General features: G+C 67.0%; 61 protein-coding genes and 1 pseudogene (1 of these 62 running past the window's edge). 49 read left to right on the forward strand and 13 right to left on the reverse strand.

Annotated features, from left to right (window positions below; all coding sequences use genetic code 11):
• Positions 1-7: the 5' end (the start) of a glycosyltransferase gene (locus tag ACYVDK_RS07160; RefSeq protein WP_460520036.1), read on the reverse strand. It extends 1,190 nt beyond the left edge of the window; 7 of the gene's 1,197 nt are visible here — the first part of the coding sequence; the start codon lies at positions 5-7; the stop codon falls past the left edge of the window.
• Between the two features lie 90 nt (positions 8-97).
• On the opposite strand from ACYVDK_RS07160, the gene ACYVDK_RS07165 reads away from it, so the two are divergent.
• Positions 98-1,264: a glycosyltransferase family 4 protein gene (locus tag ACYVDK_RS07165; protein ID WP_460520039.1), complete on the forward strand. Its 1,167-nt coding sequence runs from the start codon at positions 98-100 to the stop codon at positions 1,262-1,264.
• Between the two features lie 57 nt (positions 1,265-1,321).
• Here the strand turns inward: ACYVDK_RS07165 and ACYVDK_RS07170 are convergent, their stop codons facing one another.
• From ACYVDK_RS07170 to ACYVDK_RS07190, 5 genes are all read right to left on the reverse strand, one after another.
• Complete coding sequence (locus tag ACYVDK_RS07170) at positions 1,322-2,311, reverse strand: glycosyltransferase family 2 protein (protein ID WP_460520042.1); 990 nt, start codon at positions 2,309-2,311, stop codon at positions 1,322-1,324.
• 1 nt (position 2,312) lies between these two features.
• Entirely contained in the window at positions 2,313-3,419 is a 1,107-nt protein-coding gene (locus ACYVDK_RS07175; RefSeq protein ID WP_460520044.1) for a glycosyltransferase family 4 protein, read from the reverse strand.
• A complete protein-coding gene (locus ACYVDK_RS07180) occupies positions 3,416-5,977 on the reverse strand; it encodes an AMP-binding protein (RefSeq protein WP_460520047.1) in 2,562 nt (853 codons plus the stop codon). Before ACYVDK_RS07180 ends, ACYVDK_RS07175 begins: the two co-directional genes overlap by 4 nt.
• Before the next feature lie 131 nt (positions 5,978-6,108).
• Positions 6,109-6,927 (reverse strand): ABC transporter permease, encoded by an 819-nt coding sequence (locus ACYVDK_RS07185; RefSeq protein ID WP_460520050.1) that lies wholly within the window; start codon positions 6,925-6,927, stop codon positions 6,109-6,111.
• A gap of 6 nt (positions 6,928-6,933) precedes the next feature.
• Positions 6,934-8,157, reverse strand: a complete 1,224-nt coding sequence (locus ACYVDK_RS07190; RefSeq protein ID WP_460520053.1) for an ABC transporter ATP-binding protein — start codon at positions 8,155-8,157, stop codon at positions 6,934-6,936.
• A 94-nt stretch (positions 8,158-8,251) separates the two neighbouring features.
• Between ACYVDK_RS07190 and ACYVDK_RS07195 the strand changes: the two genes are divergently transcribed.
• The 6 genes from ACYVDK_RS07195 (at position 8,252) to ACYVDK_RS07220 (ending at position 17,486) form a co-directional block, all read left to right on the forward strand.
• Positions 8,252-9,304: a glycosyltransferase family 4 protein gene (locus ACYVDK_RS07195; RefSeq protein WP_460520056.1), complete on the forward strand. Its 1,053-nt coding sequence runs from the start codon at positions 8,252-8,254 to the stop codon at positions 9,302-9,304.
• A 67-nt stretch (positions 9,305-9,371) separates the two neighbouring features.
• A complete protein-coding gene (locus ACYVDK_RS07200) occupies positions 9,372-10,547 on the forward strand; it encodes a glycosyltransferase family 4 protein (RefSeq protein WP_460520059.1) in 1,176 nt (391 codons plus the stop codon).
• Positions 10,548-10,667: 120 nt separating this feature from the next.
• A complete protein-coding gene (locus tag ACYVDK_RS07205) occupies positions 10,668-12,083 on the forward strand; it encodes an O-antigen ligase family protein (RefSeq protein WP_460520061.1) in 1,416 nt (471 codons plus the stop codon).
• A 30-nt stretch (positions 12,084-12,113) separates the two neighbouring features.
• Complete coding sequence (locus ACYVDK_RS07210; RefSeq protein WP_460520064.1) at positions 12,114-15,173, forward strand: glycosyltransferase; 3,060 nt, start codon at positions 12,114-12,116, stop codon at positions 15,171-15,173.
• On the forward strand, positions 15,173-16,324 hold the full coding sequence (locus tag ACYVDK_RS07215) for a glycosyltransferase family protein (protein WP_460520067.1): 1,152 nt from the start codon (positions 15,173-15,175) through the stop codon (positions 16,322-16,324). Before ACYVDK_RS07210 ends, ACYVDK_RS07215 begins: the two co-directional genes overlap by 1 nt.
• 43 nt (positions 16,325-16,367) lie before the next feature.
• The gene (locus ACYVDK_RS07220) at positions 16,368-17,486 is read left to right on the forward strand and encodes a glycosyltransferase (RefSeq protein ID WP_460520070.1); all 1,119 of its coding nucleotides are present in this window, start codon (positions 16,368-16,370) and stop codon (positions 17,484-17,486) included.
• Here the strand turns inward: ACYVDK_RS07220 and ACYVDK_RS07225 are convergent.
• Both ACYVDK_RS07225 and ACYVDK_RS07230 read right to left on the reverse strand, forming a co-directional pair.
• Positions 17,483-18,124, reverse strand: coding sequence for a low molecular weight phosphatase family protein (locus ACYVDK_RS07225; RefSeq protein WP_460520073.1), 642 nt, complete (start codon positions 18,122-18,124; stop codon positions 17,483-17,485). The two genes, ACYVDK_RS07220 and ACYVDK_RS07225, sit on opposite strands and share 4 nt — an antisense overlap.
• Positions 18,125-18,126: 2 nt before the next feature.
• Positions 18,127-19,923, reverse strand: a complete 1,797-nt coding sequence (locus ACYVDK_RS07230; RefSeq protein ID WP_460520074.1) for a polysaccharide biosynthesis tyrosine autokinase — start codon at positions 19,921-19,923, stop codon at positions 18,127-18,129.
• Positions 19,924-20,349: 426 nt separating this feature from the next.
• On the opposite strand from ACYVDK_RS07230, the gene rpsJ reads away from it, so the two are divergent.
• The 36 genes from rpsJ to pucL all read left to right on the forward strand — a co-directional run bounded on the left by rpsJ (position 20,350) and on the right by pucL (position 42,712).
• A complete protein-coding gene (rpsJ, locus tag ACYVDK_RS07235; RefSeq protein WP_460520077.1) occupies positions 20,350-20,658 on the forward strand; it encodes a small ribosomal subunit protein uS10 in 309 nt (102 codons plus the stop codon).
• 10 nt (positions 20,659-20,668) lie between these two features.
• Positions 20,669-21,328: a large ribosomal subunit protein uL3 gene (gene rplC / locus ACYVDK_RS07240; RefSeq protein WP_460520080.1), complete on the forward strand. Its 660-nt coding sequence runs from the start codon at positions 20,669-20,671 to the stop codon at positions 21,326-21,328.
• Positions 21,329-21,330: 2 nt separating this feature from the next.
• Complete coding sequence (gene rplD / locus ACYVDK_RS07245; protein ID WP_460520083.1) at positions 21,331-22,020, forward strand: 50S ribosomal protein L4; 690 nt, start codon at positions 21,331-21,333, stop codon at positions 22,018-22,020.
• Positions 22,020-22,319: an uL23 family ribosomal protein gene (gene rplW, locus ACYVDK_RS07250; protein ID WP_460520086.1), complete on the forward strand. Its 300-nt coding sequence runs from the start codon at positions 22,020-22,022 to the stop codon at positions 22,317-22,319. The genes rplD and rplW overlap by 1 nt, the downstream gene beginning before the upstream one ends.
• Positions 22,320-22,336: 17 nt before the next feature.
• On the forward strand, positions 22,337-23,176 hold the full coding sequence (gene rplB, locus ACYVDK_RS07255; RefSeq protein WP_460520089.1) for a large ribosomal subunit protein uL2: 840 nt from the start codon (positions 22,337-22,339) through the stop codon (positions 23,174-23,176).
• 13 nt (positions 23,177-23,189) lie between these two features.
• Positions 23,190-23,471: a 30S ribosomal protein S19 gene (rpsS, locus tag ACYVDK_RS07260; protein WP_022900930.1), complete on the forward strand. Its 282-nt coding sequence runs from the start codon at positions 23,190-23,192 to the stop codon at positions 23,469-23,471.
• Positions 23,472-23,497: 26 nt separating this feature from the next.
• Entirely contained in the window at positions 23,498-23,863 is a 366-nt protein-coding gene (rplV, locus tag ACYVDK_RS07265) for a 50S ribosomal protein L22 (protein ID WP_325454887.1), read from the forward strand.
• Positions 23,863-24,621: a small ribosomal subunit protein uS3 gene (gene rpsC, locus ACYVDK_RS07270; RefSeq protein ID WP_460520093.1), complete on the forward strand. Its 759-nt coding sequence runs from the start codon at positions 23,863-23,865 to the stop codon at positions 24,619-24,621. Before rplV ends, rpsC begins: the two co-directional genes overlap by 1 nt.
• Positions 24,622-24,623: 2 nt before the next feature.
• Complete coding sequence (rplP, locus tag ACYVDK_RS07275; protein ID WP_460520096.1) at positions 24,624-25,043, forward strand: large ribosomal subunit protein uL16; 420 nt, start codon at positions 24,624-24,626, stop codon at positions 25,041-25,043.
• Entirely contained in the window at positions 25,043-25,360 is a 318-nt protein-coding gene (gene rpmC, locus ACYVDK_RS07280; protein ID WP_460520099.1) for a large ribosomal subunit protein uL29, read from the forward strand. The genes rplP and rpmC overlap by 1 nt, the downstream gene beginning before the upstream one ends.
• A complete protein-coding gene (gene rpsQ, locus ACYVDK_RS07285; RefSeq protein ID WP_460520102.1) occupies positions 25,360-25,701 on the forward strand; it encodes a small ribosomal subunit protein uS17 in 342 nt (113 codons plus the stop codon). The genes rpmC and rpsQ overlap by 1 nt, the downstream gene beginning before the upstream one ends.
• A gap of 35 nt (positions 25,702-25,736) precedes the next feature.
• Positions 25,737-26,105 (forward strand): large ribosomal subunit protein uL14, encoded by a 369-nt coding sequence (gene rplN / locus ACYVDK_RS07290; RefSeq protein WP_460520105.1) that lies wholly within the window; start codon positions 25,737-25,739, stop codon positions 26,103-26,105.
• 2 nt (positions 26,106-26,107) lie between these two features.
• A complete protein-coding gene (gene rplX / locus ACYVDK_RS07295) occupies positions 26,108-26,467 on the forward strand; it encodes a 50S ribosomal protein L24 (RefSeq protein ID WP_460520108.1) in 360 nt (119 codons plus the stop codon).
• Positions 26,467-27,063, forward strand: coding sequence for a large ribosomal subunit protein uL5 (gene rplE / locus ACYVDK_RS07300; RefSeq protein ID WP_460520111.1), 597 nt, complete (start codon positions 26,467-26,469; stop codon positions 27,061-27,063). The genes rplX and rplE overlap by 1 nt, the downstream gene beginning before the upstream one ends.
• A 92-nt stretch (positions 27,064-27,155) precedes the next feature.
• The gene (rpsH, locus tag ACYVDK_RS07305) at positions 27,156-27,554 is read left to right on the forward strand and encodes a 30S ribosomal protein S8 (RefSeq protein WP_460520114.1); all 399 of its coding nucleotides are present in this window, start codon (positions 27,156-27,158) and stop codon (positions 27,552-27,554) included.
• A gap of 4 nt (positions 27,555-27,558) precedes the next feature.
• Positions 27,559-28,095 (forward strand): 50S ribosomal protein L6, encoded by a 537-nt coding sequence (gene rplF, locus ACYVDK_RS07310; protein ID WP_460520117.1) that lies wholly within the window; start codon positions 27,559-27,561, stop codon positions 28,093-28,095.
• A 2-nt stretch (positions 28,096-28,097) separates the two neighbouring features.
• The gene (rplR, locus tag ACYVDK_RS07315; protein WP_460520120.1) at positions 28,098-28,457 is read left to right on the forward strand and encodes a 50S ribosomal protein L18; all 360 of its coding nucleotides are present in this window, start codon (positions 28,098-28,100) and stop codon (positions 28,455-28,457) included.
• Positions 28,458-28,492: 35 nt separating this feature from the next.
• Entirely contained in the window at positions 28,493-29,185 is a 693-nt protein-coding gene (gene rpsE, locus ACYVDK_RS07320) for a 30S ribosomal protein S5 (RefSeq protein WP_460520742.1), read from the forward strand.
• Entirely contained in the window at positions 29,185-29,367 is a 183-nt protein-coding gene (rpmD, locus tag ACYVDK_RS07325) for a 50S ribosomal protein L30 (RefSeq protein WP_460520744.1), read from the forward strand. The genes rpsE and rpmD overlap by 1 nt, the downstream gene beginning before the upstream one ends.
• On the forward strand, positions 29,367-30,050 hold the full coding sequence (gene rplO / locus ACYVDK_RS07330) for a large ribosomal subunit protein uL15 (protein WP_460520123.1): 684 nt from the start codon (positions 29,367-29,369) through the stop codon (positions 30,048-30,050). Before rpmD ends, rplO begins: the two co-directional genes overlap by 1 nt.
• A 106-nt stretch (positions 30,051-30,156) precedes the next feature.
• Entirely contained in the window at positions 30,157-31,479 is a 1,323-nt protein-coding gene (gene secY, locus ACYVDK_RS07335; protein ID WP_460520126.1) for a preprotein translocase subunit SecY, read from the forward strand.
• A 2-nt stretch (positions 31,480-31,481) separates the two neighbouring features.
• Positions 31,482-32,111 carry an adenylate kinase gene (locus ACYVDK_RS07340; protein WP_460520746.1) on the forward strand — a complete coding sequence of 210 codons (630 nt, stop codon included), beginning with the start codon at positions 31,482-31,484 and terminating at the stop codon, positions 32,109-32,111.
• 1 nt (position 32,112) lies between these two features.
• Positions 32,113-32,946: a type I methionyl aminopeptidase gene (gene map / locus ACYVDK_RS07345; RefSeq protein ID WP_460520129.1), complete on the forward strand. Its 834-nt coding sequence runs from the start codon at positions 32,113-32,115 to the stop codon at positions 32,944-32,946.
• Positions 32,947-33,090: 144 nt separating this feature from the next.
• Complete coding sequence (locus tag ACYVDK_RS07350; RefSeq protein WP_460520132.1) at positions 33,091-34,647, forward strand: choice-of-anchor A family protein; 1,557 nt, start codon at positions 33,091-33,093, stop codon at positions 34,645-34,647.
• 86 nt (positions 34,648-34,733) lie between these two features.
• Entirely contained in the window at positions 34,734-35,609 is an 876-nt protein-coding gene (locus ACYVDK_RS07355) for an aminodeoxychorismate lyase (RefSeq protein WP_460520135.1), read from the forward strand.
• Positions 35,610-35,900: 291 nt separating this feature from the next.
• Positions 35,901-36,122 carry a translation initiation factor IF-1 gene (gene infA, locus ACYVDK_RS07360; RefSeq protein ID WP_011186713.1) on the forward strand — a complete coding sequence of 74 codons (222 nt, stop codon included), beginning with the start codon at positions 35,901-35,903 and terminating at the stop codon, positions 36,120-36,122.
• Positions 36,123-36,201: 79 nt separating this feature from the next.
• A complete protein-coding gene (gene rpmJ, locus ACYVDK_RS07365; RefSeq protein ID WP_460520143.1) occupies positions 36,202-36,318 on the forward strand; it encodes a 50S ribosomal protein L36 in 117 nt (38 codons plus the stop codon).
• A gap of 150 nt (positions 36,319-36,468) precedes the next feature.
• Positions 36,469-36,843 carry a 30S ribosomal protein S13 gene (gene rpsM, locus ACYVDK_RS07370; RefSeq protein WP_460520146.1) on the forward strand — a complete coding sequence of 125 codons (375 nt, stop codon included), beginning with the start codon at positions 36,469-36,471 and terminating at the stop codon, positions 36,841-36,843.
• Between the two features lie 40 nt (positions 36,844-36,883).
• The gene (gene rpsK, locus ACYVDK_RS07375; protein WP_170024924.1) at positions 36,884-37,282 is read left to right on the forward strand and encodes a 30S ribosomal protein S11; all 399 of its coding nucleotides are present in this window, start codon (positions 36,884-36,886) and stop codon (positions 37,280-37,282) included.
• Between the two features lie 114 nt (positions 37,283-37,396).
• Positions 37,397-38,386, forward strand: a complete 990-nt coding sequence (locus tag ACYVDK_RS07380; RefSeq protein WP_460520149.1) for a DNA-directed RNA polymerase subunit alpha — start codon at positions 37,397-37,399, stop codon at positions 38,384-38,386.
• Positions 38,387-38,452: 66 nt separating this feature from the next.
• On the forward strand, positions 38,453-39,067 hold the full coding sequence (rplQ, locus tag ACYVDK_RS07385) for a bL17 family ribosomal protein (RefSeq protein WP_460520152.1): 615 nt from the start codon (positions 38,453-38,455) through the stop codon (positions 39,065-39,067).
• A 473-nt stretch (positions 39,068-39,540) separates the two neighbouring features.
• A complete protein-coding gene (locus ACYVDK_RS07390; protein WP_460520748.1) occupies positions 39,541-40,416 on the forward strand; it encodes an HpcH/HpaI aldolase/citrate lyase family protein in 876 nt (291 codons plus the stop codon).
• A 75-nt stretch (positions 40,417-40,491) separates the two neighbouring features.
• Positions 40,492-40,965, forward strand: coding sequence for a peroxiredoxin (gene bcp / locus ACYVDK_RS07395; RefSeq protein WP_460520155.1), 474 nt, complete (start codon positions 40,492-40,494; stop codon positions 40,963-40,965).
• A 19-nt stretch (positions 40,966-40,984) separates the two neighbouring features.
• Positions 40,985-41,479 (forward strand): 2-oxo-4-hydroxy-4-carboxy-5-ureidoimidazoline decarboxylase, encoded by a 495-nt coding sequence (gene uraD, locus ACYVDK_RS07400; RefSeq protein WP_460520157.1) that lies wholly within the window; start codon positions 40,985-40,987, stop codon positions 41,477-41,479.
• Positions 41,476-41,817 carry a hydroxyisourate hydrolase gene (uraH, locus tag ACYVDK_RS07405; RefSeq protein WP_460520160.1) on the forward strand — a complete coding sequence of 114 codons (342 nt, stop codon included), beginning with the start codon at positions 41,476-41,478 and terminating at the stop codon, positions 41,815-41,817. Before uraD ends, uraH begins: the two co-directional genes overlap by 4 nt.
• Before the next feature lies 1 nt (position 41,818).
• Positions 41,819-42,712, forward strand: a complete 894-nt coding sequence (gene pucL, locus ACYVDK_RS07410) for a urate oxidase (protein WP_460520163.1) — start codon at positions 41,819-41,821, stop codon at positions 42,710-42,712.
• Positions 42,713-42,883: 171 nt separating this feature from the next.
• Here the strand turns inward: pucL and ACYVDK_RS07415 are convergent.
• A pseudogene (locus tag ACYVDK_RS07415) lies at positions 42,884-42,994 on the reverse strand (short-chain dehydrogenase); the annotation flags it as partial.
• A 27-nt stretch (positions 42,995-43,021) separates the two neighbouring features.
• Positions 43,022-43,939, reverse strand: coding sequence for a LysR family transcriptional regulator (locus ACYVDK_RS07420; protein ID WP_460520165.1), 918 nt, complete (start codon positions 43,937-43,939; stop codon positions 43,022-43,024).
• Between the two features lie 194 nt (positions 43,940-44,133).
• On the opposite strand from ACYVDK_RS07420, the gene ACYVDK_RS07425 reads away from it, so the two are divergent.
• From ACYVDK_RS07425 to ACYVDK_RS07440, 4 genes are read left to right on the forward strand one after another with little or no spacing between them, the layout of a single operon-like run.
• Positions 44,134-45,906, forward strand: a complete 1,773-nt coding sequence (locus ACYVDK_RS07425; RefSeq protein ID WP_460520168.1) for an adenine deaminase C-terminal domain-containing protein — start codon at positions 44,134-44,136, stop codon at positions 45,904-45,906.
• A 52-nt stretch (positions 45,907-45,958) separates the two neighbouring features.
• Positions 45,959-47,080 carry an ABC transporter substrate-binding protein gene (locus tag ACYVDK_RS07430; RefSeq protein WP_460520171.1) on the forward strand — a complete coding sequence of 374 codons (1,122 nt, stop codon included), beginning with the start codon at positions 45,959-45,961 and terminating at the stop codon, positions 47,078-47,080.
• Between the two features lie 22 nt (positions 47,081-47,102).
• On the forward strand, positions 47,103-47,972 hold the full coding sequence (locus ACYVDK_RS07435; RefSeq protein WP_460520174.1) for an ABC transporter ATP-binding protein: 870 nt from the start codon (positions 47,103-47,105) through the stop codon (positions 47,970-47,972).
• Positions 47,969-49,651, forward strand: a complete 1,683-nt coding sequence (locus tag ACYVDK_RS07440) for an ABC transporter permease (RefSeq protein WP_460520176.1) — start codon at positions 47,969-47,971, stop codon at positions 49,649-49,651. Before ACYVDK_RS07435 ends, ACYVDK_RS07440 begins: the two co-directional genes overlap by 4 nt.
• A 36-nt stretch (positions 49,652-49,687) precedes the next feature.
• Here ACYVDK_RS07440 and ACYVDK_RS07445 read toward each other — a convergent pair whose 3' ends face one another.
• The 3 genes from ACYVDK_RS07445 to ACYVDK_RS07455 form a co-directional block, all read right to left on the reverse strand.
• Positions 49,688-50,449 carry an IclR family transcriptional regulator gene (locus ACYVDK_RS07445; protein WP_460520179.1) on the reverse strand — a complete coding sequence of 254 codons (762 nt, stop codon included), beginning with the start codon at positions 50,447-50,449 and terminating at the stop codon, positions 49,688-49,690.
• A 79-nt stretch (positions 50,450-50,528) separates the two neighbouring features.
• On the reverse strand, positions 50,529-52,040 hold the full coding sequence (locus ACYVDK_RS07450; RefSeq protein ID WP_460520182.1) for a nucleobase:cation symporter-2 family protein: 1,512 nt from the start codon (positions 52,038-52,040) through the stop codon (positions 50,529-50,531).
• A gap of 90 nt (positions 52,041-52,130) precedes the next feature.
• The gene (locus tag ACYVDK_RS07455; protein WP_460520185.1) at positions 52,131-53,522 is read right to left on the reverse strand and encodes an amidohydrolase family protein; all 1,392 of its coding nucleotides are present in this window, start codon (positions 53,520-53,522) and stop codon (positions 52,131-52,133) included.
• Positions 53,523-53,943: 421 nt separating this feature from the next.
• Between ACYVDK_RS07455 and ACYVDK_RS07460 the strand changes: the two genes are divergently transcribed.
• Both ACYVDK_RS07460 and ACYVDK_RS07465 read left to right on the forward strand, forming a co-directional pair.
• Positions 53,944-54,963, forward strand: coding sequence for an amidohydrolase family protein (locus tag ACYVDK_RS07460; RefSeq protein WP_460520188.1), 1,020 nt, complete (start codon positions 53,944-53,946; stop codon positions 54,961-54,963).
• A gap of 112 nt (positions 54,964-55,075) precedes the next feature.
• Positions 55,076-55,774: a GntR family transcriptional regulator gene (locus ACYVDK_RS07465; protein ID WP_460520191.1), complete on the forward strand. Its 699-nt coding sequence runs from the start codon at positions 55,076-55,078 to the stop codon at positions 55,772-55,774.
• The last annotated feature ends 128 nt before the right edge of the window (positions 55,775-55,902 follow it).

Raw genomic sequence — 55,902 nt, forward strand, 5'->3', positions numbered from 1 at the left:
GGCGCATCGTCTCCCCCTTCGCTCGCGACACCTCCACTTTAGGGTGCGTGGCTCATCCCATGACGGGCGCTAGCGTGGGTCGCGTGGCGGTTGCATCGTGAGGATCGCGCTGGCGACGAGTTCCTACGACCCGTACGTCGGCGGCGTCGAGGAGCATGTGCGCAACGTTGCCCGCATTCTGCGAGACCGCGGCCATGAGGTCGTCGTCTGGACGATCGATCGCCAGGGCGGTCACCGCATCCGTCGGGTCGACGGCATCGAGGTGCGCGAGCTTCCCGCGCCACTGCCGGCACGTTCCGTACGCGGGATGCTCGGCTTCGCGCTCCGCGTGCCGTTCGCCGCGCTGCGGTGGCGCCGAGCCTTCCGTGCACACCGACCCGAGCTCATCCACGTGCACTGCTTCGGCCCGAACGGCACGTACGCGCGCGTGCTCGCCGGGCGTACGGGAACACCGCTGGTCATCACAGCCCACGGCGAGACGCTGGCTGACGACGCCGGGGTCTTCGCGCATTCCCGCTTCGCCGTCGACAGCCTGCGCAAGGGCCTTGCCGCCGCCGCCGCGGTGACCGGATGCTCGCAGGCCGCCCTCGACGACCTGGTCGCCCGCTTCGGTCTGGCGGGCGACCGCGGTGTCGTGGTCTTCAACGGGATCGACCTCGACGAGTCGGTCGGCACCCCGCCGGACGGCGTCGGCGGTCGCTACATCTCCGCGGTCGGGCGGTTGCAGCGCATGAAGGGATTCGATCTGCTGATCGGGGCGTTCGCCCGCGCAGGTCTCCCCGAAGACGTGCGGCTCGTCATCGGCGGCGGGGGTCCGGAGCTCGACGAACTGCGCCGACAGGCCGAGGTGCTCGGCGTCGGTGATCGGGTTGTGCTGACAGGCTGGCTGAACCGGGCGACAGTGGGTGCACTGCGACTGGGGTCGGTAATAGGCGTCATGCCCAGCCGCTTCGAGTCGTTCGGGATCGCGGCGCTGGAGGTATGGCGAGCGGGCGTCGCGCTCGTCGCCACCACGCACGGCGGTCCGCCCGAGTTCGTGACGGACGGTGAAGACGGGCTGCTGGTGGATCCCACCGACATCGACGCGATGGCCGGAGCCCTGCGCAGCCTGATAGCCGATCCGGCCCGCGCGGAGGCGCTGGGCGCGGCCGGCGCACGGCGCGTGCGATCGTTCAGCTGGGACCATGCGGTGGATGCATACGAGGCCGTCTACCGGGGAGTGTCCGACACGCAGGCGGAGGGCCAAGGGGCCGCAAGCACGTAGTAGACCCGTGTCGGCGGCGCGACAGACGCCTGCCGCGCCGGCGTTGGGCCGGCAGTCTCAGCTGCCGTCCTCATCGGATGTGCCTTCGTCAGCGGCGTCGTAGCGTGTCGTGGCGGAGTCGGCGCCCTGCGGATAGGCGCGCGGCTCCCCGCGCAGCATCGCATACCCTGCGGCCACCCCCACCGATTCGGCGAGCCGGAGCTCATGCTCGTCCAGCCCTTGGCGGCTGCCGTGGCGCAGCTGATACACCCGTAGCCTCACACGCCGTCGCCATTCGCGCAGCCGCGGCCTGTCGAGCGACTGACCCCACCAGTGATAGCCGATGTAGGCATCCGACATTCCCTTCTGCCGGGCGATCCGCAAGAAGTGATCGTTCGTGGCGCGCGAAGGGTCCGGATGATGCACTACCCCCGCCTCACGCACGAGACCGACGGTGGCGCCCCGCTTCGTGATCATGAGCTCGAAGAGCGACTCCTCACCGAACGCGAAATCAGCGCATCCCGCCCCCAGCCGCTCATCCCATCGGCCCAGGAGGAGCGCACGGCGGTGAATGGCCATGCCCGCTCCGACGAGGCGCACGGTGTCGCCGAGGTTGGCCTCTGCGAGCCATTCCCTGGCGAGCGTCGCTCGCAGGTGATCGAACTCGGTTCCCAGACGTACCGGCGCAGCCGCGGCGTCCCACACGCCCTCCAGCAGCGGTTTCGCCATGGCCGGCGGCCAGTCCGGGCTGAATTCCACATCGTCATCGGTGAAAATGAGCACCTGCCCCCGCGCCCGTTCGCAGGCCACGGTGCGGGCGCGCGAGAGGCCAGGAGCCTCGCAGCGCTCCACCCGGATGCGCGGATCCGGAACGGTCAGGCCGCCCCGCGCCGAGTTGTCGACCAGCAGCACCTCCACGTCGGCATTCGCGTCGAGCACGTCGGACAGGCGGCGGGTCAATGCCGGCATCTCAGAAGGGGCGCCGGTCGTGCAGACCACTAGCGACATGGCCGGTTCGTCAGGCACGCCGGGTGTCTGCGCATCCACGGGGAGAGGGGCCGTCACCACATCACGACGATATCGGCCCGGCATGGGTGCGCCTGCGTGCGTGCGTGCGAAGCCAGTCGTCGATCGGCTGGGCGGCGGCATCCCACGTCAGCTGCGACAGTGCGATCGCGCGAGCAGGCGACGGTGCCGGCTCCGACGACCGCTGACGCAATCGCTCAACGATCCAGTCCGCCCATTCCCGTTCATCGTCGGAGACGAAGGCGGGCGGCGCATCGAATGCGCTGGCGGCATCATCGGTCGCGACGACGGCGCCACCGGACGCGAGGGCCTCGGCGAACTTGACCGACGCTCCGACACCGTCCTTCACCGGCACCGCCACCACCGATGCCGCGGAGGTGAAAGCGGAGAGATCGGGAACCCGGCCGACGAAGCGGATGCCGGAGGGCCACCACGATGTGTCGTCGACGCCGCTGCCGGCGACGAGAGCGACGGCATCCGGAAGCCGGTCGGCGACCTGGGGCCAGACCTCGCGCACGAACCAGTCCAGCCCTAGACGATTCGGATGCCAGGACCAGCTCCCGAACAAAACGACCGTCGCGCTGTTCCGCGGGAACCCGGTGTCCGGCCATTCCGCCGGGTCGACCCCCAGTGGGGCGGTGAACACCTTGCCCGACGCCTCGGGATGCGCGCCGATGAGGCGGCGGGTCTCGACGGCCGAGCAGGTCATTACGCCATCCGCGGCCCGGATCGCATGCACTTCCATGCCCCGGGCCTGCGCCGCGAGCGCGGTTCTGCCCGCGGCGTGATGCCAGTGGCTCATCACATTGTGGATGTCGAGCAGCACCGGAGCACCGACCTGGTCGGGGAGCAGCCAGAAGGACTCGTGATGCGACACCACGACGGCATCCCATTCGGGGGCGCCGATGGTTCTCCGCATGCGGCGCACGAGGTGTTGAGACAGGTGGCCGAAGAGCCCGAGCCGTGGCCGAAGCACTGGGACGATGGTGCGGATGCTGGCATCGTTCTGCCCGGCCGTCGGCACCAGCACCGTGACGTCGTGGCCACGCGCCACCAATGCCTTGATCTGATGGAACTGCCTCCGTTGGCCTCCTTGTCCAACGCGCGACGGCGTCTCCGCGCTGACCCACAGGATCCGCACCGACGTCACCGCGCCTCGACGTGCTCGGACACCCTGGCGGCCAGTTCGGCCACGTACGGCCTCCTGAGCATGGAAAGGTGGTCGCCCGGCACGTTGACGATCGTCGCCGGCGTGCTGAACCAGTGCTCGGCCGCGGTCGCCGGTGTGCCCTCGGCCAGGTAGACGCACGCATTCGTCACGGCGAGCGGATCATGCAGCCGATAGCGCCGCGCGGCTGATGCGCCGGCCTCGAACCAAGGGTGGAAACGTCCATCGGCGTGCACCCGCCGCCAGAACGATCGCGTGGCGAACGGGTAGCGCTCGGCGAGTTCGTCGCGCAGCCGGCCGACCGCCGAGCGATGCTCGCCGTGCGCAACGTCGGATGCCGACAAGGACGACAGGAGGGCGGAGCGTTCGATCGTCGACGCGTCTGGGGGATCGAGAAGGCCGAGGAACGCCACCTCCTCGTTCGCGGCGACGAGTCGACGGACGAGGTCGAACGCGACGATCGACCCGAGCGAGTGCCCGAGTATCGAGTACGGTCCGGACGGCTGAATCCTCCGAATGGTGCGCAGATAGCGCCGCGCCATCTGCGCGATCGTTCGGTCGGGGAATGCGTTTCCCTCGAGCCCGTGCGCCTGGATGCCGTACACCGGCCTCCCGAGGTGCAGCTGCTGGGCGAGCTCGCGCAGCTGCAACGCAAGGCCGCCTGCACCGCTGATGGCGAAGATCGGGGATCCATCGCCGGGCGCGAGCATCGTCATGACCCCGTCGACAAGATGCTCGGCGTTGCCATGCGGCAGACGCGCCAGTTGCGCGGCGGTCGGATTCTGCATGATGGTCGCCGAGGAGATCTGCAGGTCGAGCTGGTCTTCGAGGATAGCGACCATCTCTTCGACGGCGAGGGAATCCAGGCCGAGTTCGAACAGGTCGTCATCGACGCCGATGGCCTCCAGGCCGAGCGTGGCGGCCGCGACGTCGGCGATCGCCTCTTCGTACTCGTACTTGCGCACGCTCGCAGGGGTTGCGGGCGGCGGCGGCTCCGGAAGCGTCAGGCGGTCGATCTTGCCGTTGGGGTTACGGGGAAGGGCCGTCAGCTCGACCACCTGTGCCGGCACCATATAGCTGGGAAGCTCTGAGACGAGGTGCCGACGGATCGCCGCCCCCGAGATCCAGGCGTTGAGGGTCGGCACCACGTAGGCCACGAGCGCCGTCGAGCCGTCCCCTCTGGTGGAGGGGCGGCCGACCACGACCACGTCGTCCACCTCGCCGGTGGCGCGGATGTGCGACTCCACCTCGGCCGGTTCCACGAGGTAGCCGCGCACCTTCACCATGTTGTCGGCTCGCCCCAGGTACTCGAGCTGTCCCTCGACGTTCCACCGACCGAGATCGCCGGTATTGTACGAACGGCGGCCGTCTTCCAGCGTGCTGAAGCGCGCCGCGGTGGATTCCGCGTCTCGCCAGTACCCGCCGGACATGTGCTGCGCGATCAGGTGGATGACGCCCGGCCGCATACGTTCCGTGACCACCTCGCCGTCCTCTCCGACGAGCACGACCTCGCGACCGGGCGCCGGCGTTCCGACAGGCATGAAGGTCTGGTCGGGGAGCACGAAGTCGCGATCCATCACGAGGCTCGTCACGCCCCATGCCTCCGACGAGCCGAGCGAGTTCGCGATGATGCAGCCCTCGCCCGTGAAGCCCCGCACCGCGGCCACGTCGCGGGTCAGCACCGCCTCGCTGCCGAGAAGCACACGGCGAATGGAGCCGAAGACCTGGCCAGGCCGTATCGACTGCGCGAGGCTTCGCACGATGTACGGCGTTGCGCCGACCTCCGTGATTCTGTCGTCGTCGATCCGTGCGGCGAGGCTCTGCACGCCGAGCACTCGGGGATCGTGCAGGTGAAGCTCGCTGCCGCGGGTGAGGGTACGGACCAGCAGGCTCAGGCCGAACACGAATCCGAGCGGTACGGGACAGAGCACCCGCTGGTCGTTTCCCCCGGCGCTCGCTGCCGCGGTGAGCGCCGCGACGAAGGGGACGGAACCGATGATGACGCCTTTGGGCCTGCCCGTCGATCCCGAGGTGAAGACGATCGACAACGGAGTCTCATCGGTCAGGGGCGTGCCGGCAAAGGGCGTCACGTCGTTCCCGGGCCTACCCGGGATCGGAATCCGCATGCCCGTGTCCGCCCCGATGAGATCCACCTGCGACGCCCGGTCGGCGGCGTACAGGGTCGCCGACGGCCGGGCCAGGTCCGCGATGTCCTGCATCCGGCCGGCGGGCGCCGTGCTGTCGAGCATCACGACGGGCCTGCCGCACTTCGCGACCGCGAGGAATGCGGCGACGGCGGCGGTGTCGTGGTGGGAGAGCACCATCACGGGATCGCCGCCACGGCCGACTGCGGCGTCGAGGTCTGCGGCGATGGCGTCGGACCACCGATCGAGTTCTCGATACGTCAGCCGACCGGTGGGATCGGCGACGGCGATGTCGTCGCCATGCTTCCGCACCACCTCGGCGACCACGTCCACGAAATGGACCGGGCATGCTGAGACATCCGTTCCAACGCCGGAGTCCTCGCTCGTAGGCTGCATGACGTCCCCCTGTGGTGTCGCGCACCGCTCGTCGCGAAGGTGCTGTGTCGGTGCGAGCCGACCGAAACCTGAGGATTCCTAGGATAGGCCGATTCGAGATTCCTGTGATCTGTCCGCAAGCGCCCAGTGGGTCAGATGATGTCTGCGAACTCGCGCTCGTGGCTCTGGAAGTACAGCACGCCGACGAAGAAGACAGCGACCGAGAGCACCACGAGCCCGATCACCTGCCAGGCGGCAGGCGGGGTCGTGCCGACCAGTGACCAGCGGAAGGCCGTGAGGAACCAGGTGATCGGGTTGATGTCGAAGATCCAGCGGAGCCGGTCCGGAACCGAAGAGAGCGAGTACGCCACGGGGCTCGCGTAGAGCAGGATCTGCAGGAGCCACGGAAGGACGTAGCCCACATCCCGATACTTGACCATCATGGCCGCAGCGATCATGCCCAGACCCTCGCCGAGAAGAGCGATGAGGATGGCCCACACCGGGATGAGCAGCACGGGCAGGCCCGGATTCACGTGGTACACGAAGAGCAGGATGACGCCGACGCCTAGGCCGATAGCGAAGTCGAGGAGCACGCTGGCGACCGAGGAGATCGGCACCAGGATTCGAGGGAAGAACACCTTCGAGACCAAGGCCTGGTTGGACAGCAACGACGCGGACGACCGGGTGAGGGCTCCGTTGAAGAGGTTCCACGGCAGCATGCCCGCCAGCGAGAACAAGAAGTACGGGAGGCCGTCGCTGGAGAGCTTGGCGACCGTTCCGAACACCAGGGAGAACACCCCGGCAGAGAGGACGGGCTGGATGATGACCCAGGCGACCCCGAGGATCGTCTGCCGGTAGCGCACAATGATGTCGCGGTGCGCCAGCCGGTAGACGACCTCCCTCGCCTGCCACAGATCGGACCAGCGGGGGAGGTTGAGCCGTCGAGGCGGCTCGATGACCATCGTCTTCATGGTGTGTCAATCCATCTCGTACTGGAAGTCGGACAGGACGACGCCGGCCGAGATCGCATCGGTCGTCGCGCTCGACTCGTAACCCAGGTCGGGCATGACCTCGAATCTCCACGCCGCATCCCACACGTCGAGGATGTTCTCCGCCTGGCATGCGAAGACGTCCACCGAGTACGTGCCCGGCTTGAGCCAGAGGTTCTTGATCTCGAGCCGGCCCGTGTGACGCCGGTCGGCGCTCATCGTCTTGCCGTTGAGTCTGGAGTCGCACTGCACGATCACTGTGCCCTGGTCGTCGACGATGTGTGCGGAGACCCAGTAGTCGCTCACCGCCAGAGACGTCGTCATCGCCGGCACGTCGAAATGCACGGCGATCCTGTCACCCGAGGCGACGTGGTCGTCGTCCATCCACACCCGGTCGAAACGCACGCCGCCTGAGCCCTGCCGGTTCGCCGGGTCGGCCTGGTGCTGTGCGTAGCGGTCGAAGCTGGCGGTGTACGCCTGCAGCGTCGAGTCGACCGAGCCGTGGTGGGTGAGCCGACCGCGTTCGAGCAGGATCGCAGACGTGCACAGCGTCTTGACGGTCTGCAGCATGTGGCTCACGTAGAGAACCGTGCGTCCCTCTTTAGCGGCCTGGCGCATCTTGTCGAGCGACCGTCTTTGGAAGTCGGCGTCGCCCACCGCGAGCACTTCGTCGATCGCCAGGATCTCCGTTTCCAGGTGCGCTGCCACGGAGAAGGCGAGGCGCACGTACATGCCGGAGGAGTATCGCTTCACCGGCGTGTCGAGGAAGCGTTCCATGCCGGAGAACTCGACGATCGCGTCGAACTGGCGAAGGATCTCGGCCCGGGTCATACCGAGCAGGGCACCGTTGAGAAAGATGTTCTCGCGCCCGGTCAGTTCGGGGTGAAAACCGGTGCCGACCTCGAGGAGGCTGCCCATGCGACCGCGGAATTCGATGCGCCCGCGGGAGGGTGCCGTCACTCTCGTGAGGATCTTCAGAAGGGTCGACTTGCCTGCACCGTTGCGGCCGACGATGCCGAGCGCCTCGCCCTGCGGAATCTCGAAGTTGATGTCGTCGAGCGCGTCGAATCGCTTGTACTCGTCCGACTTGTGCTGCGGGCGCAGGCGGGCGAGCACGGCCTCGGCCAGCGTCGAGTGGCTGGCATTGCGCACGCCGAGGCGGTACGTCTTGCCGATGTTCTCCGCCTTCACGGCGAAATCGCTGTGCCCCACGGGCATCAGCCTATCCGCGCGACTTGCCCGCCCCAGGCTCCCGCAGGGCCACGCTAGACTGGCCCGTCATGTCGCCCGATCGCGAAGGAGGCGCATGGACCTGCTCGCGATTGCGACGGCAGCGACGGCCGAGCCGATGGGCGCACAGACATACGAGCGCGAGGTCGCGTCACGGGCAGCGGCGGCGCTGGCCGCCGGCCCCGGTGAATGGGCGGTTGAGCCGATGGCGATCCGCTCATTGCGGTCGGACCTGGCAGGTGACCGGCGAGTGCCCGTCGGGATGCTCGAGCGGGGCGGACCGGGCATCCGTCGCGCCATCGGCCGGCTGCTCTATCCCAGGGGTGCCTTGGTGCACCGAATGAGTCTGACGCTTCCGCCCGCACCACACGAGGTCGTGACGCTGCACGATGTCGTGGCATGGCGGTTCCCCGATGAGGGCACGCCGATCGCCAGCGCGCCCGAGGAATTGCGCAAAGCCGCGGCCGTGGTCTGCGTCTCCGAGGCGACGGCAGCCGACGCCGCAGAGATGTTCGGACTCGACAACCTCCGTGTTGTCCACCTGGGGGTGGATGACCGCTTCCGCGATCCCGACCCGCTCGACCGCGCCGCTCTGGAGCAGATGGGCATCGCCGGTAGGTACGTTCTGCATGCGGGCGGCGCCAGTCAGCGCAAGAACCTCGGTGCGCTCGCCGATGCCTGGCGGCGGGTGGCCGCCGTGTTTCCCGACGTGACGCTCGCGCTGGCGGGACCAGCTCACCGACGTCGAACCGAGCTCTTCCGCGACGTGCCTGGCGCTGCGCTCCTCGGTCGTGTCGATGACTCGCTCCTGCCGGGGCTGATAGCCGGCGCTGCGGCCGTCATCGTGCCGTCATTGCATGAGGGATTCGGACTGCCGGTGCTCGAGGCGATGGCCGCCGGCGCCGTCGTCGTTGCGGCAGAGACGAGTTCGCTTCCGGAGGTGGCGGGCGGCGCAGCAGTCCTGGTCTCGCCCTCCAGCACGGGCCTCGCCGAGGGCATCGCCGCGGTGCTGGAGGGCGATGTCGATCGTGGCGGGCTTCGGGCGAGAGGCCGTGCCAGAGCATCCGAGTTCACCTGGGAACGGTGTGCGGCGGAGCATGCAGCGATCTGGAACGACGTGATCCGATGAGGTCCTTCGCGGCCGCCGTATCCGCTCCCAGCGCAGCACATCCCCAGCGCATGACATAGTTTGCAGAATGGCGGCAGATGATCCGACGCGGGGGGCCATGGGCGATCGGTACGTTCACGTCATCACTCCGGGAGACCATTTCTCTCCCGCCACCGGAAGCGCGATCCCGACCGTCGTCGACGGGCTTTCAGCGGCATCGGCGGGAGGGGCGTCGTCGTCTGTGGTGGTGGCACGCGGAACCTTCGCGAACCGATACCCCAGTGCCGAGGTGATCGAGTACGCCCCGGTACGACGACGGCGCTTCGATCGATATCTCGATGCGGGCTTCTCCCGAGTGCTGGTTCCGAGGCGGCGAGCACGCCGAGAATGGGCGGCCACGGTCTCCATCCAGGGCACCTGGGCGCCCTCTGTCGTCTTCGCCCACAATGGCCCCCAGCTGATACCGAGCGTGGATGCCCGACGACATGCCCCCGTGCTCTACGCACACAACAATGTGCTTCGCACGTACTCCCGGCGTGAGTCGGGGAGAGTGCTGGCGCAGGCGGAATTGATCGTCTGCGTGAGCAGCTTTTTGATGGTCGAACTGGCCGCATCGTTGCCGCCCGCGTTGCAGCAGCGCATCGAAGTCGTGCACAACGGTGTTGACACGGAGCGATTTCACCCGCGGTCCGACCCGGAACGCGGCGATCGGCTGCGAGTGGCGTTCGTCGGCCGCGTCATTCGCGACAAGGGGCCCGACGTGTTGCTGGAGGCGTTGCGACTGCTGGATCGTGCCGACATCGTGGGCACGATCATCGGCGCGTCCGGATTCTCGAACGACGCACCGCTGAGCAGCTATGAACGGTCCCTTCGCGAACTTGCCGCCCCGCTCGGTCAGCGGGCGACCATGACACCGTTCCTCTCCCGTGCCGGGACGGCGGAGCTGCTTCGTGAGTTCGATGTCGTCGTGGTGCCGTCTCGCTGGCGGGAGCCGTATGCGCTCACCGTGTTGGAGGCGATGGCTTCCGGCGCGGCCGTCATCGCCAGCGACATCGGAGGGATTCCAGAGGCGGCCGGCCCGGCGGGCATGCTTGTTCCACCCGGCGATGCGAACGCACTTGCGGGTGCGATCGCGTCGCTCGCCGACGATGAATCGCTCCGAAGGCGAGTCGCCGCCGCTGGTCTCGCCCATGCGCGCGCGCAGACCTGGTCAACCGCTCGCGCAGAACTGGACGCCGCATTGCGACGTACGCTCGCGATCTGACCGCGACGGGGCACCCGGGCGCCGCTGTGCGAACCGGCCGGCCCGCCGCAACCCCTTGCCCGCCATGGCGGCGCCCAGGCTGTACCGGCCGGGTTGTTCCGCGCCACATAACATGTGGGCATGGCGCACGCGAGGCTGACACCGAACCCGGTCGCGCCCGCCTTCGTGGCGGCGGCGTCGCTCGCCGCTGTCGTCGGGGTCTCGCTCGGAGTCCTCAGCGTACGGAGCTCGCTTCTCGCGCTGGTCGTCGGTGTGGTCGTGCTATTGGCGGGCGTTGCGGCCCGGGATGCGTCGCTGGTCCCGGTGCTCGCGGTGCCTGCCACCCTTGTGCTGACGAGAGTGGGCGGTGCACTCAGCGTCTCGGATGTCGTGCTCGCTGCCGCCGCCGTCGTGTCGCTCTTCACGATCCGCGGCCGCGGGGCGGCCGTTCTCCGCCCGCTCATCTGGGCCGGCGTGTTCTACCTCGCGACGGCGATACCCACCCAGATCCTCAACCCGTATGCCGCGAACATCATCGAATGGGTGCATGAGGTCTTCCTCGTGCTCGGCAGCCTCATCGTCGGGTTCGTGATCGGGCGCGCCGACCGGGCGCGCTTGGCGCTGACCGTCTATGTGGTCGCATGCTGCGGCATCGGAGTCGCAACGATCATCGTGTCGCTTCTGACGTTCGCAACGACGCGGGAGTTCCAGCCGGTCTTCTTGGGTGACCTGAACAAGAACACCATCGGGGGAATGCTCGGCGCGGCGGCGGTGATCGCTTTCGCGCGGCCCGTGTGGCTCCGATGGTCCCCTGGCTGGTCGTGGTTCGTAGTTGTCATCTCGTCGCTCGGCGTCGTGGCCGCGCAGTCCAGGCAGGGACTCGTCGGCGAGATCGTCGGCATCCTCATCGTCAGCATCCGAGCCAGACCCCAGACCGGGCGAAGGGTGCGCATCGTGTGGCTCGCCGCCATCCCAGGCGTTGCCTGGGTCGTCAGTGAACTCACGGCACAGCTGGCGTCCGGCAATCAGTTCAATTCCGCGTACCAGCGAGTGGACTGGTATGAGCAGTCGTTCCAGATCTGGTTGAAATCGCCTGTCTTCGGGGTCGGCATGCGCTGGTGGTATACAGACCGCTTCTCCGGGCAATTCCAGTCGTTCCAGCCGCCCAACGCGGAGCTGGAGGTGTTGACGACCGTGGGCGTTTTCGGGCTGATCGGGTTCTTCGCGTTGTTCGCTGTCGCCTGTTGGTACCTCTGGAAGATGGATCCGGTGTACGGGACCGTCGGAGTGGCGGTCGTCGCGATGCGGTTCACCCAGGCGCAGTTCGACCTGTATTGGGTCGCGGGCCAGGCGTCGTTGCTCTGGATCGTCGCCGGGATCTGCTACGGCGTGAAGGTCCTCGACGACGACCGCAGAGCCCGCGGCGAACCCGTGACATGGGAGCAGCCGCAGGCGGGCATTCGGCGTCGCGGCATTCGACGCCTCACGGTCCGGCCGCAAGTCGCTCCCGCTCGGAAGGCAACGCCCTCGGCCGCGCCACCGACGCCATTAAGGTAAGAGAATTCGTCACCGACCCCGAGGCCAGCCATGAAGGTGCTCCGTATCGCCCATCACGCCGTCGTGGCCGAGTGGCGGCAAAGGGAGCGCGAGCTCAGCAAGCAGGGTGTCGAGGTGGAGCTCATCTCCGCCGAGGTCTGGAACGAGGGCGGCCGAGACGTGCGCCTTGATGCCCGCGACGACGACTTCGTGTTCGCGGCGCGTACGGTGGGAAGGCATCCGAGTTTGTTCGCGTACGACCCGCGCCCGATCTGGCGTGCGATCGGCAGCCATCCGGATCTGATCGACCTGCACGAGGAGCCGAACGCGCTCGCGACCGCCGAGGTACTGCTGCTGCGCCGGCTCCGCCGCAGCAGGGCGCCATATGTGCTCTACTCGGCGCAGAACATCCACAAGAGATATCCCTTGCCATTCCGCTGGTTCGAACGCGTGGCTCTGCGAGGGGCCGCCGCCGCATATGTCTGCAACTCAGAGGCGGGCGAGATCCTGCGGTCGAAGGGCCTCGGGGGGCCGGCGGTGGAGATCCCTCTCGGCGTCGACGTTCGCGTGTTCGAGCCGGCGCACCGGCGGCCGCCCATGCGAGGCACGAAGACCATCGGCTATGTCGGAAGGCTCGAATCGCACAAGGGCGTCGACGTTCTGCTCAGCGCAGTCGCGGCGCACGTCGAGTGGTTCCTGCGCATCACAGGGGAGGGGCCGCAGCGCCCAGAACTCGAACGCATGGCGGAAAGCCTCGGCATCGCGAACCGCGTGCGATTCGAGGGATTCCTCGGCGGACCGGAACTGGCCGCGCGATACAGAGAGCTCGACGTGGTCGTCGTGCCCTCTCTGCCTCGCCCGAACTGGCTCGAGCAATTCTGCCGGGTGGCTGTCGAGGCGATGGCATCGGGCGTACCCGTTGTGGCGAGCGACTCGGGAGCGATCCCTGATGTCGTCGGCGACGCCGGTGTGCTGGTGCCGCCGGGAGATCCGCTCGCCCTCGCAGCGGGCATCGCGGATGCGCTCGTGCCCGAGCGGTGGAGTGAGCTGAGGAGGCGCGGACTGGAGCGCTCGGCACGGTTCACCTGGCAGAACGTGGCCGGCATGCATCGTGACCTCTATGAGTCCGTCGTGCGAGGAGCGGGCGTCGGCACCGAGCCTTCACCGCATGTGCTGATCGTCGCCTACGGCTCACCGGAGCCGCTCGAGTGCTGCCTGGCGGCGCTGCGCGACAGTCATCACGTCACCGTCGTCGACAACTCGTCGCTGCCTGAGACGCGCGCACTGGCCGAACGGCACCACGCTCAGTACATCGATGCGGAGCGCAACCTGGGATTCGCAGGAGGCGTCAACCGCGGGCTCGCCGCGATCGACCAATCCGCCGACGCGGGGCGTGATGTGCTCCTGCTGAACCCGGACGCGCGCATCAGCCCTGACGGTGTCGAACGGATGCACGACCTCCTGCACTCGTCGGAACGGATCGCCGCAGTCGGGGCGACGCAGACGGATCCGGAGACGGGCGGACGCGTACGCGTGTGGTGGCCATTCCCTACGCCCGCGGGGGCATGGATCGAGGCCGTCGGCCTAGGGAGACTGCGGCGCGCCCACGACTTCGCCATCGGGTCGGCGCTGCTGCTCCGTCGCAGCGCTCTCGACGACCTGGGGCGTCTCGACGAACGGTTCTTCCTCTATGCGGAAGAGACGGACTGGCAGCGCCGCGCACGATCGCGGGGCTGGCGCATCGCCGTTGCCGATGTCGACGCCACGCACGAGGGCGCCGGCACAGGGGGCGACCCGCGCGTGAGGGAGCGTCACTTCTACGGGAGCGCGGAGCGGTACATCCGCAAGCACCACGGTGGCTTCGGATGGCAGGTCTACCGCGCGGGTGTCCTCCTCGGTGCGGCCGTACGCGGAGCGGTGCTGCCGGGCGAGCGCGGCGCGGCGGCACGAAGGAGAGCCGCCCTGTTCCGGCTCGGACCGATGCGCGTGGAGTCCGGTGCAGTTGGCCCGAGGCGCCGGCCTCGGCCGCGACGCCTGCAGGGCGACGGGCTGCATGTCGTCCATGTCGTGTGCTCGGAGGCGTTCGCCGGAGTGGAGCGATACGTGCTGCAGTCGGCGATCGCGCTGCAGGATGCCGGATGCCGACTGACCGTCGTCGGCGGTGGCGCCGAGACCATGGGCGCCGCGATGCGCACACGAGGCGTGGCGTGGCATCCCGGGTCGACGGCGCTGGCCGCGCTCGGCGCGCTGCGGCGCATTCCGGATGCCGATGTCATCGTCACGCACATGACGCTGGCCGATCTGGCGGGTGTTGCGGCCGGCGCACTCAAGCGCGTTCCCGTCGTGAGCGCCAGGCACTTCGCTGCTCGCCGGGGCGGCAACCCGGTGAACCGTGCGCTCGCCGGCATGGCGGGCCGCCGGATCGCCGGTCAGCTCGCCATCTCGCACTACGTCGCGGAGAACATCGAGGGCGGGAGCGTGGTCGTGCACACCGGTGTGCACGATGCTCCGCACGTCGACGAGTCGGGCAGGGAGCGCATCGTGCTCGTCATGCAAAGGCTCGAGCCGGAGAAGCAGACCGATGTGGCGGTGCGCGCATGGGCGGCAACCGGTCGACACGAGGGGTGGCGACTCGTTATCGCCGGTGACGGCACGGAACGCGAACCTCTTCGTGCGCTCGCCGCGGAGCTCGGCACGGCCGATTCGGTCGATTTCGTCGGGTTCCAGAACGACGTGGTCGAGTGGTTCCGACGGGCATCTGTGCTGATAGCGCCGACACCTCGCGAAGGGCTGGGACTCTCGGTGCTCGAAGCCATGTCGTACGGCCTTCCCGTCGTGGCGTCGGCCGCGGGCGGGCACCTGGAGACGGTGGGGTCCGTGCCGGGCGCGGCGCTCTTCGCGGCCGGCGACGTCGAGGCCGCCGCGCGACTCCTCGATGAACTCATGGCCGACCCTCGGCGACGCAGCGACTACGGAGACGCGCTCCGCGAGCGGCAACGGGAAGCGTTCGGCGTTCGCGATCAGACAGCCGCCACTCATGCCCTGCTCGAGGCGGTCGTGCGTGCTCACCCCCACGGCGGGCCGGACCTCGGCTCGAGGAGCGCCGCTTGATGAGCGTTGCACCGTCCACCGATCGGCGGAAACGATTGGTCGTCGCGTCGCTCGAGGAATGGGACGAGGTCTGGCGGCGCAATCAGTACCTCATCGACGGGCTGCTGCGGTCCGACCCCGAACTCGATGTGCTGTTCGTCGAGCCTCCGGCGGACCCGCTCTTCGCCCTGGCGTCCGGTCGGCGTGCCGCACGAGGTCGCGGGATGCGCACGGCCGACGGTTACGGCGGCCGGTTGCATCTCTACCAGCCGACGAAGGCGCTGCCTCGACGCGCGGGGCGGTTCGCGGACGAGCTGGTGACCGCAGGCATCCGTCATGCCGCATCCCGCCTCGGCTGGCGCAACGGGATGCTGTGGGTCAACGATCCGGGCCGGTCCGCGCTCCTGGACGCGTTCGGATGGCCCAGCCTGTACGACGTGACGGACGACTGGACGGCGGCGGGACGCGGCGAACGAGAGCACGAGCGCATCGTGGCCGGGGACGCCGAGCTGCTGCGACGCTGCGACGAGGTCGTCGTGTGCTCGACGGGGTTGTCGGGCACCAAGGGCCGAGACCGTGCGGTCAGACTCATTCCGAACGCCGTCGACGTCGATCGTTACCGTCGCCCTCACCCACGGCCGACCGACTTCCCCGACGAACCCGTGGCCCTCTACGTCGGAACCCTTCACGAGGATCGTCTCGACATCGACCTGGTCGAACGCACGGCGGACGCCGCGGAGCATGCGGTGGTGATGATGCTCGGCCCCGACGCGCTCACCCCGGCGAACAGCGCGCGACTGCATGCGCATCCGCGTATCCTGCTGGCCGGTTCCAGGAACCGCGACGACATACCGGCCTACCTCCAGCACGCGCACGTGCTGATCGTGCCGCACGTCGTCGACGAGTTCACCGAGAGTCTCGACCCCCTCAAACTGTACGAATATCGGGCGGTCGGTCGGCCGACGGTGAGCACGCGGGTCGCCGGGTTCCGGGCTGCCGCAGGCGTCGTGGCCGCACCGGCACCGCAGTTCCCCCGGGAGGTCGCGACGCGACTGCGCAGTTGGAGCCCCACCGCGGAGACCCAGGAGGTGCCTGACTGGCGGGACAGGGTCGCCGACTTCCGCGAGGTGCTCGACTCGCTGCACGAACGAGCCGGGGGGCCGGTATGGTGAGGGTTCCTCGGGCGATCCGCGAGGGCGGAACGGGGGTGTGCACGTGGCCGGTGTGATCGTCCACGAGTGGCTCGAGTCGGTGGGCGGCGGCGAACGAGTCGTCGATGCGCTGGCGGCGAAGTTCCCGGATGCCCCGATCGTCACGCCGTGGGACGACGTGCCCGACCGATACGGCCCGGGTCGCGTGCGGGAGAGCTGGCTGGCGCGCACCCCGCTGCGCAGGCACAAGGCCGCATCGATACCGTTCCTGCTCGAATGGTGGCGCCGCCTGCCCGCCATCGACGCCGACTGGATGCTGTGCTGCACGCATCTCTTCGCGCACCACGCCAGAATGCTGTCGCCCGAGCGTGACGTGCCGAAGTTCGTCTACACGCACAGCCCGGCCAGATACATCTGGGAACCGGGCATCGACCAACGGGGCGACGGACCCCTCGCACGGCTCATCGCCGGTCCATTGCGCTCGATCGATCGCCGTCGGGCCCTCGAGCCTGAGAAGATCGCGGCGAACAGCAGATTCGTGGCCGACCGCATCGCTCGCTGTTGGGACCGGGAAAGCACAGTGATCTATCCGCCGGTAGATCTGAGCGTCTTCCCGGGCAGCGACGACGAACTGACAGTCGACGAGCTGAAGGTTCTCGACTCCTTGCCACACGGGTACCTGCTCGGGGCCTCGCGGTTCGTCCCGTACAAGCGGGTCGACCTGGCCATCGAGGCGGGCGTCGCCGCCGATCTGCCGGTGGTGATCGCAGGCGACGGCCCTGAGCGAGAACGGCTCACCGCACTGGCGGCCCAAGAGCCGGGGCGCGTGACGTTCGTCGCGCGACCTTCCGACGAACTGCTGCGGGCTCTTTACCGTAGAGCAGCAGTGTTCTTCTTCCCGCCGATCGAAGACTTCGGCATCATGCCTGTCGAGGCGATGGCCGCGGGGACACCCGTCGTGGGCAACGCGATCGGTGGTGCCGCCGAGACCGTGGAAGACGGCGTGACCGGCTCGCTCTTCCGCTCGACGGATCCGACCGAGCTGCGTCGCGCTGTCGAGGCGGCGATCGCGATGGACGCGGATTCCTGTCGCCGGCGCGCACAGCTCTTCGACGGCTCCACGTTCGGTGCACGCATTTCGGACTGGATGGGTGCCGAAGCGGTGGCCGGCGCGAAAGCCTAACCCGAGCCGAGCCGACGAGCTCGTCCGCTTGCGGCGGCTGTTCCGCGGTCGGCGACGAGATGCGCTGCGAGGCGATCGATGTCGCGCGTCAGCTCGGCTACGAGCACCCGCCACGCCTCCGGCGGCTGGTCGACCGGGTCGGCGATGTCGTCCTCGTCGCTCGAGCCGATCATGTCGGAGCGCGGGCGCCCCTCGGCGGCGAGGTCGATCCACTCACCCAGCAGTACGTGTCGTCGGGGGGGATGCTCGTCGAGCCATCGCACGAACTGGGGCAGCGTGAAGACCCGTGGCCAGAGCTCGGCGTCCGCTGCGACGAGCTCCCGCACGTGCTGCCTCGACATGGTGAGGATCACATCCCACGCGCCAAGCCGGCGCCGGTCAGCGCGTCGGCTCAGATGGCCCGAGAGGTCGAACCCGTTCTCGCGTGCGACCTGCAGACCGGCAGGCGGCATCGGGTGCCCGCCCTCGATGAGTCCGGCAGACGCGAACGCGAACGGCAGGCCGGCGAACCGGCGTCGTGCGATCGCCTCGGCCATCGCCGAACGGCATTGATTCGCCGTGCAGACGAAGAGAATGCCCGTCACTCCTGGCGCCGCTTCCGGGCCGCCCACCTCGTCGCCGTAGGACGAGCCCTGCACGATCAGACCTTCTCGTCTTCGGAGGAACCGCGCCGCCGCCCGTTGTCGCCGCCGGGCCGGGGCTCCTGCCAATCCTCGAGTTCGGCCGTCAGGCCGGCGACCTCGCGCGAGGCATCAGCCGGCGGTTGCGTGGGGAGACCCGTGCGTGCCGCATTCTCCCGGTCGCCACCGATGACGTCCTCGAAGGTGTCGTCATCCTCGACCGGCGGCTGCTCCGGCGCACCCTTCCGTTGCGCTCCAGTGCGCCCCACGGCCGAGGCCTGGCGTCGGGACGATCCGGATCCGTAGTACGCCGAGTAGGACTTCGGGATGCGCCGCCGCGAGCGATTGGCCACCACGCCCAGCACCGTGATGCCGTTGCCGGTCAGTGCGTGCACCGTCTCGACCAGCCGCTTGCGCAGGGTTCGGCGGATGGATGCCACGAGCACCGCTCCGTCGGCGTGAGCCGCGAGCAGGCTTGCGTCCACGAGCGCCAGGGAGGGCGGCGAGTCGATGACGACGATGTCGCACATGCCGCGCAGAGACGCGACGATGTCGCCCAGTGCCTCCACTGCGAGGAGGTCCGCCGGGTCGTACGGTTCTGATCCGGCGGGCAGGATGCTCAGCCCACGGAACTTGGTGCGGTTCAGACAGGCGGCGATCTGCTCGGTGCTCGGTGCCTGGCCGTTGGTCGCCGCCGACTGGAGGAGTTCAGTAAGGCCTCTGCCGGTTGCGATATCGCCGAACAGATCAGGGAGGCTCGGCTTGCGCAGGTCGCCACCTACCAGCACGACGTGCTTGCCCGTGCGCGCCCAGGCGATCGCAAGATTCGAGGAGATGAACGTCTTGCCGTCGCCCGGCTCGACGCTGGTCACCACGATCGCATCGTTGCCCTGCGGCATCAGTACTTGCAGCGTGGTGCGCAGGGCGCGGAGGCCTTCGTTGAGCGAGGTGCGTTTGCGGCCCGCCGCGGGCAGCCAGTCGCCACGACGCTGCATGCGCTTGTCGAGACTGAGCTCCCCGAGCGAGGGAACGTCGGTGATCGCCTCTATTTCGTCTTCGCCGCGGAGCCTGTCGTCGAACGCATCCCAGATGAGAGCGATGCCGATGCCGGCGACGAGTCCGGCCGCTAGGGCGACCGCGAGTGCGACGAGCGGGCTCGTGCCCTGGAACTGGCCAGGTGTCGCTGCCTTGGTGACGGTCAGGGGTGCCCCGGCGTTGTCGATCTTCTGCACCGTGTTGTTCGCGCTCGCCAGTGAGCTGATGGCGCCCGCCAGGTTCGACTGTGCGATCGAGTTGGCCGGATTCAGGTTGACCTGCGCCTGGTAGGACTCGGCCGAGGCCGTCCACTGCGCCGCCTGAGCCTCGGCGGCGGCCCTCGCCTTTGCGGTCTGGCCCTCGAGATAGCTGTTGTACGACTTCGCGACAGCATCCGCGTGCTTCTTCGCCTGCTCCGCGCTGGTGCCGTTCGCGGTGATCGTGATCACCTTCGACGCCGTCTGGGACTGGGTCTGGCCGAGAGTGGCGGTCACATCCCACGACGCCGTGGACGAGGCGGGTTCGCCCACGTCTTTCGCCGCGGCGTCCAGCACGGTGGGCGAGGTGATGCTCTCCGGGTCGAAGTCGACGGATGCCGTGCCGATCTGCCCGCTGGAGGAGGCGCCGGCGGCCAGTGAGCTCATCCGCACGCTGATGGTCGACGTGTAGACGGGCGCCTGACGCGCGAGGAAGATCGCAGCGACCCCTAAGGCGATCACGACGACCGCGATGATGAGCAGTCGTCGCTGCCAGATGGCGCTCAAAGCTTGCCGAAATGTCACTTTGTCTCCCGCTGGCGTCCCGACCGCCTTTCAGACTACCGGCCATGGATGCGAGGGCCCCGGAATGGGGGATAACCGGGACCGTGCCGGGCCGCGACACGCCCGAGTTGCACGGGCCCGCTGAATCTGGCAAACTTTTGGGGTTCGACATTTCGGTGCCGCGCGCCTGCGCGTGGTGGACCGAATCACTGCCAGGCAGTGCATAGCCGCTTCGAGCCGGCTGATCCTTTCAAGGATCGAGCCCTCATGAGTTCAGGCTAGGCCGCGGGCAGAAGAACGAGCTTAATCGACATCCACGAGCCCATGGGCTATCCATGTGCTCTGCGAGGGCGACACGCCCGAGCGCGGGGGTCGGTGACACGCGACGCGTCCAATGCGGCTCTGACTGCCGTACGACGCCTGAATCAAGTAGAGAGAGAGTCAGATATGGCGGGACAGAAGATCCGCATCCGGCTTAAGTCGTATGACCACGAGGTCATCGACAGCTCGGCGCGCAAGATCGTCGACACGGTGACCCGTGCCGGTGCTCAGGTCGTCGGGCCGGTGCCGCTCCCCACCGAGAAGAACGTGGTGTGCGTCATCCGTTCGCCCCACAAGTACAAGGACAGCCGCGAGCACTTCGAGATGCGCACGCACAAGCGGCTCATCGACATCATCGACCCGACGCCGAAGGCCGTCGACTCGCTCATGCGTCTCGACCTGCCGGCCGACGTCAACATCGAGATCAAGCTGTAGGGGCTCATCCATGTCTACTACTGAGACCAAGACCGTCAAGGGTCTGCTCGGCAAGAAGCTCGGCATGACCCAGGTGTGGGACGAGAACAACAAGCTCATCCCCGTGACCGTCGTCGAGATCACACCCAACGTGGTCACGCAGATCCGCACCCCCGAGGTCGACGGCTACAGCGCCGTGCAGATCGCCACGGGCGCCATCGACCCGCGCAAGGTGAACAAGCCGGCCACCGGCCACTTCGAGAAGGCGGGTGTCACCCCGCGTCGCCACCTCACCGAGGTGCGCACGGCGGATGCCGCCGACTACACCGCAGGCCAGGAGCTCACCGTAGAGGGCACCTTCGGGGCCGGCCAGAAGGTCGACGTCGTCGGAACCTCGAAGGGCAAGGGCACCGCCGGTGTGATGAAGCGTCACAACTTCCAGGGCGTCTCGTCTTCGCACGGTTCGCACCGCAACCACCGCAAGCCGGGTTCGATCGGCGCATCCTCGACCCCGAGCCGGGTGTTCAAGGGCATGCGCATGGCCGGTCGCATGGGCGCCGAGCGCGTGACCGTGCTCAACCTCACGGTGCACTCGGTCGACGCGGCCAAGGGCCTGCTGCTCGTCAAGGGCGCGGTTCCCGGCGCGCGCGGCCGCATCGTCTTCGTCCGCAACGCAGTGAAGGGAGCGTAGTCATGGCTACCTCGATCGACGTTTTCGACGCGGCCGGAAAGAAGTCCGGTTCCGTCGAGCTGCCCGCGGAGATCTTCGACGTTCAGGTCAACGTTCCGCTGATCCACCAGGTCGTCGTCGCGCAGCTCGCCGCCGCGCGCCAGGGCACGCACAAGACCAAGAACCGCGGCGAGGTCTCCGGCGCAGGCCGCAAGCCGTTCAAGCAGAAGGGCACCGGTCGTGCCCGCCAGGGCTCCATCCGCGCTCCGCAGATGACCGGCGGCGGCATCGTGCATGGCCCGACGCCGCGTAGCTACGCGCAGCGCACCCCGAAGAAGATGATCGCCGCAGCGCTGCTCGGCTCGCTCAGCGACCGCGCTCGTGGTGAGCGAATCCACGTGGTGGAGTCGCTCGTCGTCGGCGAGACCCCTTCGACGAAGGTCGCCGTGTCACTGCTGAACGGCATCGCGACCTCGAAGCACGTGCTCATCGTCACCGAGCGCGACGACGAGACGGGCGTGAAGAGCGTTCGGAACATCCCGACCGTCCACACGCTGCCGTTCGACCAACTGAACGCGTACGACGTGCTCGTCTCCGACGACATCGTCTTCACCAAGGCTGCCTTCGACTCGTTCGTCGCGTCCAAGAGCGGGCTTCGAGACGGCGGTAAGGCCGCCTCCTCAACCCACGGTAAGGAAGAGGTGAACGCGTAATGCCCGCCATCAACAAGGACCCGCGCGACGTCATCATCGCTCCGGTCGTGTCCGAGAAGAGCTACTCGCTCATCGACGAGGGCAAGTACACGTTCCTCGTCGACCCCCGCTCGAACAAGACCGAGATCAAGCTCGCGATCGAGAAGATCTTCAAGGTCGAGGTCGCATCCGTCAACACTCTCAACCGACAGGGCAAGACGCGCCGCACCAAGTTCGGCATGGGCAAGCGCAAGGACACCAAGCGCGCCATCGTCACCCTCAAGTCCGGTTCCATCGACATCTTCACGGCTGTCGGCTAGGGGGCAAGGGAACAACCATGGCTATTCGCAAGTACAAGCCGACGACCCCCGGTCGCCGCGGCTCGTCGGTCGCCGACTTCGCCGAGATCACCCGATCGACGCCCGAGAAGTCGCTGCTCAAGCCGCTGTCGAAGACCGGTGGTCGCAACAACCAGGGTCGCATCACCACTCGCCACATCGGCGGTGGCCACAAGCGCCAGTACCGCGTCATCGACTTCCGTCGCAACGACAAGGACGGGGTCAACGCCAAGGTCGCGCACATCGAGTACGACCCGAACCGCACGGCACGCATCGCGCTGCTTCACTTCGTAGACGGCACCAAGCGCTACATCATCGCTCCCGACAAGCTCAAGCAGGGCGACATCGTGGAGTCGGGGCCGAACGCCGACATCAAGCCCGGCAACAACCTGCCGCTGCGGAACATCCCGACCGGTACGGTCATCCACGCGATCGAGCTGAAGCCCGGCGGGGGCGCGAAGATCGCCCGCTCGGCCGGTTCATCCGTGCGTCTCGTCGCCAAGGACGGCCCCTACGCCCAGTTGCGCATGCCCTCCGGCGAGATCCGGAATGTGGATGCCCGCTGCCGCGCCACGATCGGCGAGGTCGGCAACGCCGAGCAGTCGAACATCAACTGGGGCAAGGCCGGCCGCATGCGCTGGAAGGGCGTCCGCCCCACGGTGCGTGGTGTCGCGATGAACCCGATCGACCACCCGCACGGTGGTGGTGAGGGCAAGACCTCCGGTGGTCGCCACCCGGTCAGCCCGTGGGGCAAGAAGGAAGGCCGCACGCGCCATCCGAACAAGGAAAGCGACAAGCTGATCGTCCGCCGCCGCACCGCTGGCAAGAAGCGCAAGTAGGAGTTAGTAGAAGATGCCTCGCAGTCTCAAGAAGGGCCCCTTCGTCGACGAGCACCTGCTTACCAAGGTGGTCCGTGCGAACGAGTCCGGCAGCAAGAACGTCATCAAGACCTGGTCGCGTCGTTCGATGATCGTGCCGGCCATGCTCGGCCACACGATCGCCGTGCACGACGGCCGCAAGCACATCCCGGTCTTCGTCACCGAGACGATGGTCGGCCACAAGCTCGGGGAGTTCGCCCCGACCCGCACCTTCCGGGGACACGTGAAGGACGACAAGAAGGGTCGTCGCCGCTGACGCGGTGACATAAGGAGGAGAAAGACATGGTGGAGTCGATCGCACGCGTGCGACACATCCGCGTTACGCCTCAGAAGGCTCGTCGCGTCGTCAACCTGATCCGCGGCAAGCAGGCGCAAGAGGCCCTGGCCATCCTGAAGTTCGCCCCACAGGGCGCGAGCGAGCCGGTCTACAAGCTCGTGGCATCCGCAATCGCGAATGCCCGGGTCAAGGCCGACGCCTCGAATCAGTACCTAGACGAGCGAGACCTCTACGTGAGCCGCGCCTTCGTCGACGAGGGCACCACGCTGAAGCGTTTCCAGCCCCGCGCACAGGGCCGCGCGTTCCGCATCAACAAGCGCACCAGCCACATCACCGTCGTGCTGGCCACACCTGACGAGGGGACGAAGTAATGGGTCAGAAGGTCAACCCCTACGGCTTCCGTCTGGGAATCACCACGGACCACGTGTCGCACTGGTTCTCGGACTCGACGAAGCCCGGTCAGCGTTACGCCGACTACATCGCCGAAGACGTCAAGATCCGCACGCTGCTGAAGACGCAGCTCGACCGGGCCGGCGTTTCGCGCATCGAGATCGAGCGCACCCGTGATCGCGTGCGGGTGGACATCCACACCGCGCGCCCCGGCATCGTGATCGGTCGTCGCGGTGCCGAGGCCGAGCGCATCCGCGCAGACCTCGAGAAGCTCACCGGCAAGCAGATCCAGCTGAACATCCTCGAGGTGAAGAACCCCGAGACGGATGCGCAGCTCGTCGCCCAGGGCATCGCCGAGCAGCTCTCCGCTCGCGTGGCATTCCGCCGTGCGATGCGCAAGGGCCTGCAGGGTGCACAGCGCGCCGGTGCCAAGGGTGTGCGCATCCAGGTCTCCGGTCGCCTCGGCGGCGCCGAGATGAGCCGGTCGGAGTTCTACCGCGAGGGTCGTGTGCCGCTGCACACGCTGCGCGCGAACATCGACTACGGGTTCTACGAGGCCAAGACCACTTTCGGCCGCATCGGCGTGAAGGTCTGGATCTACAAGGGCGACATCACCAACAAGGAACTCGCGCGTGAGCAGGCCGCCGCCAAGTCCGGCCGGCCCGAGCGCAGCGACCGTGCGCGCCGTGCGCCCCGTGCTCAGGCCGAGGCCCCCGCGGCAGAAGGAGCCAGTGCATAACCATGTTGATTCCCCGCAGAGTCAAGCACCGCAAGCAGCACCATCCCGGCCGTAGCGGCCAGGCGACCGGCGGCACGACGGTGAGCTTCGGCGAGTTCGGCATCCAGGCCCTGACTCCCGCTTACGTGACGAACCGTCAGATCGAGTCCGCTCGTATCGCCATGACGCGTCACATCAAGCGTGGCGGCAAGGTGTGGATCAACATCTACCCTGACCGTCCGATCACGAAGAAGCCTGCCGAGACCCGCATGGGCTCCGGTAAGGGCTCGCCGGAATGGTGGGTCGCCAACGTCAAGCCGGGCCGCGTGCTCTTCGAGGTCGCAGGCGTCAACGAGGCGCTTGCCCGCGAGGCACTCACCCGTGCCATCCACAAGCTGCCCCTCAAGGCACGCATCATCAAGCGCGAGGAGGGCGACGCGTAATGGCGATCGGATCCAAGGAGCTCGTCCCCACCGAGCTCGACACGTTCGACGACGAGAAGCTCGTCGATGAGCTGAAGAAGGCCAAGGAAGAGCTGTTCAATCTGCGCTTCCAGTCGGCCACCGGCCAGCTCGAGAGCCACGGCCGGCTGCGCGCAGTCAAGCGCGACATCGCCCGCATCTACACGGTCATCCGCGAGCGCGAGCTCGGCATCCGTGCGACGCCGGCGCCGGTCGAGGTTCCCGCCAAGGCTGCAAAAAAGAGCAAGAAGGCCGAGGCTGCTGAGGCAGAGGCCGAGACGAAGGAGGAGGCGGAGTAATGGCTGCCACCAAGGCATCGGCCGAGACGGCCGCGACGGCGGAGACCGCCGGCCACGAGCACGCCGAGCACGACGTCAAGCAGGCGGGCGCCCGTGGCTACCGCAAGTCCCGTCGTGGCTACGTCGTCAGCGACAAGATGGACAAGACCATCGTCGTCGAGGTCGAGGACCGCGTGAAGCACCCGCTGTACGGCAAGGTGATCCGCCGCACCACCAAGGTGAAGGCGCACGATGAGTCGAACACCGCCGGTGTCGGCGACCTCGTGATCATCAACGAGACCCGTCCGATCAGCGCGACCAAGCGCTGGCGCCTGGTCGAGATCCTCGAGAAGGCCAAGTAGGCCTTCGGGCTTGCTTGTGACAAGGAGTTAGACAAGTGCTTCAGCAGGAATCACGCGTCAAGGTCGCCGACAACACGGGCGCCAAGGAGTTGCTGACGATCCGCGTTCTCGGTGGCTCGAGCCGTCGGTACGCCGGTCTCGGCGACACGATCGTGGCGACCGTGAAGGATGCCATCCCCGGCGGCAACGTCAAGAAGGGCGATGTCGTCAAGGCGGTCATCGTGCGCACCAAGAAGAACACGCGCCGCGCAGACGGCTCGTACATCAAATTCGACGAGAATGCCGCGGTGATCTTGAACCCCAACGGCGAGCCGCGCGGCACCCGCATCTTCGGACCGGTCGGTCGCGAGCTCCGCGACAAGAAGTTCATGAAGATCATCTCGCTGGCACCGGAGGTGATCTGATCATGGCGAACATCAAGAAGGGCGACCTGGTGCAGGTGATCTCGGGCCCGAGCCAGGCGCGCGGCGGAGACCGCGGCAAGCAGGGCAAGGTCATCGAGGTGCTCCAGGAGCAGAACCGTGTCGTGGTGGAGGGCGTGAACTACGTCACCAAGCACGTCAAGGTCGGCCAGACCCAGCGCGGCTCCAAGACCGGTGGCCTTGAGACCCACGAGGCGTCGATCCACGTATCGAATGTGGCGCTCGTCGACCCCGAGACCAAGAAGCCGACGCGTGTGGGCTTCCGCGAGGAGAAGGTGACGAAGGACGGCCGCACCAAGACCGTCCGCGTCCGCTACGCCAAGAAGTCAGGTAAGGACCTGTAATGACCGACACCGCAACTGCCGCGCAGGCTGGCGCGCCCTCGAACCGGGTCCAGCCGCGCCTGAAGCAGAAGTACAAGAACGAGATCGCGGCCCAGCTCAAAGAGCAGTTCGCGTACGGCAACGTTCACCAGATCCCGTCGCTGACGAAGATCGTCGTCAACACGGGCGTCGGTGACGCTGCCCGCGACGGCAAGATCATCGACGGTGCGGTCGCCGACCTCACCAAGATCACCGGCCAGAAGCCGCAGGTCACCAAGGCTCGCCAGTCGATCGCGCAGTTCAAGCTCCGCGAGGGCCAGCCGATCGGTGCGCACGTCACGCTGCGCGGCGACCGTGCCTGGGAGTTCCTCGACCGCCTGCTGTCGCTGTCGCTGCCGCGCATCCGCGACTTCCGTGGTCTGTCCGACCGGCAGTTCGACGGGCACGGCAACTACACGTTCGGCGTGCAGGAGCAGTCGATCTTCCACGAGATCGACCAGGACAAGATCGACCGCGTGCGCGGTTTCGACATCACGGTCGTCACCACGGCGAAGACGGATGACGAGGGTCGCGCGCTGCTGAAGGCGCTCGGCTTCCCGTTCAAGTCGAACGACTGACCCACCCCGGGACCGGCAGCCGCCGTGCCCTCCATCTACGGTCCGTTCTCTTGTAAAGGGCCCGGATACCGGATGAGCGAAGGAAACAACCCATGACCATGACAGATCCGGTCGCAGACATGCTGACCAGACTGCGCAACGCGAACTCGGCGTACCACGACACCGTCTCGATGCCGAACTCGAAGCTCAAGGCGCACATCGCCGAGATTCTCAAGAACGAGGGCTACATCTCCGACTGGAGCCTCGCAGACGCGCGTGTCGGGCAGACCCTCACGCTTGACCTCAAGTTCGGCCCGAACCGCGAGCGTTCGATCGCGGGCATCAAGCGCGTCTCCAAGCCAGGGCTGCGCGTGTACGCGAAGTCCACAGAGCTTCCCCGTGTGCTCGGCGGACTCGGCGTCGCCATCCTGTCCACCTCCTCCGGTCTGCTCACCGACCGCGAGGCCGAGAAGAAGGGCGTCGGCGGGGAAGTCCTCGCCTACGTGTGGTAGCGAGATGTCCCGAATCGGAAGACTCCCCATCGACATCCCGGCAGGCGTCGACGTCAAGATCGACGGCCAGGATGTGACAGTCAAGGGCCCCAAGGGCGAGCTGTCGCTCACCGTGGCCCAGCCCATCCAGGTGAAGCTCGCCGAGAACCAGGTTCTCGTCAGCCGCCCTGACGACGAGCGCAATTCGCGTTCGCTGCACGGCCTCACACGCACGCTGATCAACAACCAGATCATCGGCGTCACCCAGGGATACTCGAAGGGCCTCGAGATCGTCGGCACGGGATACCGCGTGGCGCAGAAGGGCTCGTCCATCGAGTTCGCGCTCGGTTTCTCGCACCCCGTCACCATCGAGCCGCCGACCGGCATCACGCTGACCGTCGAGGGCAACAACAAGGTCACCGTCGCCGGCATCGACAAGCAGGCGGTCGGTGAGACCGCTGCGAACATCCGCAAGATCAAGAAGCCGGAACCGTACAAGGGCAAGGGCATCCGCTACGCAGGCGAGGTCGTCCGCCGCAAGGCCGGAAAGGCTGGTAAGTAAGCATGAGCGTCAAGAGCAAGTCAGCGGCACGCGCCCGCCGGCACGCGCGCCTTCGCAAGAAGGTCGTGGGCACGGATACGCGTCCGCGTCTGGTCGTGACCCGCTCCGCGCGGCACGTCTTCGTGCAGGTCGTCGACGACTCCAAGGGCCACACCCTCGCGTCAGCCTCGACTCTCGAGGCCGACCTGCGCGCATTCGACGGTGACAAGACCGCCAAGGCCCGCAGGGTCGGCGAGCTGGTCGCCGAACGTGCCAAGCAGGCCGGCATCGAGGAGGTCGTGTTCGACCGTGGCGGCAACAAGTACGCGGGTCGGGTCGCGGCGATCGCCGACGGCGCCCGGGAAGGTGGGCTGAACCTGTGAGTGACGTCCAGAACGACAACAAGAAGGAGCAGGACGTGGCCGCCGAGCAGACGACTGCGGAGAAGCCCGTGGAGACCGCGGCCGGCACCGACACCACCAGTCGTGACGCCCGCGACAGCCGCGACGGCCGCCGTGGTGGCCGGGACCGCAACCAGGGCCGTGATCGCGGTGGCCGTGACGCCGACAAGAGCCAGTTCCTCGAGCGCGTGGTGACCATCAACCGCGTGTCGAAGGTGGTCAAGGGCGGTCGCCGCTTCAGCTTCACCGCGCTGGTCGTGGTGGGTGACGGCAACGGCCTGGTGGGCGTCGGTTACGGCAAGGCGCGTGAGGTGCCGCTGGCGATCTCGAAGGGCGTCGAGGAGGCGAAGAAGAACTTCTTCCGCGTTCCGCGCGTCGGCAACACGATCCCGCACCCCGTGCAGGGCGAGGCGGCCGCGGGTGTCGTTCTCCTGCGTCCGGCCGGCGCCGGTACCGGTGTCATCGCCGGTGGCCCGGTGCGTGCTGTGCTGGAATGCGCGGGCATCCACGACGTGCTGAGCAAGTCGCTCGGATCGTCGAACACCATCAACATCGTGCACGCGACCGTGACGGCGTTGCAGCAGCTCGAGGAACCTCGCGCCGTTGCCGCTCGCCGGGGGCTCGACTTCGACGAGGTCGCCCCGCCGCGTCTGCTGCGTGCCGAGGCAGAGGCGGCAGAGGCCGCCAGGACCGCTAAGGCTGGTGCATGATGGCGCGCCTGAAGGTGACCCAGATCAAGTCCAAAGTCAGTGAGAAGCAGAACCAGCGCGACACGCTTCGCAGCCTGGGGCTGAAGCGCATCGGTGACGTCGTGCTCCGCGAGGACACGCCGCAGAACCGCGGATACGTCAACACCGTCGCTCACCTGGTGAAGGTTGAGGAGATCGACTAATGAGTGAGAGCAATCCCCGCGAAGACAAGGCGACGGACACCACTAAGCCGACCACCGCCAAAGCTGAGGCCGGAACGGCCGAAGCGTCGAGCGCGCCGGCGAAAGCCGGCGCTGCGAAGAAAATGAACACAGCGACCAAGAGCGAGAAGAGCTCCGCGGCCAAGCCGGCCAAGGCCGACGACGCCAAGGCTGAGAAGCCCGCCGCGAAGAAGCCGGCCGCCAAGAACACCGAAGACGTCGCACGTCCGCAGGTTCTGAAGGTGCACCACCTTCGTCCGGCAGCCGGCGCCAAGAAGGACCGGACCCGCGTCGGTCGCGGTGAGGGTTCGAAAGGCAAGACGGCGGGTCGAGGCACGAAGGGAACGAAGGCGCGCTATCAGGTGCGTCCCGGTTTCCAGGGTGGCCAGCTCCCGTTCCACATGCGGTCGCCGAAGCTGCGCGGGTTCAAGAACCCGTTCCGCGTCGAGTACCAGGTCGTGAACCTGGACAAGCTCGCCGAGCTGTACCCGTCCGGTGGCGACGTCACTGTGAGCGACCTGGTCTCCAAGGGTGCCGTGCGCAAGAACGAGAAGGTGAAGGTTCTCGGCGGCGGTGACATCTCGGTGAAGCTGAACGTCGAGGTCGACAAGGTGTCCGGCTCCGCCGAGCAGAAGATCGTCGCGGCCGGAGGCTCCGTCAAGTAGCCCCGGCGGCGTCCGGATGCAGGGCATCCGGATTGACCCCGTAAAGTAGTCGGGTCGGGTGGCTCAGGTCGCCCGGCCCGATTCCTTACCGGAAAGCAGGAACCACTTGTTCAACGCCATCGTGCGAATTCTCCGCACGCCTGATCTTCGCAAGAAGATCGGCTTCACCCTGGGGATCATCGCGCTGTTCCGTCTGGGCTCGTTCATCCCTGCACCGTTCGTCGACTTCAGCAACGTTCAGGCGTGTCTGTCGGCGAACCAGGGAACCACCGGCCTCTACGAACTGGTGAACCTGTTCAGCGGCGGGGCGCTTCTGAAGCTCTCCATCTTCGCGCTGGGCATCATGCCCTACATCACCGCGTCGATCATCGTGCAGCTGCTGCGTGTGGTCATCCCGCACTTCGAGGCGCTGTACAAGGAGGGCCAGGCCGGTCAGTCCAAGCTGACCCAGTACACCCGTTACCTCACCATCGCACTCGGCGTGCTGCAGTCCACGACGCTCATCACCGTGGCACGCAGCGGCGCCCTGTTCGGCTCCAACAGCACATCGCAGTGCTCGCAACTGGTGACGGATGACTCGTGGTACGCCGTGCTCCTCATGGTCGTCACGATGACCGCAGGCACCGGCCTCATCATGTGGATGGGCGAGCTGGTGACCGAGAAGGGCATCGGCAACGGCATGTCGCTGCTGATCTTCACGTCGATCGCCGCGCAGTTCCCCACCTCGCTCTGGGCCGTCGAGCAGACCTCCGGTTTCGAGATCTTCCTGGTCGTGATCGTGATCGGGTTGTTCATCGTGGCAGCGGTGGTGTTCGTGGAGCAGTCGCAACGCCGCATCCCCGTGCAATATGCGAAGCGCATGGTGGGGCGTCGAACCTACGGCGGCAACAACACGTACATCCCGATCAAGGTGAACATGGCGGGCGTGATCCCGGTGATCTTCGCCTCGAGCCTGTTGTATCTCCCTGCGCTCATCGCGCAGTTCAATCAGCCGGCACCCGGCAAGCAGCCGGCGCCGTGGGTGAGCTGGATCACGGACTACCTGACCAAGGGCGATCACCCGTTGTACATGCTGCTGTACGCGCTCCTGATCATCGGCTTCACATACTTCTACGTCGCGATCACGTTCAACCCTGAAGAGGTCGCGGACAACATGAAGAAGTACGGCGGCTTCATCCCGGGCATCAGGGCAGGCCGTCCCACCGCCGAGTACCTCGACTTCGTGCTGACACGCATCACCCTCCCCGGGTCGATCTACCTGGCGATCGTCGCCCTCATCCCGCTGGTGGCGTTCTCGCTGCTCGGCACCAGCCAGAACTTCATGTTCGGCGGCACCTCGATCCTGATCATCGTGGGTGTCGGGCTCGAGACGGTCAAGCAGATCGACTCGCAACTGCAGCAGAGGCACTACGAAGGGTTGCTCCGTTGACCGTGTCGCTTCAAGAGTCCAACCGGGAACGGGGGGCTCGCCTCCTCATCGTCGGCCCGCCCGGATCGGGCAAGGGCACGCAGGCGACGTTCATCGCCGACGCGTTCGGCGTGCCGGCCATCTCCACTGGCGACATCTTCCGCTTCCACATCACTCACCAGACCGAGCTCGGCGTGCGGGTGAAGGCCATTGTGGATGCCGGTGACTACGTTCCCGACGACCTCACGAACGAGCTGGTCGCGCATCGTCTCGCCGAATCGGATGCCGCCAAGGGCTTTCTGCTCGACGGCTACCCGCGCACGCTGGAACAGGTGCGGTTCCTCGACGAGCTGCTGGCCGCCGACGGCAAGCTGGAGGCCGTCGTGCGCCTGACCGCTGACCGCGACGAACTGGTGCGTCGCCTGACGCATCGCGCTCACGAGCAGGGGCGTGCCGACGACACCGAAGAGGCGATCCGGCATCGGCAGGACGTCTACGCCCAGCAGACCGCGCCGATCATCGATGTGTACCTTCAGCGCGGCCTGCTCGTCGAGGTCGACGGCCTCGGAAGCGTCGACGAGGTGGCCGCACGCATCCGCGAGGCTCTCGCCGCTCGCGGCATCGGCGACGCAGGCGACACCGCCGCGGCCTGAGGTGGTAGGCATCCGGCGGTCCATCTACAAGTCGCCAGCTCAACTCAGACTCATGCTCGAGCCGGGACTGGCGACGGCCGACAGCCTCGACGCCGTTCGCGACGCCGTGCGGTCCGGCGTATCGACCCTCGAGTTGGATGCCCTGGCCGAGGGGGCGATCGAAGCACGGGGCGGCGCGTCCAACTTCAAGTTGGAGCCGGGGTACCGGCACACGATCTGCGCCTCTGTGAACGACGAGGTGGTGCACGGCATCCCGGGCGAACGGATGCTGGGCCCCGGCGACATCCTTTCCGTCGACTCAGGTGCGATCCTGGGCGGCTGGAACGGCGATGCCGCTTTCACCGTCGTGCTCGACGATCCGGAGCGGCCCGATCTCGTCGCCGAGCGTCGGGCGTTGAGCGAGGTGACCGAGCAGTCGTTGTGGCACGGGATCGCGACGCTGGCGCGAGCCTCGCACCTGAATCAGGTGGGTGACGCGATCGAGGAGTACATCCTCTCGCAGGGGGAGTACGGCATCCTCACCGACTACATCGGGCATGGAATCGGTCGGCACATGCACGAGGCCCCGCCTGTGTTCAACTACAGCGTGCGGCAGAAGGGGCCCGAGGTGCGTCCCGGGCTCGTGGTGGCGATCGAGCCGATGGTGGTGAGCGGATCACCGGAGACGTACGTGCGCGACGACGGTTGGACGGTCGCCACCGAAGACGGCTCGTCTGCCGCGCACTGGGAGCATTCGGTGGCCGTGCACGACGACGGCATCTGGGTGCTCACCGCCCACGACGGCGGTGCACGAGGGTTGCAGCCGTTCGGCATTGTGCCGGTGCGGCCCGCATAGCCGAGGCTTCCACGGAGCACCTGTACCGCGCAGAGCCCATGGGGTTGGGCTGGAACGACCTCTCGCCTATCCTGTGAATTGTCCGGCGTGCGGGCCACGAGTTGCGTCGCCGTCTGCGGGCCGAGACGACGTTCGGGGGGAACGATGAAGAAGCTGAAGACATCCGCGCGGTGGCGCACACGTCTTGTCATCGGGGCTGTGCCCGCCGGGTTCGCGCTCGTTCTGGGCAGCGTGCTCGTCGGGGCGGGGCCGGCCGACGCGGTCGTACAGACCGTGGATTGCCCCGTCTGGGACAATGTGGGGAACGCTCCGAGTGGCACGACCGATGACGGTGTCGCCGTCTACAGCGGCGGAGACTTCACGGCGTCGGGAACAGCCGCCGAGTCCGAGGGCCTGCTCGTGGCGATGGGCGGGATGACCGTCGACAAGCAGCCGGCGGGGGTCTTCAACGTGGGCGTCGTCGTCGGCGGGTCGGAGTATCTGCCTGCGGCGGGCTCCGTCATGCTGGCGGTCGGATCCGACCTGAACGTGGTGACCGGGAACACCCTCGACGTCGCCCACAACGTCGGCGCTGACGTGCACGTCGGCGGCAACGTGACCAACCCTTCCCAGGTCGCCACGAACGGCGGGACGCTGACGGCCAACATGGGAGCCGCGGCGACGGCGAACTGGTCGACGTTCGGCACGCAACTCCAGGCGGACTCCTCCAGCTACGCGGCCGAGACGGCCACCGGCACGACGTCGGTGCAGGGGAACAGCGTCACATTCACCAGCACGTCGACGTCGGATGCCCAGTACTTCGACATCGACGCGTCGCAGCTCCCAGCGGCGCCTGAGCTGCACTTCGTGAACATCCCGGCTACGGCCACCGTTGTGGTGAACGTGACCGGCTCACCGGCGACCCTGTCGCCCACCTACTACGACGTGAACGGCGTGCGCGCCGACGTTCTCGACACGAAGCTGTTCGCCGAGGTCGCCAGCCACCTCGCGTGGAACTTCGTGGACGCCACGCAGCTCACGATCGGCGGCTCCAGCCAGGTGCTCGGCTCGGTCTTCGCTCCGCACGCAGACGCCACGATCAGCGCGAGCACGAACGGGCGTGTCTACGTTGGCGGCAACATCACGATGAATGGAACGGGTAATGAGCTTCACAACTATCCGTTCTGCGGGCCGGCGACGTCGACGTCGACCGGGTCGTTCCGGGTGGCCAAGATCGTCGACAATCCGTCGGGCGTCGCGGTCGATCCCGCGCTGACGTTCAGCGGAACCTACACGTGCGCCCCCGGAGTGACCCGCAACGGGCTCACGATCACCGGAACCTGGAGCACGAGCGCGGGCCAGGAGGTGCAGATCGACGGCATCCCGCCCGGGTATGTCTGCACGGTGACCGAGAGCTCACCGCCAGCGGTCAGTGGCGGCAGCTGGGGGTCGCCGGCGATCGACCCCGCCGCAGGGGTGACGATCTCCGCCGATCCGCAGACGATCGGCGTCGTGACGGTGACGAACACGGTGACGCCTACCGAGCCCACTCCGACTCCGACACCGACTCCATCGACGTCCACCACCCCGCCCGCGCCGGGAGGCAGCCTCGCGAACACCGGATCCGATGTGACACCGTCGATCGTGGCCGCTGTGCTCGCCGCTCTCGTCGTCGTCGGCGGTGCGTTCACCTTCACGGTGTCACGCCGCAAGAGGTCGTGACCGGGGCCGGGAATAGGGCGAGCGGAATCCGTTCCGGACGAATCGGCCCGGGTCCCACGGAGGTGATTTCGTCCTAGGCTCGAGACGTGACGGTTTTCATGATCGACGTGCTCCGGGCGGACGCCGAAGCGGACTTCGCCGCGACCGTGCACGTGGCGGACGCAGGATCGGCGACACTCGACGTGCGAGACCTCGGTGCTGCTCGCGGCGACGGCGTCTTCGAGACGATCGGCGTCGTCGCCGGGCATCCGCAGGCTCTGGATGCCCATCTCAAGCGGCTGGCCCACTCCGCCGAGCTCCTCGACCTGCCCGAACCGAACCAGAAACAATGGCGGCACGCGATCACGGTGGCGGCGGCATCCCTCCCCACCGATCGTCAGGGCGGACTCAAGATCGTGCTCACACGCGGAGTCGAGGGGACGGGAACGCCGACCGGCTGGATCGTCGCGTCGCCGGCCGACGGTGACTTCATCGAGCGGGAGACCGGTATCAAGGTCGTGACGCTCGACCGCGGTTATGCCAGCGACGTCGCCCAGCACGCCCCGTGGCTGCTGCCCGGCGCGAAGACGCTGTCGTACGCGGTGAACATGGCGGCGCTGCGCGAGGCGAGGCGGCGCGGCGCCGGCGACGTGATCTTCGTCACCTCCGACGGCTACGTCATGGAGGCCCCGACCTCGACCGTCATCCTGCGCTTCGGCGACCGTGTCGTGACGCCGCGTACCGACATCGGCATCCTGCCGGGCACCAGTCAGCTCAGTGTGTTCGCGTTCGCGGCCGACCGCGGGCTGAACACAGAAGAGGCGCTCGTGCCGGCATCCGATCTGCTGCGGGCGGACGCCCTCTGGCTCGTCTCGAGTGTGCGACTTGCCACTCCGGTCACCCACGTCGACGGAGCCGAGGTGGCCCTCGACGCGGAACTGACCCGCGCCATGAACGAGGCATTGCTCGCCCGCGAGAACTGAGCGCAGCAACGCCGAGACTAGCCGTACGCGCTGAGGCTAGCTGCTGTACGCCTAGTCTCGTACGCCTGGTCTCGTGCGCGGAGGGACGGGATGATACGCCGCCGGGGCGGGTTGCACCAGAGGGCACGCGGCATCCGAGTGGCGAAGCGGCCCGCGATGGCCTAGGATTGATCTTTGGTGTCTTGCAGCCGTTTTCGCGGTGTGCTCCCGAGGGTCGTCCGCATGGATCGACCGGGCACCACCCATCCACCGCACGACCGGCATCGATGTGCCTGAAGCGATAGTGAGGCTATGGCCAAAAAAGACGGCGTTATCGAGATCGAGGGATCTGTCATCGAGGCGCTGCCCAACGCGATGTTCCGCGTTGAGCTCACCAACGGACACAAGGTTCTCGCCCACATCTCGGGCAAGATGCGTCAGCACTACATCCGCATCCTCCCCGAGGACCGCGTGATAGTGGAACTGAGCCCCTACGACCTCACCCGTGGCCGCATCGTCTACCGCTACAAGTAATCGAAAGTCGGAAAGTAACGGCCCACACCACGCAGATCCGTGTGGCGTGGAGCACGACGACAGCGATAAGGAATCACTCATGAAGGTCAAACCCTCCGTCAAGCCGATGTGCGAGCACTGCCGCGTCATTCGCCGCAACGGCCGCGTCATGGTCATCTGCTCGAACAACCCCAGGCACAAACAGCGCCAGGGCTAGTCGACTTCCGGATGCCCGACATCCGGCATCAACTCAACATCGCGAAGAACAGCAGCATCAGAAGCCACGCGAGTGGTGGACACCTCGGGTTGGAGGCCCGGGCACCGATGCTGTTCCACACCTCCACCTGATCAACAGGAGAAGCCGCACATGGCACGTCTAGCAGGCGTCGACATCCCGCGCGAAAAGCGTGTGGAGGTCTCCCTCACCTACATCTACGGAATCGGCCGCACCCGCGCGCTGGAGACGCTCAAGGCGACCGGGATCTCCGGTGACGTCCGCGTCAAGGACCTCAGCGACGACCAGCTCGTCGCCCTCAGGGACTACATCGAGGGCAATTACAAGGTGGAGGGCGACCTTCGCCGCGAGGTTGCCGCCGACATCCGCCGCAAGGTCGAGATCGGCTCGTACCAGGGACTGCGCCACCGTCGTGGCCTGCCCGTGCGCGGGCAGCGCACCAAGACCAACGCGCGCACCCGCAAGGGACCGAAGCGCACCGTCGCCGGCAAGAAGAAGGCCCGCTAGGCCCCCGCCAGCGCTTCTCAGATCTCAGGAGTAGGAAAACATGGCAGCACCCAAGACGGCCGCTCGCAAGCCGCGCAAGAAGGAAAAGAAGAACATCGCGGTGGGGCAGGCCCACATCAAGTCGACGTTCAACAACACGATCGTCTCGATCACCGACACCAACGGCGCCGTGATCAGCTGGGCGTCCTCCGGGGGCGTCGGCTTCAAGGGCTCCCGCAAGTCCACGCCGTTCGCGGCGCAGCTGGCCGCCGAGTCGGCCGCGCGCCAGGCGCAGGAGCACGGCATGAAGAAGGTGGATGTCTTCGTCAAGGGTCCCGGATCGGGCCGCGAGACCGCCATCCGTTCGCTTCAGGCCGCCGGCCTCGAGGTGGGCTCGATCAACGACGTCACGCCGCAGGCGCACAACGGTTGCCGTCCGCCGAAGCGTCGTCGCGTCTAGTTCTCTCCTGCGTCGGGATGCCGCTCAGCGGCATCCCGACGCAGTGCGTGCATAACTCAATACCTGTACAGAGCAAGCGTCATATAGCGGACGCTTAGCCGAAAGGAATCAATAGTGCTCATCGCACAGCGCCCCACGCTCACCGAAGAGAACATCTCGGAATTCCGCTCGCGGTTCGTCATCGAACCGCTCGAGCCGGGCTTCGGGTACACGCTCGGGAACTCGCTCCGTCGCACGCTGCTGTCGTCCATCCCGGGCGCTGCGGTCACCAGCATCCGCATCGACGGCGTGCTGCACGAGTTCACCACCATCCCGGGCGTGAAGGAGGATGTCACCGAGATCATCCTGAACATCAAGGGACTGGTCGTCTCCAGCGAGCACGACGAGCCGATCACCGCCTACCTGCGCAAGACCGGCTCCGGTGAGGTCACGGCTGCCGACATCTCCGCTCCGGCGGGTGTGGAGATCCACAACCCGGAGCTCGTCATCGCGACCCTGAACGAGAACGCCCGGTTCGAGGTGGAGCTCACCATCGAGCGCGGCCGCGGCTACGTCTCCGCCCAGCAGAACCGCAACGAGTACAGCGAGGCCGGTCAGATCCCGATCGACTCCATCTACTCGCCGGTGCTCAAGGTCACCTACCGCGTGGAGGCCACGCGTGCCGGTGAGCGCACCGACTTCGACCGCCTCGTGGTCGACGTGGAGACCAAGCCGGCGATCAGCCCGCGGGATGCCATCGCCTCGGCCGGTCGTACCCTCACCGAGCTCTTCGGCCTGGCCCGCGAACTCAACTCGCAGGCGGAGGGCATCGAGATCGGCCCCGCGCCGGTCGATGCGGTGCTCAGCTCCGAGCTGTCCATGCCGATCGAGGACCTCGAGCTCTCCGTACGGTCGTACAACTGCCTCAAGCGTGAGGGCATCAACAACGTCAGCGAACTGGTCTCGCTCTCCGAGACGCAGCTCATGAACATCCGCAACTTCGGTCAGAAGTCGGTGGATGAGGTCAGGGACAAGCTGACGGAGATGGGCCTGTCGCTCAAGGACTCGGTCCCCGGGTTCGACGGCACCCACTTCTACAGCGCGGGCGACGACGAGTACCGCTGAGTTCTCGCACGCAGCTCATCCCCTCACTGACAACGGCCGATCGAGCCGGAAAACGGAGTTACGACAATGCCTAAGCCGACCAAGGGTCCACGTCTCGGAGGCGGCCCCGCCCACGAGCGACTCCTGCTCGCGAACCTGGCCGCCGCGCTGTTCACGCACAAGCGCATCACGACGACCGAGACCAAGGCGAAGCGCCTTCGCCCCCTCGCCGAGCGCCTGATCACGTTCGCCAAGCGTGGCGATCTGCACGCTCGTCGACGCGTGCTCGCGACGATCCACGACAAGAGCGTGGTCTACGAGCTGTTCGACGTGATCGCCCCGCAGGTGGCCGATCGCCAGGGCGGTTACACCCGCATCACCAAGATCGGCAACCGCAAGGGCGACAACGCACCCATGGCGGTCATCGAGCTCGTGCTCGAGCCGGTCACGCCGAAGCGCAAGGCTCCGGCCGCGCCGCCGTCACCGGCCGCGAAGGTCGCCGCAGAAGAGGCCGCGGCTGCTGAGGTCGCGACCAACGATGAGGCCGCCGTCGAGGTCGAGGAGACCCCGGAGAGCGCGCCCGTCGAGGCTGCCGAGGAGCAGGAAGCCGACGCCGAGGCTTCGGACGAGGCCAACGAGGCGGTCGAGGCCACCGACACCGACGACGAGAGCGTCGACGCCGGCGAGGACGCCGCGAAGTAGCATCAGCGCATGCACGGAACCCCCGAACATCCAACGGATGGCCGGGGGTTCCGTGCATTGTGCTCTTTATCGCTGGTTGCGCTCGTCGAAACCGGACCGGCGGGTTTCGACAAGCTCAACCAACGGGAGGAGCTCAACCAACGGGAGGGGCTCAACCAACGGGAGGGGCTCAACCAACGGGAGGGGCTCAACCAACGGGAGGAGCTCGGCCGACGGGAGGGGCTCGACCGACGGGAGCGCTCGATCTGCGGGAACGCTCGATCGGCGGGAGGCGGCTCGACCGACGGGAGCACTCTGGCCGACGGGAGCACTCTGGCCGACGGGAGCACTCTGGCCGACGGGAGCACTCTGGGCGGGGCAGCCGCTTTGACATCGGGGCCGACGCCTCGTAGTATTTCCACTACGCAACATCCATATTCCGTATTGCGAAAGCAACCAGGAATGATCCAGTCCAGGGAGCCGCTGTGGACGACATGATCGCGGAAGAGTCGCAGACCTCCGCTTCGACGCCGAATCGCCTTCCGCGACCCCCGGCGGAGCACGCTCGATCGTGGCTGCTCGTGCCCGGCACGAAGCCGGAGTCGTTCGACGCGGCGGCGAACGGATCGGCGGATGCCGTCATCCTCGACATCGAAGACGCGGTCGACCCCTCGCACAAGCAGGAGGCGCGCGAAGACGTCGTCAGCTGGCTGATCGGCGGCGGCGAGGCCTGGGTGCGCGTCAACGACGTGACAACGCCGTACTGGGCCGATGATCTGCGTGCTCTGCGCGACCTTCCAGGCCTTCAGGGCGTCATGCTCGCCAAGACGGAGGACCCCTCGCAGGTCACCAACACCTATCACGTGCTCGGCGCACGCACCCGGGTGGTCGCGCTCGTCGAGTCTGCGATCGGCATCGAGTGCGCTCCCGACATCGCACGTGCCGAGGGAGCGTTCCGACTCGCATTCGGGTCGGGCGACTTCAGGCGCGACACCGGAATGGCGGCCGACAACATGGCCATGGCCTACCCGCGCGCGAAGCTGGTCGTGGCCTCGCGGTGCGGCAAGCTGCCGGGCCCGATCGACGGCCCGACGGTCGGCACGAGCCACCCGGTGCTGCGCGAGCAGTCCCAGGTGACCGTCAGCATGGGTATGACGGGAAAGCTGTGCCTGTCGATCGACCAGGTGCCGATCGTGAACGAGGTCATCAGCCCGACGCCCACCGATGTCGCCTGGGCGAAGGAGTTCCTCGACGACTTCGAGGCCCGTGACCGCATCATCCGCGACGGCAGCGACCTGCCGCGCCTCGGACGTGCCCGCAAGATCCTGGAGCTGGCCACCGCGTTCGGAGTCACTCCGCCCGCGCGCTGACCCTCCTCACTCACCGACCGTCCCCCAGCGCCACGCGTGCGGGGTACGGCCGAAGACACCCCAAAGGAGCATTCAATGACGAATCAACTCACTTCCGGAAACCGTGCACCGGCCTTCACCTTGAAGAACGCCGACGGTGCCTCCGTCTCACTCGGCGACTACCGCGGCGGCGACGTCATCGTGTACTTCTACCCGAAGGCGGCGACCCCGGGCTGCACCACGGAGGCGTGCGACTTCCGCGACAACCTGAACTCGCTCGCGTCGGCCGGCTACTCCGTGATCGGCGTCTCGGCCGACCCGGTCGACGCCATCGCGTCGTTCGCCGAAGACAACTCGCTGAACTTCCCGCTTCTTTCGGACCCGGGCGCGGAGACCGCCAAGGCCTACGGTGCCTGGGGTGAGAAGCAGATCGGCGGCACCACGCACATCGGCGTTCTCAGGTCCACCGTGGTGATCGATCCGAAGGGCATCGTGTCCCGCGCCGAGTACAACGTCGACGCTGCCGGCCATGTCGCAGCGCTGCGGGCATCCCTCGGGATCGACGGCTGAACCGAACGGACGACAACGGATGCTCATCGACGAGTTCAACGCCCTTCCGGCGCAGGATGCCGCGGCAGCACTTCGCCCCTGTCTCGACGTCGAACGCTGGGGTGAGGCGATCGTCGCGGCGCGCCCGTTCGCCGACCGTGACGCGCTGATCGCCTTCGCGTCGACCGCCGCGACTCCTTTCACGGAAGCGGAGCTCGAGCGCGCCCTGTCGCACCATCCCCGCATCGGCGAACGTGCCAGCGGCGACAGTGCGGAAGCCGACATGTCGAGGCGGGAGCAGGCGGGACTCACGGCATCCGATCGGGTCGCCGCCGCCATCGCCGAGGGCAACCGGGCGTACGACGCCAAGTTCGACAGGGTCTTCCTGATCCGCGCCGCCGGCCATAGCGCCGAGGAGATCCTCGAGGAGCTGACCGCCCGGCTCGGCAACACCGCCGAGGCGGAGAGCCGGATCATCGACCAGCAGCTGCGCGAGATCGCCGCGCTGCGTCTTCAAGGAGTAGTGAGCGCATGAGCGACTCGCACGTGACCACCCACATCCTGGACACGACGACCGGGCGACCGGCCGTCGGCGTCTCCGTCGTGCTCGAGGCCCAGCACGGTGAGACGTGGAGCCGGATGGCGACGGGCCTCACCGATGCTGACGGGCGGGTGAAAGTCCTCGGCCCCTCCTCGCTGCAGTCGGGTGTTTACCGACTGCGGTTCGACACGGGATCGTACTTCGCCGGCATCTGCAAGGACACCTTCTTCCCGGAGGTCTCGTTGACGTTCACCGTCGACAGTGCGCAGGCGCACTACCACGTGCCGCTCCTGCTCAGTCCATTCGCCTATTCGACATACAGAGGGAGTTGACATGAGCAACGTCATCCTGGGAAAGAACCAGTACGGCAAAGCGGAGGTGCGCCTCGTTCGCGTCACGCGAGACACCGACCGGCACGAGATCACAGACCTGAACGTCACCAGCCAGCTGCGCGGAGACTTCGAAGAGATCCATTCGCTCGGTGACAATGCGCACTGCATTCCGACCGACACGCAGAAGAACACGGTCTTCGCGCTCGCCAAAGACGGCATCGCGTCGCCGGAGGAGTTCCTGCTGCGCCTGGCTGACCACTTCACCAATGGCTGGGACTGGGTCGATGGCGGCCGCTGGGCGGCAGAGCAGTACCAGTGGGACCGCATCCTGGTCGCGGGCGACGAGCACGATCACGCGTTCGTGCGGGGCGGCAGCGGAGTGCGCACTGCCGTCGTCGTCGCCGACGGAGACCGCCGCACCGTGATCGGCGGCCTGCACAGCCTCACCGTGCTGAAGTCCACCGGCAGCGAGTTCGTCGGCTACGAGAAGGACAAGTACACGACGCTCGCCGAGGCGACCGATCGCATCCTGGCGACGGATGTCGCGGCGCGCTGGCGCTTCAACACCACCCACGTCGACTGGAACCCGGTCTACGCCGACGTCAAGGCGCTGCTGCTCGAGGGCTTCGCCGAGCGGCATTCGACGGCGTTGCAGCAGACGCTGTTCCAGATGGGCGAGAAGGTGCTGAACGCGCATCCGGAGATCGAGGAACTCAAGTTCTCGATGCCGAACAAACACCACTTCGTGGTCGACCTTGCGCCGTTCGGGCTGGAGAATCCCAACGAGGTCTTCTTCGCGGCAGACCGGCCGTACGGCCTCATCGAGGCGACCGTGCTGCGCGAGGGCGCGTCCGAAGACGACCCCGCGTGGGAGGGCATCGCCGGGTTCTGCTGACGCCGGCTGGCCGGCCGGGCAGCCTTGAGGTGAGCGAGCTGAGCTGAGCTCAGCTGCGCCGGGCGAGACTAGGCGTACGGGATGAGGCTAGGCGCCATGCAGCTAGCCTCGGTGCGTACGCCTAGTCTCGCGAGATGGCGATGTGGCTGAACGCAGCGTCCCGCGGGCGGTTCAGCCGCGGCCGACGAACGGCATTCCGGATGCCGTGATCACCAGCGAGTTCACGGTCGCGGATGCCGGCACGTTCGCCATGAAGAGCACGGCGCGCGCCGCATCCTCGATGCGGAGACGTTGCTCGACTCGCGCGGGTCATGGCAGCGCGGGATGAGGCACCACCGATTCGAGCGTCGCCCCCATCTCATCGGCGAAGAGCCGACCCGCCAGATCGTGCACCGATCGCTCGCGTCGAACGAGTGACAACACATTGTCTCCGAACGCCCTGCCCTCGATCGGCCGGTATACGAGACGGCCGTCGTGCTGTTCGTCCGGGACGTCGTATCTGCTGAGGAACGCGATCGCCCCGCCTGCCGATGCGATCTGCTTCATGGTCTCGATCGAGTTGGTGTGGAAGGCGGGCTCGACGTCGATGCCCGCGTCGGCGAACGCCGCCCCGACGATGGAGTGGATCACCATGGGGTGCTCCGGGAACACCAGCGGGTAGTCCGCGCACTGCGTGAGCGGCACCGCCGCCATGCGGGCGAGCGGATGCTCGGGAGCGAGCACCGCCCCGAGCCGCGCATCGCGCTGCCACACAGTCTCCAACGGGTTCGACAGCGTGAGATTGAATCCGAGCCCGAGATCTGCATCGCCGCGGGACACCGCCTCCAGCGTGTCGTGCCCCGACATCGTGTTGATGGAGAGATGCACTTCGGGATGACGGGAGTGGAACCGAACCGCCGCCGTCGACACCATGCTGCTGGCCAGACCCGTGACGGTGGCGATGACGACCGAGCCGGTCGGCAGGGACTGCAGCGCGTTCATGTCGGCGATCGCGTCCCGGTACTGCTGCTTCGTCTGACGGATGTGCGCGAGCAGGACCTCTCCGGCCGGGGTGGGGCGCATGCCCCTCGAGAGCCGTTCGAACAACGGCTCGCCCAGCTCTTCCTCGAGCAGCAGGATCTGACGATTGATCGCCGAGGGAGCTACGTGCAGCCGGGCCCCGGCACCGCGGATCGAACCGTGGCGCGCGACCTCGTCCACGTAGTCCAGAAGCCGGGAATGCAGCATGGGACCTCCTTCGGCCGGCAGGCAGAGTGTTCGCAAAAAGCGTACAGCGCGTGCGAAAACGGCTGCTTGTGCGCAACAGTAACCTCTGATTGCATGTAAAGCACGTGGCCGGGAGTCGCACGAATCTCCTTCTCGGAGAGCCGGTGCATCCCGTGGCCGATCCCGACGCTTTCGAACGATGGAGTGAGAAAGACATGCTGCAACAAGCGACGAAGAACCGCGCCACGCTGGTCGTGGACTCCGAGGAGGTCTCGGCTCAGGACGACTACGTGCGGACCATCTTCGGGATTCTGCAAGGGGAGCGCGAGGCCGACCTCCTCATGCACAACGTGAACATCCTCGACGTGCACACCGAGAGCGTGTTCTACGGAACGATCCTCGTGCACGGCGGCCGCATCATCGCACTCGATCCCGACGAGTCGATCGTCAGGGTGCGCGACAGGTTCGACGGACAAGGCCTCTACGCCATTCCCGGTCTGATCGACGCGCACCTGCACTTCGACTCGCAGCTGGCGCATCCTGCCGCATTCGGCGAAGCCATCGTGCCGAGCGGCACCACCACGATCTTCGCCGAAACGCTCGACTTCGCCAGCGCGGCGGGTGAGGACGGCGTCGAGGCTGCGAGGGCGCTGTTCCGCGACTACGAGAAGCTCCCGTACCGCATCTATGCATTCGCGCCGGGCAAGAAGGCCTCCGTCGAGGTCACGGAGGAGATGCTGCAGATCGAACCCGTGATCGGGCTCGGCGAACTCGCGCACCTTTCGTACATGACCGGCAACGACGAGGACTTCCGGCGCTCGGCGCTCGGACGTGCCAGCGGCGGATACGTGAACAATCACTGGGGTCTCACGGCCCTGCCGGAAATGCTGCTCAACTACATGCCGGCGATCGGCGTGCACAACAACCACGACGTGTGGAACGAACAAGACATCGAGAAGAGCCTGCGCTACGGGCAGTACACCCAGATCAAGTTCGGCGTCGGCAGCCCCGAGGTGATCAGGACCATGCTGCGCGCCATCGTGAAGCGGCACTGGCCGGCCGAGAACTTCCAGCTCTGCGCCGACAACATCTCCGTCGACCGGGTGCTCAAGCGCGGCCACATCGACTGGGTGATCTCGCTCGCGATCGAAATGGGTCTCGACCCGATCAAGGCGATCAAGATGGGCACTCTCTACGCCGCACGCTCGTTCGACAAGGACAACGACTTCGGCTCGCTCACGCCAGGGCGCTACGCCGACATCGTGCTGACGGACAGCCTCTCGAAGATCAGTCCGCGTTATGTCTTCAAGGGCGGCGAGCTGGTCGCCCGCGACCGCAAGCTCCTGGCCTCCCTCGATGGTCTCGACTATTCCGGCATGGTGCAGCAAGCCCGGCCAGGCCTGGCCGATCTGCGTGCCGAACAGCTCGACATCCTGCCGATCGAGGTCTCGGCAGACGGCACGCAGGCCAAGGTGCTGCTCTTCGACGTGTACGGCCGCGGGCACCTCAAGTTCGCGCAAGAGGTCTGGGTGCCGTTCGTCGACGGTGAGGTCGTTCCCGTCGTCGATGGCGAGAAGTTGAACCGGATCGCGGTCGTGCAGCGCTACGAGAGCGGGCAGCGGCACATCGTGAACGGGTTGTTCAAGGGGGTGAACCTCGACCGCGGCGCGGTCTCGGTGTTCTGGCCTGCACCCTTCGCCTACTTCGTCGCGGTCGGCACCGACAGTGCGTGCATGTTCGAGAGCCTCACGCGGCTGGATGCCATGGTCGGTGGATGCGTCGTGACGGACGGCGAGGAGGTCACGGCATCCCTCCCGCTGGACATCTACGGCGTCATGGCCGATATGGATCTCGCGGAGCTCGTCGACGCCACTCGGTCGATCGACGCGGCGCTTGAGGAGCTCGGCAACCACAACGAAGACGAGCCGGTCGTCAACAAGCTGCTCACCCTCTACATCTCGCTCGATCGTTTCGGCTTCATGGTCTGAGGCCGCAGCACGGGAACCATCACGTCAACCACCCGAACGAACGGACAGACCCATGAACAACTCGGAATTCGACGACGCATTCCGCATCGCGCATGCTCGCACCGCGCCTTCCTTCGGTGCCACGACCCGCAGGGATTTCCTGCGTCTGGGCGGCCTCGCAGCAACAGCCATCGCCGCCGGCGGCCTGCTGACCGGCTGCGCCTCCGGCGCCTCCTCCGCAGCCACCACCTCGGCGGCCGCCGGCGGCGACTTCGGGGCGATCAACATGCAGCTCGGCTGGATCAAGAACATGCAGTTCTGCGGCGAGTACATGGCTTCGCAACGGACCTACTACACCAAGAGCGGGCTCGATGTGACCCTGGTCTCGGGGGGCGCGGCGGCGACCAGTGCCGAAGCATCCATCTCGACCGGCAAGTCATGGACAGGCACCTCCAAGCCGCTCGCGGCGGCTCAGGCGATCGCGAAGGGCGTCAAGGTGAAGATCATCGGCGCCGTGATGCAGCAGGACGGTCACGTCATCATCTCTCCGGCGGGCAAGCCGCTGAAGTCGCCGAAAGACCTGATCGGCAAGAAGGTCGGCGTCTCGCTGCACACCATGCCCGACTTTCTGGCACTGCTGAAGGTCAACCACATCGACCCCAGCCAGGTGCACACCGTGCCCGTGCAGTTCGACCCGTCGCCGCTCGTGCATGGCGAGGTGGATGCCTGGGACGGGTACTCGAACAACGAGCCGGTCACTCTGGCGAAGCAGGGCTTCCAGACCCACTCGTTCAAGTACGCCGACTACGGACTGCCCACCGTCGCACAGGTACTCGAAGTCGCGAGCGACTCGATCACCAAAGAGCGCGACAAGGTTAAGGCGTTCCTGACCGCCGAGATCCAGGGCTGGCGGGACGCCATCAAGGACCCGGACCAGGCCGTCAAGTACTGCGTCGACATCTACGGGAAGAGCCTGAACCTGACGCTGGCGGATCAGTTGGCCGCGTTCAAGGCGACCATTCCGCTCATCGTCAACGACCAGACGAAGAAGCACGGTCTGATGACGCTCTCGGCGGAGTCCATGGCGAGCACTGTCGCGTCCATCAAGAGCGCCGGCACCGACGTCGACGCCAAGGACCTGTTCGACCTGTCGATCCTCGACGAGGTCTATGCGGCCCATCCGGAATTCGTCTGACGGAAAAGCAGGGAAGCGAGCAATGGGAAGCATCGTGATGACCGCCGACGAGACGACGATCGTGAACGTGACCGCGCCGCAGCACGGTTCCGACAGCACAGGGCTAGAGAGCACAGGGCTCGACATCACCGGGCTGAGCAAGACATTCACCATGCGAGGGCGGCGCTATCAGGCGCTTTCGGAGGTGGACATCCACACCGAGCGCGGATCGTTCCTGTCGGTGATCGGGCCCTCCGGATGCGGCAAATCGACAGTGCTGCGCATCCTCGCGGGACTGGACAACCCGACGTCGGGCCAGGCGCGGGTCAACGGCCTCACCCCTGAGCAGCTGCGCGCCCGACACGAACTCGGGATCGCCTTTCAGGACTCCGCGCTGCTGCCGTGGCGGTCGGTGACGGCGAACCTGCGCCTGCCGCTGGAGGTGGCCGGGGTCAAGCCCGACCGCGACTTCATCGACGATCTCGTGCGACTGGTCGGCCTGGAGAAGTTCAAGGATGCCAAGCCGAGCCAGCTCTCCGGCGGCATGCGCCAGCGCGTCTCGATCGCGCGGGCGCTCGTCGTCAAGCCGAGCGTGCTGCTGCTCGATGAGCCGTTCGGCGCGCTGGACGACATGACCAGGCAGCGGCTCAACCTCGAGCTGCTGCGCATCTGGACCGAGAAGCCGGCGACGACGCTGCTGGTCACCCACGCGATCTCGGAGGCCGTGTTCCTCTCCGACCGGGTCGTGGTGATGAGCGCAGGACCCGGGCACGTGGTCGAGGTGGTCGACATCGATCTGCCACGACCGCGCACGCCGGAGATCATGCGCACGCCGGAGTTCCACCGGCTTGCCGACCATCTCTCGGGCTTGCTGTTCGGGGAGCACGAAGGACAGCGCGAGGTGCGATCGTGAGCGTCTCGGATCCGACCACCGCGATCAGCCTCGCGCGGGGTGCAATCGGGGGCGAGGCCCGTTGGAGATCGTTGTTGCGGGGTGCCAAGTGGCTCTCGGGCCTCGTCGGAATCGTCGTCGTCCTCGTGCTCTGGTGGGCCGTCTCCGCGATCTTCTTCTCCGGAGCCAACGGCGCCGTGCCGAGCCCCGTCGCCGTGGCCGGATCGATCGTGTCGGATGGCTGGGGGTTCTACGGTCCGAACATCGCGGTGACGGGGATGTCCGCACTCGAGGGATTCGTGATCGGCAACCTCGTCGCGATAGCGATCGCGGTTCTCGCAGCCCTCGTGCCGCGTGCCGAGGGTGTGGTGACCCAGATCGGGGTGATCAGCTACTGCATGCCGCTGCTCGCTCTCGGACCGCTCATCCTGGTGATCCTCGGCGGCAGGGCGCCATCCGTCTTTCTAGCGGCGGTATCGGTGTTCTTCACCACGATGGTCGGCACGCTGACCGGTCTCAAGTCGGCAGACCGGGCGTCGATGGACCTCGTCACAGCCGCCGGGGGGAGCGGATGGCAGCGGGTCTTCCGGGTGCAGGCGATCGCGTGCCTGCCGAACCTCGTCGGTTCGCTCAAGATCGCAGCACCGGCGGCGATCCTCGGCGCGATCCTCGGCGAATATCTCGGGGGCGTCGACAGCGGCGTGGGCGTCGCGCTCACGGCCGCGCAGGCGAACTTCGACGTTCCGCGCACGTGGGGGTTGGCGCTCGCCGCCGGGGCCATGGCGATACTCGCCTACGGCATCCTTTCGCTGGTCGACTACTTCATCAGCCGGGTGCTGTTCGGCGGTGCGGAGCGTACGAACGCGAGCGTCGGTTTCGGCGAGACCAGCGTGTCTTCCTCTGGTGGTATCGGTGCCGGAATCGTGCGCATCGTCGGACCGATCATCGTGGCGGTCGCCGTGGTGATCGCGTTGTGGGTCGCAGTGCTCGCTCTGTTCCCGCAGATCGGACCGGTCGTCGGCCGTACGCCCATCGACGTCTGGAACTACCTGTTCACCGGCACCGCAGCGGCAGCGGCGCGCGCCAAACTGTGGGGCGACCTGCTCGTCACGCTCTCCGACACCGGGATCGGCTTCGTGTTCGGCATGGGCGTCGCTCTCGTCGGCGCGAGCATCATGGCGGCCTCGCGGAGCATCCGGCAGACCATGATGCCTCTGGCCACCATGCTTCGCTCCGTGCCGCTTGTCGCCATGACCCCGGTCATCGTCCTGATCTTCGGCCGTGGCTTCGCGACCGTCGCGGTGATGGGATGCCTCGTGGTCGTGTTCCCTGCGATCGTCATGATGATGACAGGGCTGCAGTCGGCTCCCCGCCAGGCCCGCGACGTCGTGTCTGCGTATGGCGGAGGCGTCTGGGCGGAGCTGCGTCACGTCTCGATCCCGTCGGCCATCCCCTCGATCTTCAGCGCGGCACGCATCTCGGTGCCCGGCGCGCTCGTGGCAGCCCTGATCACCGAGTGGCTCGGTACCGGTCAGGGGCTCGGCGCCACGATCATCCTGGCCATTCCGCAGTTCGACTACAACCTGCTCTGGGCGTCGATCGTGGTGGTCACCGGCGCGTCGATCGTGCTGTACACGATCGTGTCGGCGATCGAGCGGATGGTGTTCGTCGCCTTCGGCGGCAGCGCGCACTCGGCGTGACGTCGACGGTTCCGGCGAGGCGGCGCTTCGCCGGGACTACGTCGCGGCCCGCATCTGGGATGCGATCCAGGTCGCAGTGTCCCGCAGCAGCGGAATCGCTCTCCTGCCGAAAGCGTCATCGATTCGAGTCGCAGGACCGGAGACCGAGATCGCGGTCGGCGTCGGCGCGTGCGGAACGGCGACCGCGTAGCATCGCATGCCGAGCTCCTGCTCGCCGTCGGTGATCGCGTAGCCGCGGACCCGAGTCGCCTGGAGGTCGAGCAAGAGAGCATCGACCGTTGTGTGGCTGGAGGCGGTATGGCGGGGCAAGCCGGCCCGTGCGACGATGTCGCGCACCCGGTCGTCCGTGAGACAGGCCAGCAACGCCTTGCCGACACCGGTCACATGAGCGTGATCGCGGCGGCCGACGACCGCGGACATGCGCATGGAGTGCGTCGACGCCGCTTGCGCGACATAGACCACCACGTCGCCGTCGAGCATCGCCATGCTGGTGCATTCATCGAGTTGCGCGGCCAGTGCGGTCAGTGAGTCTCCGGCGGCTTCACCGCAGGCTCGCCCGGCGGCGCCGCCGAGCCGCACCAGCCGCCCACCGAGTGCATAGCGGCCGCCTTCCAGGCGGCGAGCGTATCCGTGCGTCACGAGCGTCTGGAGCAGCCGATGGGTGGTCGCGGGAGCGAGATCCGCGGCCATCGCCAGCTCTCCCAAGGGGAATTCTCCTCCGGCGTCGGCAAGGATCTCGAGGAGCCTGAACGCCCTGTCGACCGGGCGTGTCCGCCCTCGCGCGTCACCACCGGCCATGGTTCCGCTCCTCCCTCGCGCGAAAAGCCGGCGGTGCGGCGTCGCGTGATCGCGTTCCGCACCGCCGGCGAACGACCGGTTACGTTCCCGGCTCGGCCTCCGGCTCGCGGCCGGGGCGCCGGGTTCTGGATACGTTCTCGGTCGGCTGCGGCGCATCCGTGTCGAGCATCAGGGCGGCGTCTGTTTCGGACGGCTCGACGCTCGCTGACCCCGGCGCAGCCGATGCGTCGTCACCGGGCGCTGCCCCCCTGCGTTGCTTGCCTCCCCAGACGTTGAGGAGCAGGTTCAAGACGAATGCGGAGATGCTGCCTGCGGCGATCCCGGTTGAGAGCACCGGCTGGAGCAGCGGCGGAAAGCCCTCCCAGAAGTTGGGAGCGCCGACGGGGATCATGCCGAACGCGAACGAGATCGCGATGATGTAGATGTTGCGCGAGTTGGTCAGGTCCGCCTTGCCGAGGATCTTGACGCCGACGCCCGCGATCGTGCCGAACATGATCACGGTGATGCCGCCGAGCACGGGTTTCGGGATGGCGGCGGCCAGCCCGCCGAGCGGGCCGATGAGCCCGACCAGGATGAAGAGACCGCCCGCGATGGCGACGACGTGCCGCGAGAACATCTTGGTGATCTGCACGAGACCCACGTTGTTGGCGAACGTGACGAGCGAGAAGGGGGTGAAGATGCCGCCGATGGCCGTGGCGGCTCCGTCAGCGAGGAGTCCCCGATTCACTTCCTTCTTCCCCACCTTGCGTCCGACGATCTCGCCGATGGCCAGTACGTCGCCGACGGTCTCGACCATGCTGACGAACTGCACGATGAGGATGGGAAGGATGGCGCCGAGTATGAACTGCGGCGCGCCGAACGCGAACGGCATGGGCACGGCGATGAAGGGTCCGTCACCGACCGATGAGAGGTCGAGCTTTCCCATCGGGATGGCGATGATGGTGCCGACGACCAGCGCGATCAGGATCGAGAGCTGTTTGAACGTTCCCCTTCCGAATCGATCGATGACAAGCACGATGGCCACAGTGATCCCGGCGAGCAGGAAGCTCGACATCGAGTTGTAGCCGACGGAGCCCTTCTGGCCCTGGATCAGATTGGCTGAGGTCGGCAGCAACGAGATGCCGATGATCGCGATCACCGTCCCCGTCACGATCGGCGGGAAGTACTTCAGAAGCCTCCCGAAGAACGGTGCGATGGCCGTCGCGACCACGCCGGCGACGATCGTTGCGCCGAACACCGCCGGTAGCCCGTACTCCTTGCCGAGCACGATGGACGGGCCGATCGCGGTGAATGTCGACCCCATGACCACGGGAAGTCGCACACCGAACTTCCAGACTCCGAGGGTCTGCAAGATGGTGGCGGCGCCGGCTACGCAGATGTTCGCGGAGATCAGGGCGGCGAGAACGTCCGGCTTGAGACCGATGGCCAGCCCTACGACGATGGGCGTCGTGATGATGCCGCCGTAGGCGATCAGCACGTGCTGCAGTGCGAGGGGGATGGCCTTGTAGATCGGCGGTGCCTTGTCGACGGCATCTTTGGCGTGGTTCCCGGGCCCCGCAGGTTCGGAGCGATGCTCCATGGTTTTGCGCATTTCGGCTCACCTCTTCATTGAGTGGACTGGCGGTGTGCGGCAGCGTTCGGGCGCGCTTGCTCTCGGCCATAGCGCAAATGTTGTCGGCGGTCAGGATACGGCGGCGAGCGAAGGGTTGCGCGCCACGAGACGCCGCGCAGCCGCGTTCGCCTCGTCGATGACGGACCGCTCGTCCACGGTGTGGACGATGCCGTCTGAGAACACGACGTCGCCGTCGACCATCGTGAGCACGACGTCGGTGGCGACGGCGGAGTTCACGAGGGTCGAGTACGGGTCGTGCACGGGTTGGGTGTGGGCGGCGCCGAGATCGACGGCGACGATGTCGGCCAGCGCCCCGATGCGCAGCTCGCCGACGTCGAAACCGCTGTACCGTGCGCCGTTCCGGGTGCCGAGCGCCAGGGCGTCGGCGGCACGCAGTGCGGTCGGATCGAGGTGAGCGAGGCGCTGGATCGACACCGCCTGCTTCATGCACTCGAACGGATCCTGCCGATGGCCGCAACTCGGCCCGTCGGTGCCGAGCGCTACGGTGATGCCACGGTCGACCATGTCGTGCAGTCGCATCGAGCCGGAGGCGAGGTACTGGTTCGACGTCGGATTGTGGGCGATCGTCGCGCCCGCCGCGGCGATGGCGTCGAGCTCGTCGTCGTCGAGCCAGATCGCGTGCGCGAGCGTCGCGTGCTCATCGAGGAGACCCTCCCGCTCGAGCCACGTGACCGGGCGGATGCCGTAGTACTCCAGGTAGATGTCCGGGTCCTTCGACCCCTCCGAGCAGTGCGTGTGCCATTTGACGCCTCGGGCCCTGGCGAGCTCTATCGATGCGACGACCATGTCTTGATCGAGGTAGCTGAGGTTGAGTGGAGCCGGCCATACCTCGACCCGGGATCCGGGTGGCCGTGCATCGATGGCCTCAGATGTGATCGCCAGCTCGTCGTCGAGGTCGTAGCGATAGAGCGGTTCGGGCTGTCCGCGTCTGATGCCCACCTCGCTTCGCCTTCCGAGGATTCCCCGTGCCACCGCACCGCGGAGTCCGACAGTCTCGATCGCTCCTGCCACCGAGAGGGTGGTGTCAAGGTCTGTGGGGGCGTAGTGGTTGTCGATCACGGTGGTGATGCCGGCACGCACCGCTTCAACGGCTCCCAGCTGCACGGCGGCCACGGCATCGGCGGGCGACATCTCGATGGAGTACGGCCACATGAAGTTGCACAGCCACGGCCAGATCGATTGACCCTCGCCCAGTCCCTTCGCCAGGGCTTGGAACAGGTGATTGTGCCCGTCGACAAAACCTGGCATGAGTACGGCGTCGGGCAGGTCGATGACCCGGGACGCCTTCCAGCCTGCCAAGTCGGCTCGTGTTCCTAGCGCGGCGATGCGGTTGCCGATGACAGCGATGCCGGCGTCCACGATGGTCGTGCGGCTGCCATCCACCGGGATGATCCACCCGGCGCGGATCAGGATGTCGCACGTTCTTTCGTCGTCGTTCACAGCTCTCCTCGAAGGAATCCGCTCATTCACCGGCCGGAACGCGGGACGCTGGCAGGCGATCCGAACCGCGGTGCCTGGTGCCGGCGAGTATCGGCCGACCGGCCGCGGGGCATTAGGGAATTACATGCAACATATTCCTCTTCCCAGGATTGTCAACCGTCAGACGCAACTTCAGCGCTCAGACTTGTTCTGACAGCAGCAAGCGCGACCGCTTTCCGATCCTTCAATCTGGATTGACAGGAGATTGCATGTAAAAGCTTGACAGCGCTCCCGCCCCGTGGTGGACTCGGCTCGCTTGGTACTGCATCCGTCCCGGCGGGCCTCATACGACCCGACGACGTCGGCCCGGCCGCTATCAGGCGCACCCGAAGGCGCGTGTGGCGTGGCCGGGGTTGTAGTCATCAACCGCAAGGAGGACAACGTGATCATCGATACTCACGTCCATCCGACCAACCTGGTCGACCAGGCCTGGCGCCACACCGGTGAGCCGTTCACCGGTGAGCGCGCCATGGTCATGATGGACGGCCCCTTCATGGTCAACGGCAAGCCGCGCAGGGTGGACATCGCGTGCGCAATGCCGCCGCCCGGCAACACCCAGTGGAAGGAAGGCGACAAGAGCGGCCGGGAGGGAATTCGCAACTATCAGGCGCACGTCAGCTACCTGGTGCAGAACTACCCGGACCGATTCATCGGCAACTTCATCTACAACCCTCGGTTCGGGCCGGAGAACGGTGCGGAGGAACTGCGGTTCCACGTGCAGGAATACGGCTACAAGATGATGAAGCTGCACGCGAACATGCACTCGTACCGGCCCGATCGGGCACTGGACTGGCTCCGTCCGGCTCTGAAGGTATGCGACGAGCTCGGCGTGATCGTGCTCCTGCATACCGGTGACGGCCCGTACTCCATTCCGACGCAGTTCTACCCGATCATCCGCGAGTTCCCGAACGTGAAGTTCATCATCGGGCACTTCGGCGTGCAGACCGGCGGTGTGTACTGCTTCGAGGCGTTCTGGATGATCCAAGACTCGCCGAATGTCTATGGCGAGTCCGGCTGGCTGCTCCAGTCGCGCATCGTCGAGTTCGCGAAGGACATGAAGAAGAGCCGGTTGGTCTACGGCACCGATTCGCCGCCGAACGAACCGGGCATGTGGATGCGTGAGCTCGAGGTGCTCGGCCACGAGCCGCCCCAGGGCCTGAACACGTCGGAGGACGACCTCGAGGGCTACCTCGGCAACAACATGGCGAAGCTGCTCGGGTTGCAGCCGACGCCTGCGCCGAAGGACGTGGCGGAGGCCGAGGCATACCTGCGGGGAGACATCCCTCAGGCATCCGCGGACAACAGGCATGCCGAGTACTACAAGGGATACACGCCCGACTCCTGGGCCGACGACTCGTCGCCTGCGGAACTCGAAGCGCGGGCGGTTCTGGCAGCGGGCTGACCGACGCATCGGGGCCCGGCCGGGGCGGCGCGTCGCGCGCTGTCCCGGCTCGGGTTCGTAGGATGAACGTTGTCGCGCCGCTTTCGAGTGAGTCGAGAAAGGACAAGGGTCAGTGTCCAGACAGAGCCTTGCCGCTCTCGAGCCGATCCTCGAGAGGGACCAGCTCGCCGATCGCACGTATGCGGCCATTCGCGACGCTGTCCTTGCCGAACGGATTCCGGCGGGAACACCGCTGAGCGTTCCGGAACTCGCACGTCGCCTCGGTGTCAGTCGCAGCCCGGTGCGGGAGGCGGTGCAACGGCTGATCTACGAGGGGCTGGCCACTCAGGAGCGCTACCGCGGAGCCGTCGTCAACGGCTCGGATCTCGCCGGGCTGCTCGACCTGTTCGCCGTGCGGGAACCGCTCGAGGGTCTGGCGGCGTCGCTGGCGACGAAGGTCGCCGAGCTCGACGACATCGCACGGTTGCGTTCGATGCTCGCCGAGCACGAGAGCCTGGTCGAGCACGATGGGGATGTCGCTCGGCACATCGAGTTCGACACGCGCTTTCATCGTGAGATCCGGCTGGTGGCCGACAACCAGTACCTCAGCAGCATGCTGGAATCCATTGCGACGCTCTCCCACTCCACGCTTCGCACGCTGTGGGATGCGCCGAACGCGGCCTCTCTGGCGTTCGAGGAGCACAAGCGGATCGTCGACTGCATCGAGGCGGGAGACCAGTCCCTGGCCGAAGCGGTCGCACGGGAGCACATCTCGCGCGTGCGCGTTCGCCTCAGGAGAGCGCTCGTCGACGCAGCCCCCGAGCCCGCCTGATCCGCTTCGCGGTACCCGGCCGCGTCTCACCCGCGTTCGCCGGCTCCCTCGCATCTCACCCGTTTCGCCGGTTCCCTCTCGGTCTCATCCGTCTCTCATCCGTCGCCGTCGTGCCGCCCTGAGTGACC

The sequence above is a fragment of the Humibacter antri genome, from assembly GCF_054777235.1.

Bases quoted from the DNA above. Each gene is read 5' to 3' on its own strand.
- ACYVDK_RS07180 (WP_460520047.1), bottom strand. From the start codon at position 5,977: ATGCAGCCTACGAGCGAGGACTCCGGCGTTGGAACGGATGTCTCAGCA.
- ACYVDK_RS07185 (WP_460520050.1), bottom strand. From the start codon at position 6,927: ATGAAGACGATGGTCATCGAGCCGCCTCGACGGCTCAACCTCCCCCGC.
- ACYVDK_RS07195 (WP_460520056.1), top strand. From the start codon at position 8,252: ATGGACCTGCTCGCGATTGCGACGGCAGCGACGGCCGAGCCGATGGGC.
- ACYVDK_RS07200 (WP_460520059.1), top strand. From the start codon at position 9,372: ATGGCGGCAGATGATCCGACGCGGGGGGCCATGGGCGATCGGTACGTT.
- ACYVDK_RS07205 (WP_460520061.1), top strand. From the start codon at position 10,668: ATGGCGCACGCGAGGCTGACACCGAACCCGGTCGCGCCCGCCTTCGTG.
- ACYVDK_RS07210 (WP_460520064.1), top strand. From the start codon at position 12,114: ATGAAGGTGCTCCGTATCGCCCATCACGCCGTCGTGGCCGAGTGGCGG.
- ACYVDK_RS07215 (WP_460520067.1), top strand. From the start codon at position 15,173: ATGAGCGTTGCACCGTCCACCGATCGGCGGAAACGATTGGTCGTCGCG.
- rpsJ (WP_460520077.1), top strand. From the start codon at position 20,350: ATGGCGGGACAGAAGATCCGCATCCGGCTTAAGTCGTATGACCACGAG.
- rplC (WP_460520080.1), top strand. From the start codon at position 20,669: ATGTCTACTACTGAGACCAAGACCGTCAAGGGTCTGCTCGGCAAGAAG.
- rplD (WP_460520083.1), top strand. From the start codon at position 21,331: ATGGCTACCTCGATCGACGTTTTCGACGCGGCCGGAAAGAAGTCCGGT.
- rplW (WP_460520086.1), top strand. From the start codon at position 22,020: ATGCCCGCCATCAACAAGGACCCGCGCGACGTCATCATCGCTCCGGTC.
- rplB (WP_460520089.1), top strand. From the start codon at position 22,337: ATGGCTATTCGCAAGTACAAGCCGACGACCCCCGGTCGCCGCGGCTCG.
- rpsS (WP_022900930.1), top strand. From the start codon at position 23,190: ATGCCTCGCAGTCTCAAGAAGGGCCCCTTCGTCGACGAGCACCTGCTT.
- rplV (WP_325454887.1), top strand. From the start codon at position 23,498: ATGGTGGAGTCGATCGCACGCGTGCGACACATCCGCGTTACGCCTCAG.
- rpsC (WP_460520093.1), top strand. From the start codon at position 23,863: ATGGGTCAGAAGGTCAACCCCTACGGCTTCCGTCTGGGAATCACCACG.
- rplP (WP_460520096.1), top strand. From the start codon at position 24,624: ATGTTGATTCCCCGCAGAGTCAAGCACCGCAAGCAGCACCATCCCGGC.
- rpmC (WP_460520099.1), top strand. From the start codon at position 25,043: ATGGCGATCGGATCCAAGGAGCTCGTCCCCACCGAGCTCGACACGTTC.
- rpsQ (WP_460520102.1), top strand. From the start codon at position 25,360: ATGGCTGCCACCAAGGCATCGGCCGAGACGGCCGCGACGGCGGAGACC.
- rplX (WP_460520108.1), top strand. From the start codon at position 26,108: ATGGCGAACATCAAGAAGGGCGACCTGGTGCAGGTGATCTCGGGCCCG.
- rplE (WP_460520111.1), top strand. From the start codon at position 26,467: ATGACCGACACCGCAACTGCCGCGCAGGCTGGCGCGCCCTCGAACCGG.
- rpsH (WP_460520114.1), top strand. From the start codon at position 27,156: ATGACCATGACAGATCCGGTCGCAGACATGCTGACCAGACTGCGCAAC.
- rplF (WP_460520117.1), top strand. From the start codon at position 27,559: ATGTCCCGAATCGGAAGACTCCCCATCGACATCCCGGCAGGCGTCGAC.
- rplR (WP_460520120.1), top strand. From the start codon at position 28,098: ATGAGCGTCAAGAGCAAGTCAGCGGCACGCGCCCGCCGGCACGCGCGC.
- rpmD (WP_460520744.1), top strand. From the start codon at position 29,185: ATGGCGCGCCTGAAGGTGACCCAGATCAAGTCCAAAGTCAGTGAGAAG.
- rplO (WP_460520123.1), top strand. From the start codon at position 29,367: ATGAGTGAGAGCAATCCCCGCGAAGACAAGGCGACGGACACCACTAAG.
- ACYVDK_RS07350 (WP_460520132.1), top strand. From the start codon at position 33,091: ATGAAGAAGCTGAAGACATCCGCGCGGTGGCGCACACGTCTTGTCATC.
- infA (WP_011186713.1), top strand. From the start codon at position 35,901: ATGGCCAAAAAAGACGGCGTTATCGAGATCGAGGGATCTGTCATCGAG.
- rpmJ (WP_460520143.1), top strand. From the start codon at position 36,202: ATGAAGGTCAAACCCTCCGTCAAGCCGATGTGCGAGCACTGCCGCGTC.
- rpsM (WP_460520146.1), top strand. From the start codon at position 36,469: ATGGCACGTCTAGCAGGCGTCGACATCCCGCGCGAAAAGCGTGTGGAG.
- rpsK (WP_170024924.1), top strand. From the start codon at position 36,884: ATGGCAGCACCCAAGACGGCCGCTCGCAAGCCGCGCAAGAAGGAAAAG.
- rplQ (WP_460520152.1), top strand. From the start codon at position 38,453: ATGCCTAAGCCGACCAAGGGTCCACGTCTCGGAGGCGGCCCCGCCCAC.
- ACYVDK_RS07390 (WP_460520748.1), top strand. From the start codon at position 39,541: ATGATCGCGGAAGAGTCGCAGACCTCCGCTTCGACGCCGAATCGCCTT.
- bcp (WP_460520155.1), top strand. From the start codon at position 40,492: ATGACGAATCAACTCACTTCCGGAAACCGTGCACCGGCCTTCACCTTG.
- uraD (WP_460520157.1), top strand. From the start codon at position 40,985: ATGCTCATCGACGAGTTCAACGCCCTTCCGGCGCAGGATGCCGCGGCA.
- uraH (WP_460520160.1), top strand. From the start codon at position 41,476: ATGAGCGACTCGCACGTGACCACCCACATCCTGGACACGACGACCGGG.
- pucL (WP_460520163.1), top strand. From the start codon at position 41,819: ATGAGCAACGTCATCCTGGGAAAGAACCAGTACGGCAAAGCGGAGGTG.
- ACYVDK_RS07420 (WP_460520165.1), bottom strand. From the start codon at position 43,939: ATGCTGCATTCCCGGCTTCTGGACTACGTGGACGAGGTCGCGCGCCAC.
- ACYVDK_RS07425 (WP_460520168.1), top strand. From the start codon at position 44,134: ATGCTGCAACAAGCGACGAAGAACCGCGCCACGCTGGTCGTGGACTCC.
- ACYVDK_RS07430 (WP_460520171.1), top strand. From the start codon at position 45,959: ATGAACAACTCGGAATTCGACGACGCATTCCGCATCGCGCATGCTCGC.
- ACYVDK_RS07435 (WP_460520174.1), top strand. From the start codon at position 47,103: ATGGGAAGCATCGTGATGACCGCCGACGAGACGACGATCGTGAACGTG.
- ACYVDK_RS07445 (WP_460520179.1), bottom strand. From the start codon at position 50,449: ATGGCCGGTGGTGACGCGCGAGGGCGGACACGCCCGGTCGACAGGGCG.
- ACYVDK_RS07450 (WP_460520182.1), bottom strand. From the start codon at position 52,040: ATGCGCAAAACCATGGAGCATCGCTCCGAACCTGCGGGGCCCGGGAAC.